Annotated in this window: 42 protein-coding genes (1 of these 42 running past the window's edge); 18 read left to right on the forward strand and 24 right to left on the reverse strand. The window is 41.4% G+C overall.

The window, feature by feature from the left end; all coding sequences use genetic code 11:
• Nucleotides 1-148: 148 nt before the first annotated feature.
• The 4 genes from Q0954_RS06665 to Q0954_RS06680 all read right to left on the reverse strand — a co-directional run bounded on the left by Q0954_RS06665 (nucleotide 149) and on the right by Q0954_RS06680 (nucleotide 4,818).
• Nucleotides 149-751, reverse strand: coding sequence for a DNA-3-methyladenine glycosylase (locus Q0954_RS06665; protein ID WP_299455252.1), 603 nt, complete (start codon nucleotides 749-751; stop codon nucleotides 149-151).
• 195 nt (nucleotides 752-946) lie between these two features.
• Entirely contained in the window at nucleotides 947-3,082 is a 2,136-nt protein-coding gene (locus Q0954_RS06670) for a tetratricopeptide repeat-containing sensor histidine kinase (protein WP_299455255.1), read from the reverse strand.
• A 178-nt stretch (nucleotides 3,083-3,260) separates the two neighbouring features.
• Nucleotides 3,261-3,953, reverse strand: coding sequence for a hypothetical protein (locus Q0954_RS06675; protein WP_299455258.1), 693 nt, complete (start codon nucleotides 3,951-3,953; stop codon nucleotides 3,261-3,263).
• 301 nt (nucleotides 3,954-4,254) lie between these two features.
• Complete coding sequence (locus Q0954_RS06680; RefSeq protein ID WP_299455260.1) at nucleotides 4,255-4,818, reverse strand: RidA family protein; 564 nt, start codon at nucleotides 4,816-4,818, stop codon at nucleotides 4,255-4,257.
• A gap of 377 nt (nucleotides 4,819-5,195) precedes the next feature.
• Here Q0954_RS06680 and Q0954_RS06685 point away from each other — a divergent pair, with 377 nt between their 5' ends.
• Nucleotides 5,196-6,503, forward strand: a complete 1,308-nt coding sequence (locus Q0954_RS06685; protein ID WP_299455263.1) for a serine/threonine-protein kinase — start codon at nucleotides 5,196-5,198, stop codon at nucleotides 6,501-6,503.
• Between the two features lie 117 nt (nucleotides 6,504-6,620).
• Here the strand turns inward: Q0954_RS06685 and Q0954_RS06690 are convergent, their stop codons facing one another.
• Nucleotides 6,621-8,945 (reverse strand): OmpA family protein, encoded by a 2,325-nt coding sequence (locus Q0954_RS06690; protein WP_299455266.1) that lies wholly within the window; start codon nucleotides 8,943-8,945, stop codon nucleotides 6,621-6,623.
• 392 nt (nucleotides 8,946-9,337) lie between these two features.
• Nucleotides 9,338-9,625, reverse strand: a complete 288-nt coding sequence (locus tag Q0954_RS06695; RefSeq protein WP_299455269.1) for an SCP2 sterol-binding domain-containing protein — start codon at nucleotides 9,623-9,625, stop codon at nucleotides 9,338-9,340.
• 606 nt (nucleotides 9,626-10,231) lie between these two features.
• Between Q0954_RS06695 and Q0954_RS06700 the strand changes: the two genes are divergently transcribed.
• From Q0954_RS06700 to Q0954_RS06710, 3 genes are all read left to right on the forward strand, one after another.
• Nucleotides 10,232-13,171: a SusC/RagA family TonB-linked outer membrane protein gene (locus Q0954_RS06700; RefSeq protein ID WP_299455271.1), complete on the forward strand. Its 2,940-nt coding sequence runs from the start codon at nucleotides 10,232-10,234 to the stop codon at nucleotides 13,169-13,171.
• A gap of 110 nt (nucleotides 13,172-13,281) precedes the next feature.
• Nucleotides 13,282-14,583, forward strand: a complete 1,302-nt coding sequence (locus tag Q0954_RS06705; protein ID WP_299455273.1) for a RagB/SusD family nutrient uptake outer membrane protein — start codon at nucleotides 13,282-13,284, stop codon at nucleotides 14,581-14,583.
• 167 nt (nucleotides 14,584-14,750) lie between these two features.
• Nucleotides 14,751-15,908, forward strand: coding sequence for a glycoside hydrolase family 3 N-terminal domain-containing protein (locus Q0954_RS06710; protein WP_299455275.1), 1,158 nt, complete (start codon nucleotides 14,751-14,753; stop codon nucleotides 15,906-15,908).
• Nucleotides 15,909-16,139: 231 nt separating this feature from the next.
• On the opposite strand, the gene Q0954_RS06715 is transcribed toward Q0954_RS06710, so the two are convergent.
• From Q0954_RS06715 to Q0954_RS06725, 3 genes are all read right to left on the reverse strand, one after another.
• Nucleotides 16,140-16,631 (reverse strand): hypothetical protein, encoded by a 492-nt coding sequence (locus Q0954_RS06715; RefSeq protein WP_299455278.1) that lies wholly within the window; start codon nucleotides 16,629-16,631, stop codon nucleotides 16,140-16,142.
• 182 nt (nucleotides 16,632-16,813) lie between these two features.
• The gene (locus Q0954_RS06720; protein ID WP_299455280.1) at nucleotides 16,814-18,430 is read right to left on the reverse strand and encodes a hypothetical protein; all 1,617 of its coding nucleotides are present in this window, start codon (nucleotides 18,428-18,430) and stop codon (nucleotides 16,814-16,816) included.
• 3 nt (nucleotides 18,431-18,433) lie between these two features.
• Nucleotides 18,434-20,338: a tetratricopeptide repeat protein gene (locus Q0954_RS06725; RefSeq protein ID WP_299455283.1), complete on the reverse strand. Its 1,905-nt coding sequence runs from the start codon at nucleotides 20,336-20,338 to the stop codon at nucleotides 18,434-18,436.
• A 113-nt stretch (nucleotides 20,339-20,451) separates the two neighbouring features.
• Here Q0954_RS06725 and Q0954_RS06730 point away from each other — a divergent pair, with 113 nt between their 5' ends.
• From Q0954_RS06730 to Q0954_RS06740, 3 genes are all read left to right on the forward strand, one after another.
• Nucleotides 20,452-20,895, forward strand: coding sequence for a helix-turn-helix domain-containing protein (locus Q0954_RS06730; protein WP_366916719.1), 444 nt, complete (start codon nucleotides 20,452-20,454; stop codon nucleotides 20,893-20,895).
• On the forward strand, nucleotides 20,870-21,517 hold the full coding sequence (locus Q0954_RS06735) for an IS630 family transposase (protein ID WP_299455289.1): 648 nt from the start codon (nucleotides 20,870-20,872) through the stop codon (nucleotides 21,515-21,517). The genes Q0954_RS06730 and Q0954_RS06735 overlap by 26 nt, the downstream gene beginning before the upstream one ends.
• Nucleotides 21,518-21,905: 388 nt before the next feature.
• Nucleotides 21,906-22,466: a hypothetical protein gene (locus tag Q0954_RS06740; RefSeq protein ID WP_299455290.1), complete on the forward strand. Its 561-nt coding sequence runs from the start codon at nucleotides 21,906-21,908 to the stop codon at nucleotides 22,464-22,466.
• Nucleotides 22,467-22,481: 15 nt separating this feature from the next.
• Here the strand turns inward: Q0954_RS06740 and Q0954_RS06745 are convergent, their stop codons facing one another.
• A complete protein-coding gene (locus Q0954_RS06745) occupies nucleotides 22,482-23,330 on the reverse strand; it encodes an ADP-ribosylglycohydrolase family protein (RefSeq protein ID WP_299455293.1) in 849 nt (282 codons plus the stop codon).
• Between the two features lie 543 nt (nucleotides 23,331-23,873).
• Here Q0954_RS06745 and Q0954_RS06750 point away from each other — a divergent pair.
• The gene (locus tag Q0954_RS06750) at nucleotides 23,874-25,283 is read left to right on the forward strand and encodes a GyrI-like domain-containing protein (protein WP_299455296.1); all 1,410 of its coding nucleotides are present in this window, start codon (nucleotides 23,874-23,876) and stop codon (nucleotides 25,281-25,283) included.
• A gap of 425 nt (nucleotides 25,284-25,708) precedes the next feature.
• Here the strand turns inward: Q0954_RS06750 and uvrA are convergent, their stop codons facing one another.
• The 10 genes from uvrA to hisG all read right to left on the reverse strand — a co-directional run bounded on the left by uvrA (nucleotide 25,709) and on the right by hisG (nucleotide 38,142).
• On the reverse strand, nucleotides 25,709-28,579 hold the full coding sequence (gene uvrA / locus Q0954_RS06755; RefSeq protein WP_299455298.1) for an excinuclease ABC subunit UvrA: 2,871 nt from the start codon (nucleotides 28,577-28,579) through the stop codon (nucleotides 25,709-25,711).
• Nucleotides 28,580-28,868: 289 nt separating this feature from the next.
• Nucleotides 28,869-29,195: a DUF6122 family protein gene (locus Q0954_RS06760; protein ID WP_299455301.1), complete on the reverse strand. Its 327-nt coding sequence runs from the start codon at nucleotides 29,193-29,195 to the stop codon at nucleotides 28,869-28,871.
• 772 nt (nucleotides 29,196-29,967) lie between these two features.
• Entirely contained in the window at nucleotides 29,968-31,074 is a 1,107-nt protein-coding gene (locus tag Q0954_RS06765) for a serine hydrolase (protein ID WP_299455304.1), read from the reverse strand.
• Nucleotides 31,075-31,279: 205 nt separating this feature from the next.
• Nucleotides 31,280-31,618, reverse strand: a complete 339-nt coding sequence (locus Q0954_RS06770; RefSeq protein ID WP_299455307.1) for a hypothetical protein — start codon at nucleotides 31,616-31,618, stop codon at nucleotides 31,280-31,282.
• 192 nt (nucleotides 31,619-31,810) lie between these two features.
• Entirely contained in the window at nucleotides 31,811-32,152 is a 342-nt protein-coding gene (locus tag Q0954_RS06775; RefSeq protein WP_299455309.1) for a hypothetical protein, read from the reverse strand.
• A 50-nt stretch (nucleotides 32,153-32,202) separates the two neighbouring features.
• A complete protein-coding gene (locus Q0954_RS06780) occupies nucleotides 32,203-32,688 on the reverse strand; it encodes a histidine phosphatase family protein (RefSeq protein ID WP_299455311.1) in 486 nt (161 codons plus the stop codon).
• A gap of 169 nt (nucleotides 32,689-32,857) precedes the next feature.
• The gene (gene hisB / locus Q0954_RS06785) at nucleotides 32,858-33,979 is read right to left on the reverse strand and encodes a bifunctional histidinol-phosphatase/imidazoleglycerol-phosphate dehydratase HisB (RefSeq protein ID WP_299455312.1); all 1,122 of its coding nucleotides are present in this window, start codon (nucleotides 33,977-33,979) and stop codon (nucleotides 32,858-32,860) included.
• Between the two features lie 274 nt (nucleotides 33,980-34,253).
• Nucleotides 34,254-35,324 (reverse strand): histidinol-phosphate transaminase, encoded by a 1,071-nt coding sequence (gene hisC, locus Q0954_RS06790; protein WP_299455313.1) that lies wholly within the window; start codon nucleotides 35,322-35,324, stop codon nucleotides 34,254-34,256.
• Between the two features lie 596 nt (nucleotides 35,325-35,920).
• The gene (hisD, locus tag Q0954_RS06795) at nucleotides 35,921-37,198 is read right to left on the reverse strand and encodes a histidinol dehydrogenase (protein ID WP_299455314.1); all 1,278 of its coding nucleotides are present in this window, start codon (nucleotides 37,196-37,198) and stop codon (nucleotides 35,921-35,923) included.
• 83 nt (nucleotides 37,199-37,281) lie between these two features.
• Complete coding sequence (hisG, locus tag Q0954_RS06800; RefSeq protein WP_299455315.1) at nucleotides 37,282-38,142, reverse strand: ATP phosphoribosyltransferase; 861 nt, start codon at nucleotides 38,140-38,142, stop codon at nucleotides 37,282-37,284.
• 810 nt (nucleotides 38,143-38,952) lie between these two features.
• Here hisG and rpe point away from each other — a divergent pair.
• Nucleotides 38,953-39,600 carry a ribulose-phosphate 3-epimerase gene (gene rpe, locus Q0954_RS06805; RefSeq protein ID WP_299455317.1) on the forward strand — a complete coding sequence of 216 codons (648 nt, stop codon included), beginning with the start codon at nucleotides 38,953-38,955 and terminating at the stop codon, nucleotides 39,598-39,600.
• Between the two features lie 317 nt (nucleotides 39,601-39,917).
• On the opposite strand, the gene Q0954_RS06810 is transcribed toward rpe, so the two are convergent.
• On the reverse strand, nucleotides 39,918-42,026 hold the full coding sequence (locus Q0954_RS06810; protein WP_299455318.1) for a hypothetical protein: 2,109 nt from the start codon (nucleotides 42,024-42,026) through the stop codon (nucleotides 39,918-39,920).
• Nucleotides 42,027-43,110: 1,084 nt separating this feature from the next.
• Between Q0954_RS06810 and Q0954_RS06815 the strand changes: the two genes are divergently transcribed.
• The 4 genes from Q0954_RS06815 (at nucleotide 43,111) to Q0954_RS06830 (ending at nucleotide 44,815) form a co-directional block, all read left to right on the forward strand.
• Nucleotides 43,111-43,692, forward strand: a complete 582-nt coding sequence (locus Q0954_RS06815) for a sigma-70 family RNA polymerase sigma factor (protein WP_299455319.1) — start codon at nucleotides 43,111-43,113, stop codon at nucleotides 43,690-43,692.
• A gap of 117 nt (nucleotides 43,693-43,809) precedes the next feature.
• Nucleotides 43,810-44,055 carry a hypothetical protein gene (locus Q0954_RS06820; protein ID WP_299455320.1) on the forward strand — a complete coding sequence of 82 codons (246 nt, stop codon included), beginning with the start codon at nucleotides 43,810-43,812 and terminating at the stop codon, nucleotides 44,053-44,055.
• Between the two features lie 43 nt (nucleotides 44,056-44,098).
• A complete protein-coding gene (locus Q0954_RS06825) occupies nucleotides 44,099-44,320 on the forward strand; it encodes a hypothetical protein (RefSeq protein ID WP_299455321.1) in 222 nt (73 codons plus the stop codon).
• A gap of 249 nt (nucleotides 44,321-44,569) precedes the next feature.
• Nucleotides 44,570-44,815, forward strand: a complete 246-nt coding sequence (locus tag Q0954_RS06830; RefSeq protein ID WP_299455323.1) for a hypothetical protein — start codon at nucleotides 44,570-44,572, stop codon at nucleotides 44,813-44,815.
• A gap of 421 nt (nucleotides 44,816-45,236) precedes the next feature.
• On the opposite strand, the gene Q0954_RS06835 is transcribed toward Q0954_RS06830, so the two are convergent.
• Entirely contained in the window at nucleotides 45,237-47,741 is a 2,505-nt protein-coding gene (locus tag Q0954_RS06835) for a hypothetical protein (RefSeq protein ID WP_299455325.1), read from the reverse strand.
• Nucleotides 47,742-48,383: 642 nt separating this feature from the next.
• On the opposite strand from Q0954_RS06835, the gene Q0954_RS06840 reads away from it, so the two are divergent.
• From Q0954_RS06840 to Q0954_RS06855, 4 genes are all read left to right on the forward strand, one after another.
• Nucleotides 48,384-48,740, forward strand: coding sequence for a hypothetical protein (locus Q0954_RS06840; protein ID WP_299455327.1), 357 nt, complete (start codon nucleotides 48,384-48,386; stop codon nucleotides 48,738-48,740).
• Between the two features lie 12 nt (nucleotides 48,741-48,752).
• Entirely contained in the window at nucleotides 48,753-50,540 is a 1,788-nt protein-coding gene (locus Q0954_RS06845; RefSeq protein WP_299455329.1) for an SH3 domain-containing protein, read from the forward strand.
• 7 nt (nucleotides 50,541-50,547) lie between these two features.
• A complete protein-coding gene (locus Q0954_RS06850; protein ID WP_299455331.1) occupies nucleotides 50,548-51,219 on the forward strand; it encodes a hypothetical protein in 672 nt (223 codons plus the stop codon).
• A 69-nt stretch (nucleotides 51,220-51,288) separates the two neighbouring features.
• A complete protein-coding gene (locus Q0954_RS06855; protein WP_299455332.1) occupies nucleotides 51,289-51,441 on the forward strand; it encodes a hypothetical protein in 153 nt (50 codons plus the stop codon).
• Nucleotides 51,442-51,831: 390 nt separating this feature from the next.
• On the opposite strand, the gene Q0954_RS06860 is transcribed toward Q0954_RS06855, so the two are convergent.
• Nucleotides 51,832-53,733, reverse strand: a complete 1,902-nt coding sequence (locus Q0954_RS06860) for a transglutaminase family protein (RefSeq protein WP_299455333.1) — start codon at nucleotides 53,731-53,733, stop codon at nucleotides 51,832-51,834.
• A 330-nt stretch (nucleotides 53,734-54,063) separates the two neighbouring features.
• Between Q0954_RS06860 and htpG the strand changes: the two genes are divergently transcribed.
• Nucleotides 54,064-55,887 carry a molecular chaperone HtpG gene (gene htpG, locus Q0954_RS06865; RefSeq protein WP_299455334.1) on the forward strand — a complete coding sequence of 608 codons (1,824 nt, stop codon included), beginning with the start codon at nucleotides 54,064-54,066 and terminating at the stop codon, nucleotides 55,885-55,887.
• 685 nt (nucleotides 55,888-56,572) lie between these two features.
• Here the strand turns inward: htpG and Q0954_RS06870 are convergent.
• Nucleotides 56,573-57,671 carry the 3' portion of a hypothetical protein gene (locus Q0954_RS06870; RefSeq protein ID WP_299455335.1) on the reverse strand. Its footprint extends 416 nt past the window's final position, so the window shows 1,099 of its 1,515 coding nt (coding positions 417-1,515); the start codon falls outside the window, past its right edge; it ends in the stop codon at nucleotides 56,573-56,575.

The raw sequence follows: 57,671 nt of genomic DNA on the forward strand, positions 1-57,671 counted from the left end.
CGTAAAAACTGTAAGTCCCGAACTTGTATTCGGGGACACTTTTTTAGCCCAGATTATGATTTTTAAACATACTCTAACTGATAAAGCCAGATAAATACAGTATAAGCTGTATTTATCTGGCTTTTAGAACTTGTTTAATATTAGCATTTTACTTTGCCTTACTGCACCACTTGTTTTCCTTTACTCTAAACCGCCAGGGCAGCAAAGCATCATCTCCGGCGTAGTCAATGCCCACTCTGGGGCTAGCTATTACCTCCTCCTCTGAATAAACTCTTCCCTGGTCTTCCAGCCAGATTTTATCTCCTAATAAATCCGTCATATCATCACTGGTGCTAATGCCCAATGCTTGAGTCAACATGGCAGGACCTGCTGTAAGGTGGGTTCCTGGTTTTTTTAGTTTGCGCCTGGTTTTCATAAGGTCTAAACCTTCTACAGGCTCTATAGCCCTTACCAGCACCGCATCTGCCACGTCGGGAGCATTGGTTACTACATTAAACATGTGGTGCATGCCATAGCAAAGATATACATAAGCTGTACCACCAGTTTGATACATCGTTTCAGTGCGTTTGGTACGTTTGTTTGGGTAAGCATGACAAGCTTGATCGGTTGCCCCACAATATGCCTCTGTTTCTACAATAATACCAGCCGAAACCTGCCCATCAACGCAAGTATATAATACTTTGCCCAATAAGTTGCGAGCCGCTTGCACCACGTCAGTAGTCAAATAAAAATCGAGGGAGAGTTTGGTCATAATTGCTTTACATTCATTTGGCAGTTTTTACCCGGCGTAAGCGCCAAGGCAGAATTAAATATATTAGGCGTAATTGCCAAGCTATTGGTAAGCTACACTTACTTGTAGCTTATCGCTAATTGCACCGATATTCATCGGTATCTAAGGACTTACTGCTACTTATCACCAGACAAATACGTTGCCTATACATTTAAGTCAGTTCAATTTAATATAATGGTGTTTTTTGGGGTGGATGGCTCCGTTGATTATAGGCGATTCCTGAGTGACTTTGTACTGGGGAATGGTAATCGAAAATATGGTTTCACCTTTTTCTGCCTTGAGCAGCGAAATCTCTCCACCTAGTTTAGAAATGGCTATTTTGGCCTTATAAAGTCCCAATCCAAACCCTTTGAAATTATCGGTGCCCCGAAAAAACATCTCAAATATTCGTTCTGAAATTTCTAGAGGCATGCCGCTGCCATTGTCTATAATTTTTATTTGATGATAGTCACCCAAATCAACATAGACTAAGCGAATATGCGGTGAATCGTTGCCATAGTAAGAGTTGGCGTGTTGTACAGCATTTTTTACAATGTTATCAAGGGCAATATCCAGCATTTCCCCATCGGTTATAATCACCAAATCTTCGTTGACATCTACCGAAAAGCTGGTGTTTTTATAGCCTTCTACCCGGCGCATGCTTCTTACTACCGACTTAAGGTGTTTTTTAAGTTTGATAGTTTCAGTAGTTTCAGGTTGGTGCGACCTTATATCGCCTATTTCTACTATTCTAAATAATAACAACTGCATACGATTGAGCACCTCACGTTGCATATTAAAATACATACCCTTGCGTTCGTCTTGCTCGAGCAAACCCACGTGGCACAGCCCTTCAAGCGACGACAAAGGGCCTTTTAAGTCATGAGAAGCTTTGTATAAGAAAGTGTCCAGCTCGTGGTTGGCGCGAGTAAGTTCATCAGCGAGTTTTTTAAGGTAAGCAGTACGGTCGTTTACCTTTTGTTCCAGTTCGTCGGTGAGATTTTTTCTAAACCTTGCCCGGTTATACAGCACAAACAAAGTAGCCAGTGCCAGCAAAATAACAAACCCCAAAGCGTAAATCGTAAGTTGCTTGTTGTTCAATATTACCGTGTTGTCGTTGGCTTTGCGCTGTAATACTTTTTTTTCCTGTAACAAGTCTTTCTTCTCTTCCTCTTTTTTATTTAAGTCATAATAGGCTTGTAATTCGGCAATTTGCTTGAGTTTTGACTCATTGTACAAACTATCATTTGCCCGGTTATAAAGCTTTTGAAAACGATAAGCCTGCTCAAAGTCTTTTTGCGCAGCGTATGCTTCTGCCAAGGCATGCGAAGCATTTTTTACCCTGATACGAGACTTTAGCTCATTGGCAAGCAACAAACTTTGCTGGGCATACTGTATAGCTTGTGTGTTTTTTTTAGTGGCGAGATAAATTTCGGCAATGTCGCTCAAGTTAGCACTTATACCATCTTTATTTTGCAGCATTTGTCTTATACCAAGCGACTTCTTAAAATATGCCAATGCATTGTTATATTCTCCCTGTTGTTGGTATACTTTACCAATGTGCTCAAGCAAGTTGGCTTCGTTGGTTTTATAATGGTTTTCGTGCGAGATGAGTTCAAAAGCCCTTTGGTAAAAGTCGAGTGCTTCTTTATATTTCTTTTGCAAAAAATACACTTCTCCGATATTACCCAGGTTTTGAGATATTGCCACATTGCTTTGGGTGGTTCGGTTGATTTTCAGCGACATATTGTAGTATTCAAGCGCTTCTACAAACATTTTTTGTGCCTTGTAAATAGAACCTATGTGATCAAATGAACTGGCAATACCTGCTTGATCAGCCGATTTTTCTTGAATTTTTAATGCTTTTAACTGGTACTTAAGGGCTTGTTCATAGTAACCTTTTTGGTAATATACCTGCGCCAGGCGGTCAAGTGTTTTGGCAAGTTCGGTTTGTACCAAAGCCGGGTTTTCCTTTTGGAGAATATCCAGCGCCCTCAGGTAATATGCCAACGCACTTATATAGTTGCCCTGTAGGGTATGTACATACCCTATGTTGCTCAAGGCTCTGGCCATTTCAGGGCGAGCCTTGACTCTTTGAGAAAGGTTGACAGCTTCTTGCCCGTATTTTAGTGATTTGGTAGGGTTTGTTGAATGATAGAGTGTTGATAAACGGAGAAGGATTTTAATTTTTTTGTTGCCTTGAGTACTACCAACCCGTTTTTCCAAACTATCGGTTAGAATAGAAGTACTATCACTTTGCCCGTAAGCAAACAAGGTTGCCAATAAACCTACAAATGTGAAAATATACTTCATTAGATGTATTGATACTTAATCCTGATAAGAATAGTCAAAATCACAGTCCTTTTATAACTAAAACAATTGCCACTAGGCTAAATTATAATAAAAAGTCAAAAACTTTAGTAAAATATACTGATTTTTATTTTAAAAAATACAATGTCTTGACTTTATATTTTTCATTCATTCAGTGCCTTTATTTACCAATATCTACCAGCCCAAATGTAAAGACAAGAATGATAAGACGGAAGAATGCCTTGAGCAGTTTCCATAGTATATAAAGGGCAAAATACAAGCCAATGGCAAAAGCAAAACTGAGTAAACTCCAAGAGATTACAAATGCTCCGGCTTCTATGATGGAAGCCGTTCCTCCTGCCCACAATGCCACCACCCCCAAGCCCATAAAAATCATGGCTATTCCGAAGAAAAACAAGATGGCTCCCAGTACAAAATTTTCTTCTATGCCAATACTTTCTACAAAAGGCAACACCAGTGCCACAAGAGTAATAATAGCCAAAGAAATAAACGCTCCCAGGAAACTCACCAACTGAAGCATCATTCCTGTGCCTATAAGTAAAGCCGCAATGAGTATACCTACGCCAATCCATATCATTGTAAGGGCTTGCTGGGGTTGAAGGTAGTGTTTAAACGTTCGCAAACGTTTACCATAATGGTGTTTATGAGATGTGGTAGGTCGGTGCAATGATGGTTGTGTGTGCTTTTTGGGTGATAGGGTGTTAATGCTGGACAAAGGTTGGTAGTGTTCAGCAGCAGCCTCTTCTGATAATATCTTGCTGGTATCACTGGTATCCCATATTTTGGGGGCTTTTGCTTGTAATACTCCGTAAACAATTAAACAAATAAGAGATAAAAATAGTTTTTTTTTCATTGTTAAATATTTCATAATCTCTAGCAGGGGTAGGTTCCAGAGGTCAGGTTTCCCTATTTAAAAAAAAGTGATATTTGTGTAATAGCTTTGTTTTCAGATAAGAGTATGTTTAAATTTTCGTTTACAGGATGTTTTAGGATTAGATGCGTCAAATTTGACAATATATAATCCGAAAAGTCGCGTAAAATACCCAATCAATGAACCGAGCCTTCAGCGAGCTCTGCCATCGGCTAATTCTAAACAAGCTCTGATTATAATCTATCGTGTTACTAAAACTTGATTGAAATATAAAAAACAAACTTTACTCAGGGTAAATTGCTACCGCTTCTACCTCTACCAAAATATCAGGACGAGCCAGTCGGTATACTCCCAAAGTAGTGCGGGCAACCTTTGTAGGGTTTTGCGCATTGTTAAAAAACTTATTATATGCTTTGAACCAAGCGTCAAAATCAGGCTCCTGGTTGTTTTGGGTATCAGGTGCAATGTACACTCTTAAATATACCACATCTTTCATTTCTAAGCCCGCCTCCTGCAATATTTTTTCAATGCGTTTGAGCGTATGAATGCTTTGGGTGTATGTATCTCCCCGACGTTTGTGTGCATCGGTTTTAGCTGCGGTAGAATCTAGCAATGGAGCTACCAGCCCACTGGTCAAAAAAGTCTTTTTTCCTTTGGGTATGGCTACTCCCTGTAGTATAGAAGATGTCGGATTATCGTAGCGCTTAACCTGGAGAGTTTCTAGCCCTTTAGATTTTCTTTCTATGGCTTTATTTGTGGCATTAAAATTAGTTGGGGCACTTTGCTTACTTTGACAAGCTGTTATCAGGCTTAGCCAAACCATACACTGGAGTAATTTTATTGTCATATTGTTTACAAATTTAGGTGTTGAATAAATTCAGTCATTTTTTAAGCATGGCTTTGGGGTATTCTTTATGAGGAGCGTATCCACCATTAGGCAGCCTAACCATTGTTCACTGCCCTAAAAGAATAAAAAAAACTCGAAATAGGGCAGACTTAGGGCAACTATCTTGTTGAAAAGTTTAAGTAGATTTAGTTCACAGGTTTGTTGAAGTGGGTAAGTGTTTGATGAATTCAAAAAAACAATGGTTTTATAGTAATACTTGTCATACAGGCAACCAAAAAGGCAACTGAAGTACTTCTTTTTATTTTTTCCTCTGGTTTGTTGTCAAAAAATGGTATTTTTACCCCTGTTTTTCTTTATCTAACCCCCTTATTTTGTAAATGATGATGAGAGTAGGCGATCGTTATGAGTATGACCCTGAACATGATACTTTAGACAAAAAAGGCTTAGGAACAGTTTATCGTGCAGTAGATACCCAAGAAAATAGGGTAGTAGCGCTGAAGTGTATTTCACCCGACTTGTTGCCTGCCCACTACGATCTGGCTGAGGAGATAGAACGGGTAAAATACCACTCAGACGAAAACCTGGTGAGGTATTACGATGTGTTCGAGCAAGAGCTACCTGTAGATGTTTCTGCGATTCCTGACAATGTATTGTCGAACACCAATATCGAGATAACTCCTGATGCTGAGGATGAAAACACGCTTAAAGAGGAAACTTTGCTGTTTCATATCGTAGTAATGGAGTATGTAGAGGGCAAAACCTTGAATAATTTTCCTATTTATAACCTTACTGAAGAATCTCTGCAGCATTTGCTGCGCGACATATTGTCGGGCTTACACTACTTGCACAACCACCGCATTATTCACCGGGATTTGCGACAAGCCAAAGTGATTATCAAAGAAGAGAATGGGGGACTTACACCAAAGATTTTATATTTTGGATTAAGCGCCCAATTGAGCCAGTATATGTCTAATTATGGTTATTTACCTCCCGAACGCCTTGGTAAATATGACGAGAGGATTACTGAAATGTCGGATATATGGATGTTTGGTGTGTTGGTGTATGAACTATTGACCAATCAATTGCCTTTTGGCTCTACTCAAAACGGGACTACCAATGATGTAATCATGGCAAATATTCTGAGTGATCAAATGCAAGGTGACTTAAATCAATTAATTCCTCCCTATAATGCCATTGTACAAAAATGCCTTGCAAATGACCCAGATCAGCGTTACCAACAAGTAGCCGAGCTACTGGAGTTGTTTCCCAAGAAGACTGACGAAACAAAATATTCTGCCTTTGAAACCACTAAGGGTTTTGGTGATACGGCAGCCTCGCTTGGGACTACTCAAGAAGAATATGATAAAGAAATATATGGCACCACAAATGTAGATCAGGTAACGATTGGCGATGCCACTTTTAAGCCTGCAGATGGTTCGGACGAGCAGCCTGCTTCAGTAATTAAACCCAAGTCAATGTTTGATACTTTAGATGAAGTAACTGATTTTGAGGAAGCAAAAGAAAAACGTACCAATAAGTTTCTCATCGTTGCCTTGATACTTTCGGTAATGTTGTCATTGTTTGTGATCTATTTTTTAACCCAGTACGGCAAAAAGAAATTGGACTATCATCCTGTCCCAAACCCTGCCAAACAAGTAGTGGCAAAAGCAGTGTATCAAGAGTGAGGATATAGTTTCAACAGGGGCAAGCCAAATTAGATTGTTTCAAGAATAGCTACGCTTTTTCTATCACGTTGATTTTGAGCGATTGATTTGTAAAACCTGTAGATAGAAACAGAGTTTTTACTCAAGTAACAACAACTCGATGCGACGGTTTTCTTTGGCTTGCCAATCGTGTTTTTCATTTTTCCAAATTGGTTTGGCTTTGCCATAGCCCTTGGCAGTAATGCGCTTGGCAGCAATGCCGTGCCTAACAAAATACTGCTTAATGGCATTGGCGCGGCGTTGCGAAAGCAACAAACAAGCTGCTGCAGTGCCCACTTGGTCGGTATGTCCATAAATGGCAAGCTCCGCATTTTTGTTTTTTTTCAAATACTTGATAAATGGTTCCAGGTTTTTGATAAACTTACCTTTTAGTTCATACTTATTGTATTCAAAAAATGCCACCGACTGAGGTGGAGCTACAGGGCGCTTTTTGAGGTTGGTTTGGTATTTATACGCCCCTTCATAGTCGTACTTATCTATCTCGTAATTTTCGCCAATATGGGTACTTGACCCTACTGTTTGGCTTTTGCCCAATCCATTGTTATACGTGAGCTCTATGTCGTGTTGCCCCTGTACATTTACTGGGCGGTAAGTAATCTCATAAAAATTGCGGAAAATGCGTGGCAACTCTTCATACACTTGCTTTATCTCACCGGGGTTTTCTATAAAGTAAGTCTTGCCATCGGTGAGCATCGAGAGCGCGTTCAGGGTTTTGTTGTTTACTCCAGTACCATAGGCAATAGTAAACACCCTGATGCCTTTTTCACGGGCTTTTTTTACTACCTCGCTGGCGCGAAAAGCCCGCTTACCAAAATATTGCAAAGAAGAATTTTCTTCCCCATCGGTAAACAACAACATTACCTTGTTATTTTGGGCATTTTTTAAGCTTTCGAGCCCCTCGTCAGCCCCTGCATACAAGGCAGTGCTGCCACCATAACGGGTAATGCCATCAAACTTTACACAATCGGCTTTGCTGCCTTGTGCCGTCAACCTTAGCTCAGTTTCCAGTCGTTCGTCAAACTTTACCACCGATATTTTATCGTTGGGGTGCTTGGTCAAAATAAATTTGCGGGTAGCTTCTTCCAATTTTTTTATATTGCCCGCCATTGAGCCACTGTAGTCCATCACCAACGAAATATCATAAGGTTTAGAGATCATTTCGTGTACTTCACGTACTTTGAAGTTATTAATGGCGTAACGTCGCCCTTTTACACTCTCTACTATTTTGCGAAAAAATTTGCGGGATTCGCGGTAGCTTACATAAGGAGGGGCAAGGTGGCTGATAAAATTGCCGCTGGTATCTGTCACGAGCACATACAGCTTTACTTCTTTGGGAAATTGGGAGCGGTCAGTGGCAAAAATATCAAAATCAAGTTTTTGTCCTTTTTTTAAGGTAGTTTTTCTCGCCACATTTTTTATAAATTTTCGTCTAATTACCCTCACCCTAAAGCTTTTCACAAAAGATTTTTCTCCGTCATCTATCAAAAACTTATAAGTGGTATTACGCAAAGGAGCTACCTCCATGCTGCCCACCAAAGGCAAACTGTCTCCTCGGTAAATCACACTTTTCATCCCCTTGGCATTCCATCTAATCCGGGTTTTACTGCCCAGTAAAATATCTTTTTTACCCTTAAAAGTAACTGGAACCACCTTTATTGGCAATTTCACAAAGTTTACTTTGCGGTTGTTGCGTATCACCATCATTGAATAGTTTTTTGACCTTTTGGGCTGTATCAGAGTCGTGCCTTCGGTGGGCAAGGTATCGTTCTGAAAAACCACAAAACGCGCTTGTTTAAACCGCCACTTTACCCTTACTTTCTCTCCTACACTTATGCTACGGGGGCCTTTAAAGTATTCGTCAAATTTTACCTTCACCGTGTGGGTGTCTCTTACTACTTCGCCGTAGCGGTCTTTAGCTTCCAATATATACTGAGTAGTACTATCAGGCTTGACCGTGAGGCTTTCGTTGGCTTTCAAGGTTTTGTCAAGCCCGGCAATACGAATAGTTTTGGCATCACGCACGCTCCAGTACAAATTTGCTTCTTCGCCTTCGGCAATTTCATCGTCCCCATCAAACTTATCAATCACTGCTGAGCGCTTCACTATTTTTACTTTGTATTCTTTAGTAACCGTATGTTTTTTGTTGCGGGCAATCAGCTTGTAAGTAGTAGTTTGGCTAGGTTTGATTTTAATTTTTCCCTTGGCGGGTAAATTGTTTTGAACCCCCTCTATTTCTACCGAAGTGGCCTTGGGCACATTCCAAGACAGGGTGACTTCATCGCCGTAATTTACAAAGCGCTTGCCGCGAAAACGTTCTACGGTAGGAGGAGGAGTACAGGCTTGAGCCATCAAAACAAAAGTGCATAGCCATAAGAACAGGTGGTAATGTTTAAAATTGAGCATTTTTCGAATAGTGTTTATAGGTAGTATATACGGTTGTAGGCGCTACAGTTTTTATTGAATACCAGTGTATATCTTGACAATGAGTGATCAGTTCACTCATCATAGACTAACTATACTAATCTGTTAGCTGTATCTAATGATAACTCAGTACTCAAAAACATGTAGGTTTTCTTATTTTTATTTGTTCCTATCTGTATACTTTGGCGAGGTGAAACACTGGAGAGTTTTTTTTCTTTTTGCTGGCGAGGATATAGTCATGCTCAATTTGCCCCAAGGGTAAAGCAAAACAAGGATTGTATCAGGAGTAAAAGTAGACCTTGATCAAATGCCATAAAAAAAGCGAGACATTTATGCCTCGCTTCCTTATGTTTTTGTGTAGGCTTTAAGCCCCCTTAGTTAAACAACGAAGATAGTTGCATTGCAACATTCATGTCACCATCTAACTGCATTTTTCCACCCATGAAAGCTTCCAGTGGGTTTAGGTCGCCAGCCATCATTGCGTCAAAGTCGCTCAATTCCATATTGATGGTACAATCAGCTTCTTTGTCTTCGTTGCTTACATCATTGCGATCAAGGTGAATAACACCCCCTTCGTTGAATACAAATTTGATTGAATAGTTAAAACCAGGGCCTCCAGCAACTAATTCTTGCACTTTTTGAGTAGTAGCTTCTACGCTCATAATAATATAAGTTGTTTAAATGTTATAGTTTCATTGTTTTTTCAAGCGCCTGTCCAACCTTTTGTCTTTGAATGTAAAACTTGCCTATTTCACTGCTCACAAAACACTGGTGAGAGTAGCAAGGTAAAACCCATCGCCTCTCAAATATTTGAACCAGTAATAACAGATACATTTTTAACCCCCAAAAAATAATTATTGGCAAACACTGATTTAAAATCGGGGGTGAAGTTAGCTATTTTTTACAAAATCCAAAAGCACTGTTTTCAAGAAAAATGACTGGCAGTCTTGTCGTCATACAACGATTGTTCTGTAGTGAAGAGGTAGGTAATGGTATTATCAAAATAAAAAGTAAGCGTATGCAGTAAAATGAATATTTAATTTTAGAAAATATCTCTAAATGGGTGTTTTCCATATTTATTATAAGTTTTGTTTTTTTGAGGGATAACCATTGTATATGCCAAATAATATTTCAAACGGTATAAGTTTTATAAAAAAACCTTAGTTTTGCTTCGAAGGATTACTATATATTAATAAGCTTATTTCCCAACAAAGTTTTGTGCATGTGGAAGTAGGCAAAATAAATAATTATTTTAAACGCCATTTTATATGAAAAGAAAATTACTTGTATTACTCACTTTATGCCTTATTACTTCCTTTGCCTGGGCGCAAACCCGCAACATTACGGGTAAGGTTGTAGACAAAGACGGCCAAGCTTTGCCTGGTGCTACCGTGATGGTAAAAGGCACTACTAACGGCGCCTCTACCGATGCTGATGGCAAGTTTACCTTAAGCGTGCCCAGCAACGCTATTCTTATTGTTAGTTTTATAGGAATGACCACCAAAGAAGTATTGGTAGGTTCACAAACCCAAATTAATGTGACCCTCACCGACGAAAACTCTATTCTGGACGAGATTGTAGTCACTGGGCTTGCCTCAAATGTAAAAAGAGCCAACCTTGCCAATGCGGTATCTACCATTTCGTCGCAAGAACTGGTAGGGGTTACTTCTCCTCCTACTGTGGATGGTGCCTTGTACGGAAAACTTACTGGTGCCAACATTGTAAAAAATTCAGGCGCGCCTGGGGGAGGTATTTCTATCCGTTTGCGCGGGGTTTCGTCTATTATTGGGCAAAACCAACCCTTAATTATTGTAGATGGGGTGTATCTCGACAACAGTGAGATTCCCAGTGGAACTCGTTTTGTGTCTGGCGCCAATGACGGAAACGAAGAACAATCCTCTAACCGTTTGGCTGATTTATCTTCTAACGACATAGAAAGAATAGAGGTGTTGAAGGGAGCATCTGCTGCAGCTATTTATGGTACACGTGCCAACGCCGGAGTAATGATTATTACGACCAAAAAGGGGAATGCTGGTAAAACCCGTTTTCACTTTGAGCAATTGGTAGGGACTGCCCGTGCCATCAAACTTTTAGGACAAAGAAATTATGATACTGAGGCCAAAGTAAGAAGTTACTTTAGTGACCCCAACAGTGCCGATGCCAACAGTGCTGTAGCTCAGTGGAACGCTGTCAAAGCTGCCAATGGTGGTGAGTTGTTTGACTACGAAAAAGAAGTGTACGGGAACATTGGGGGTATTTTTCAAACTAACTTTAGCGCAAGTGGCGGCAATGACCGTACTACCTTTTATGCCAGTACATCTATCCGTAACGAAGAGGGGATCATCCGGGGGACTGGTTACCGCAGAAGAAACTTCCGCCTGAATGTTACCCATAAATTGTCTCAGTATGCTAAACTAACTGCGGGCTCTTATTTTGTGAGTTCCAGTGCTGACCGTAGCTTTACCGGAAACGAAAACGAAGGTGGTTTGAGTTACGGTTATAACCTGACTTCTACCCGCCCCTGGAGCAATCTTTTTCCTAACGAATTAGGCGAGTATCCCGACAACCCTGGAGTTTCGGGTAACCCATTATTCGTACGTGATGGCATGTACAACCGCGAGGAAGTTTTCCGTACGATCCAAAGCCTTGCTTTAGACTTTACTTTATTGCAGCGCGACAATATGCTCTTGAAGTTTAACCTGGGGGGAGGAGTTGATATTTATAAATTTGGCACCTTTACTTTTGTGTCTCCACTGCATACAGCTCAAAGAGGCGTGTCTAACGGTTACCTGGCAGAAGGTGCCAATACGGTAATCAATGGCAATTACCAGGGTGCTTTGATGTTTAATGTAAACCTGGGCAGCATTGATCTTACGTCTCAGGCAGGGGTGACTGGTCTTTACAAAAACAGAAACTTTTTATTAGCCAGAGGTATCGATCTGAATAGCAAACAAAATTTACAACAAGTTGGCGCACCATCCATTAACCAATTATTAGCTACTGAGCAAGATTTTGGTTATTTCTTCCAGCAAGAAGCTAATTTTGCCGACAAGGTAATCTTAAGTGCTGGAGTGCGTTTAGATAAGTCTACGCTCAATGGTGACCCTAACAAAATGTATGCTTTCCCTAAAGCGTCATTGGCTGTAAACGTGGCCAACTTTGATTTTTGGACATTGAAAAACGTGGTAAACCAAGTGAAATTAAGAGCTGCCTTTGGGCAAACGGGTAGTAGCCCTGGCTTTGGTGCCTTATTTACTGGTTTCGACCGGGCAAGCATGGGCGGTTTAAGCGGAGCAACCATCAATGAAGCAAGAGGTAACCCTGGTTTGGAGCCTGAAATAGCCACTGAGATAGAAGCAGGACTTGACCTGGGTTTCTTGGCCAACCGTATATTTTTTGAAGCTACTTACTATCGTCGTGGGGTAAAAAACCTATTGATCGAAAATGCTTTGCCTTCATCAAGTGGATTCTCGTCTGAAATAACCGATGCTGCTGACATGGTAAACACTGGGGTAGAGTTGACCCTGGGCGGTGACCCTTTTATAAGTAAAAACTTTAGCTGGTCTACTCAGTTTCGTTTTTGGTTCAACCGCTCGGTAGTGACCCGTCTAGATGTTCCTGCTTTTGCGCCTCCAGGCGCTTCTTTTAGTATAGGTTTAGGGTCTTTTTATATAGAAGAAGGACAATCTATTACCCAGTTTAAAGGAAGAGATGAAAATGGCAACCTGATCACTATTGGAGATGCCATGCCCGACTTCCAGTTATCGTGGAACAACACCATGAAGATTGCCAAAAACTTTGAACTTTCGTTTTTGTGGCATTACAAAAAGGGAGGAGACAACCTTAACTTGAGTTTGTTTTTGGCAGATTTGGGGCAAACCAGCTTTGACTATGACACCCCTGAAGGCGAAGCCAGGAGAAACGGAACAGGCTCGGCTCGTTTCTTAGAAGATGCCACCTACCTTAGACTAAGGGAAGTTGCTTTGTTTTATAATGTGCCCAAGAGCTTGACCAAGAGGTGGTTTGGCAACAAAGTAGAAAACATCAGATTGGGCGTTTCTGCTCAAAACTGGCTAACCTTCTCAAACTATAAGTGGTACGATCCCGAAGTATCTACCAAAGGGGGGGCTGGCTTATCTTCAGGAATAGATGTGGCGCCTTTCCCAAGTTCTAAACGAGTATTTTTTCACCTGGCGGCTACTTTTTAGTACACCCGCCAATAAGCGCTGTCTCCAGCACATTACCTGGTTTGTAAGCACTTTAGGCAAGTTGGGTATTGACTGTTGATAAATTACCAAATCAAATTTGAAATAGAAATATGAAATCTATATATAAATATTTATTTATTCTTGCATGGTTTACTGTGGCAGTAACCTCTTGTAATTTTAAAGAGCAAGTAGACCCCAACCGACCAGGGGTAGACGAATTGGTTACCAAGGGTCAGGTGAATGCATTGACCATTGGTTTATTGGCTGACATTAGGAACGGGCTTCAGATATACCGTACTGCGTCAGGCACCATTGCCCGTGACCTGTATTTGTTTGACGCTGATCCTCGAAACACCCAAGACCTATTGGGTAAAAATGGTGGTCAGCTTGACAACAACTCTTTTTATTTGAACGATTGGTATGAGCCTTACTACAGGGTAGTAAAAGACTGTAACCTGTTGATAGCTGCAGTGGCTAAAGATATTCCAGGTGTAAACACTACCGAAGTAAAAGGATATACAGGTTTTGCCAAAACAATGAAAGCCCATGTGTTTATCCAGGTATTAAACCTATTGGGTAGCAATGGGGTGCGTATAGAGGTGGCTGACCCTGCCAACCTGGGACCATTTTTGAAAGATGCCGCCGCTTATACGGCCATCAGAAGCTTGCTTGATGAGGCTGCTACAGACTTAGATGCAGCAGGGGCTGTGTTTGGCTTTGGGTTGCACGAAGGGTTCAAAGATTTTAATACACCTGCCAATTTTAAGAAGTTTAACCGTGCTTTGGCAGCTAAAGTAGCTTTGTATCAAAAAAGCTGGGCAGATGTATTGACTCAGTTGGGCACGTCTTTTTATAGCGAAACAGGCGATTTGAATGTTGGTCCTCAATATAACTTTTCGAGCAGTGCCAATGACCTACTCAACCCATTGTTTTATGGTACAGGGTCTGACAACATTTATGCGCACCCATCCTTTAACCAAGATGCCGAAGCGGGTGACAAACGAGTGGCTACCAAAACCCTGGCGCAAGTAAATACCAAAGATAATCTAACTGCTACTCATCGTCAGAACATTTATAAAAGTAGTGCAGACCCTGTGTCTATTATTCGCAACGAAGAACTGATTTTGATGGCAGCTGAAGCCCATATTCAACAAAACAACGCGACTGAAGCGGTAAGGTTGATCAATATTGTGAGAACTGCGGCGGGGCTTGCCAATTATGCCGGGGCTACCGATCAGGCAACCCTGATCACTCAATTGTTAAAAGAGCGTCGTTACTCGCTATGGTTAGAAGGAGTGCGCATGGCAGACCTCAGAAGGTACAACCGTTTAAACGCGGCCAACTTGCCTATCGACCGTACGGGTGATATTGTACATACTGAGTTTCCTATTCCTTTGAGCGACTCTAATTAACAGGGAGACTAAAACCTTAAACAAGTTCAATAAATAAAGCAAGGCAAACAATGAGTTGTCTTGCTTTTTTTTGTTTGAGGGGCAAAATTTACCATCTTCCACTTTCGTTGAATAATTTGTACTGTTTTGTGCCATACTGAAGTACTATTTAATTTAAAAATAAAAGAATGAAAAAACACCTTTACTCCACTACTTTCCTTTGGTTGATGCTAGGAGCAAGCTGGCTTATTTATGCCTGCCGCACCCCCGAAAGCCGTACCCAAACAAATACTGCCACGCTCGATTCGCTGGATTATAAAATAGGGCAAATGCTGATGGTAGGCTTTAGAGGCACTAGTATCAAGGGTAAAAACCACATCAAACGCGACATTCGTAAGCACCATTTGGGGGGAGTTATTTTGTATAGCCGAGACCTGCTCATGGGGGCGAAACCTCGCAACATAGTGTCTAAATCACAGTTAAAAACGTTGATTACCGACCTCAAAAAACTTTCTGATGTACCCTTGTTGGTGGCCGTAGACGAAGAAGGAGGGAAGGTGAGCCGATTGAATGCAAAATTTGGCTTTGCTACTACCCAAACTCCCCAGGAAATAGGAGATATCAACGACTTGGCTGCCACCGAAAAATGGGCAAATCATATTGCCCAAAAAGTAAAAGCCATGGGCTTTAACGTAAACTTTGCTCCGGTAACCGACCTCAACGTAAACCCCAAAGCACCCATTATTGGCAAGCTGGGGCGTAGCTTTTCGGGCGATGTAAATACTTTGGTACAACACGCTCTTAAGTTTACCAAAGTGCACCAAAAGCACGGCATTGTGTGCGCAATCAAGCATTTTCCGGGGCACGGAAGTGCCATTATGGACTCTCACCTGGGCTTTACTGATGTAACCAATACCTGGAAACCAATAGAACTCAAGCCTTTTAAACAAATGATTGAGCAGGGGTTTGACGGGATGGTGATGACTGCCCATGTATTTAATAAAAAACTGGACGAGAAATACCCAGCTACTTTATCCAAAAAAATTATGAACGATTACCTCCGGAAACAGTGGGGTTGGCAGGGGATTATTATTTCTGACGATATGCAAATGAATGCGATTGCTAAAAACTTTGGAATTGAAGAAGCCTTGGAGAAGTCTATCAATGCTGGAGTCGATATTGTACTTTTCTCAAACAACGGTAGAATTTTTTATAACAAAAATATAGTACCTGAGTCTATTAAAATTATCAAAAAACTCATCAAGCAAGGCAAAATATCGCGTAAACGCATTGATGAATCTTACCAAAGAATAAAAAAAATGAAGCAGGGGCTAACACGTTCCTAAGGAATGGTGTAAAAATAAATTTCTATAGTTTAATAAAATATTTTGTTGCTAGACGCGGCAAAAAATCGGCTAATAGCAGCGCTATTCGGCTATTTTTTAACAAAGTATAGCCTCAAAAGATGAGATTAAGAATGTAAATTTATTTTGGTACCATTCCTAAGTAAACAGAATAATACCTGGCAGGTCAAAAGCCTGTCAGGTAGGTTGTAAGCAATAGCGTTATTTATTCATTCAATTATTCAAAAGCAGGTGGGCTTCTCTTTGGTACAGCTTCATAAAATAACTACAGCTCCGTTTAAACCAGCTTATTTTTTCTGCGGACAACCCAAAAGGGCACTTGTCAATGGTTTCATTGGCAGACTCCGACACATTCTGAAAATGATTCAGATAGGCGTCATTCTTCGCCTTAAGGTTCAATAATTTCTCTTTTACCAACGGCTTCATTTCTTTGGCGTAGTTGGTGAGCAAATCTACAATTTGTTGGTTGCTCTGTTTGGCTCTATATCGAAAGCTGTCTACTTGCGCCCGCAAAACCATCCCGTCTACTTTGGCAAGTTGGGTTTGGTATGCTTTGAGCAAAAGAGCGGCTTTGTCATAGTTTTGAGCTGTGATCAGAGTTTCTATTTGTTGCGCGAGCTTCTTTGAAGGAACTTCGTTTTGCTGGGCAACTCCGTGAAAAACCGTGCTGAAGAGTAGCACATAGCTCATAATATATTTGGTCATGGTTTAGGGTGTTTTGAATGGTTATTAGTGATTTACTTTGCGTAAAAGTCACCCGAATCCATCACAAAGTCAAGGCAATACTACTTGCCAAGTTGCCCAAAACACTATACGATCTTGACCAACTCCTGAACAACTTTTACCAAACTTGCTCAAAGCGATAACTAGCTACAAAACTCATTGATTTACTGATAGTTATCAAAGTTTTCTTCATACATTGATTTTCCTTCTTTGTTCAGCAAGCGCACCCATTTTACTGCCCAGGAGCCTTTGCCACTAAAGGTTATATTGGTAAGTTCTCCAATGTTTTTGACAATGGTTTGGGACAAGATTTTTTCATTGTTCCAATATACCTCAATGAGGCTCCCCCTGGCAACCCACTTAAAGGTGTTCCACTGACGGTAGGTATCTATATCGTGGGTAAATTTGCTGGCAATGTTTACAGGGTATTTTTCCCTATTTAACCAATACTCGCAGCCGTCTAGCTCTAGCTCATAGCTCAACCGTTTGGCAATTGCCTGCATAGATTTTTCGCTGCCTGTTACCGTCATACTTAAATGATTGCAAGTAGCATTAGAGGGCTTATTTATCAGTTTTATTTTTGTTTCAAAAGTGTGGTAGTTGCCATCTACCCCATAGCGGCGGGTGTTTCTTAAATTACTAAAGTAGTAAGAGCGGTATTGTGGGGGTACCAACGTTATCGGAAACACCAATGTACAATCTTGCACTAGCTTATAGGTGGGCTGGTAGGCACCAATAAATTTTTTACCCGCATGCACCCAACCTATCCAGTGAGTAGACGCTTGGTAAACCCTGAGTTTTTTTAGTAAGGTACGTCTGTGTCGTAAGTTCAATATACCATCAGGCTTGTTGACAATAAAACTAATGGTGTCTTGTTTTTTGGTGGTTGTATACAAGCGAGGCGTAATGTCTGTGTGATAACTACTACCAATCCTGATAGTATCTATTGGAAGCTGGCGCACATCATACGCTACAAATACAGTACTTTTATTTTTGCCCTTGATATGCTTTACTATAGAAAAAGTGATCCGCTGCTTGATTTGCTCAGGGGTAAGTTGGGCAAGGGCGGTTTTTTGGGGCAAACTTGCCGTCAAGTCTTTTTTACTCCAAAACCACCACATTGCAGCCAGCCCCAATACCAGGGTCAGTATTCCGGCGATCACCCACAGCATTTTTTTTTGTTGACTGGTATACCAGGGTACCTGTGCCGCATGTGTGTTTTGCATAACTTCATGCACCAACTGGAGTTGAACAGTGGGCGAGTATATAGGCAAGGGCGGGGTAGTAGGGGTGTTTCTTTCTTCTGTTGGCAAAGGCACCCCTAGCTGTTGTTGGCGAAAAGCGTTTTTTTGCCAATAGTCCCAAAAGCGGCTATAATCTAGGTATACCCGGTAGAAATCGTCCCAGTGTTTAAAATGGAAAACATTGTTTTGATAACCCACATAAATGGCCAACCCTTGTTTCTTTTTGTCATTGCGTGAGGTACCGTCTTTGTTTTTGCCTAACAAACGTTTAAGCGAAGAACCCGAAATGGTGTACAACGAAAGTTCTTGCTTTGATACGTTTAGTTTTTGCTGAATTACCAGGTTAATGTCTATTGCCAGACTCTCGAAAAAGCCATTGGGAAGTTTGGCAATAGACATAGGCAAGTGATGGGGGTGCTTGTTTCTAAATATTTTGTACCAACGCTTTTCTTGCCAAAGTTCCTCTACTTTGGCATCCCATTCTTTATAAATTTTGTGGATCAAACACCTTCTTAATAACTCATCTGCTGTGATCATAGACTACACACTGGCTATAAACTCATATAAATCGTCTTTGGCTCCCAAGGCAAGCTTTTTCTTAAGGCGATAGCGTGCCACTTGCATACTTTTGGGCGCTACATTCAGCATTCGGGCTATTTCTTTGCCCGAAAGTTTAATGCGAAGATAAGCACAATGTTTTAATTCGTTTTGGGTAAGGTTAGAAAACTGTTGACTGAGGTCTTCGAAAAAGCGTGGGTGTACTTTTTCAAAGTGCAGCTTGAACCTATCCCAGTCATCAGTGAGTGTGATGTTGTTGTTTATCAGTGTGTTAATTTTTTTTAACGATTTTCTTTTATCTACAGGTGTAAGCTCTATAAGCTCGGTTACCATGTCATTGATATTACCCAAAATCTCATTTTTTTGGTATACAAACATTGCCGTAGTGCTTAGTTCGCGTTGGCTGTGTTCGAGCGCATTCTGAAACTTATCCGCTTTAAGTTGGTTGATTTCTGCTTGATTTTTTAGTTCTTCCTGGATATGCCTGTGTTCTTTTTCTTTAAGTATTGCCTGCGTTTCAAGATGTTCTTTTTCCAGACGGTTTTTTTCAGTGTTTACCTCAAACGTACGTTCTTTTTGTTCAAACAAAGCCCTACGCATTCTGCTACGGTTCCAAAGTGCTACTGCTATGATCAGCAATACTCCAGCTCCGGCAAAAGCTATGTTACGTTGCAAACTCCTGATGTTGGCTTTCTGGGCTTTTAGCGCATTGTCTTTTTTCAATAGGGCAATTTCTTTTTGTTTTTTCTCAAACTCGTGTTTTGCCTCTATGTTGGCTATAGCCCTCCCTTTTTCCAGGTTTAGCAGGCTGTCTTTATGAACCAGGTATCGCTGTAGATATTCATTGGCCTTTTTGTGGGCGCCTTGTGCTGTATAAAACCGGGCAATAGTTTGCTCGGCACGGCATACTATCTCCAGGTACCCTGTTTTTTGCGCTACTTTGTATGCCTGTTGGACCGCCGCCTGTGCTTTGTCAGTTTCTCCCAGTGCTTCGTATGCTTCGGCTATGTTTTGATAAGTACGACTCACTTCTTTGGTAAACTGATTTTGTTCCTGTATTTTTTTTGCTTTTAGCCATACCTGAAGCGCTTGGCGGTATTCTTTTCGAAAAAAATGTAATACCCCAATATTGACCAATATGGTCGCTATACGTGCCTGAATATGGTGACTTTCGGCAACTTTAAGTGCCTTTTGGTAATAAATCAACGCTGAATCGGACTTTTGAATGCGGCGGTATACCACCCCCGTATTGATCAAATTATTGATTTTTGCCGAGGGCGACACTTTAGGTATTTGTTGGCTCAGTTGCTCAGAGGTTTTAAAATACCTCATTGCCTTTTTATAATCTTTGGTAAAGAGGTATACTAACCCAATATTGGTATGAGACGATACCAGCCCCACAGAGTCTTTGATTTTTTCGCGCAAGCGTAAGGCTTCATGGTGCAATTCCAACGATTTTTTATATTGCCCTTTAGGGCGATAAATTGCCGCCAGGTTATTGAGGCAAGCTACGTATTGCTTGGTGTGGTTGAGTTGCTGAAACATAGACATTGCCTGTTTAGTACTATCTATAGCAGCGTTCAAGTCACCCTTGAGCCAATAAACTACTCCTAACTTATGCAATGCCAAGGCTTTGCCCCTTGAGTAGCCGAGCTGGTGGGCAAGGGCATAAGCTTGTTGAGCATACATGAGGGCGGTGTCGGCCGAACTATACTTAAATTCCCAGGCAAGTTGATCAAGCGTGAGCACCCGTGTGGTGTCAGTTTGGTGGATGAGCATATTTTTCAGGCTATCTATTGCGTGGGTATTTTGGGCATTGGCAGACACGCCCCATAGCGTGAACAAACTTACCAGGCTGGATAAGGTAAATAATAAGCGGTGTTTCATTCGTGGTTTTTATGGTTGCTTGGTTCAATATTTAAGACGAAGCGTTACATAGGTTAAGTAAGTACTAAGACAGAAATAACTTATATTTATAGTTTTGTTTCTACCTTTGTCCTATGAGTCGTAAACATCGCTACATAGAGCATCTAACAAAGGAGGAACAAGATTCTCTACAAAAAGGGTATAAAAACGGTAAAAGTCACATTTTTCGCAGAAAATGTTATGGCATATTATTGAGCCATGAGCGAAAAAACATGACTGAATTATCCGATTTTTTTAACGTCAGTAAAGTTAGTATTTCTACTTGGCTGAATGAGTGGGAAATGGGTGGTATAGAAGGATTGTACTTAAAGCCTGGTCGTGGGCGTCCCAAGAAACTCAATCCTGATAATGTAGAGGAGGTCAAAACAATAAAAACTCTGATAGAAAATGAGCCCAAAAACCTTCAACGTGTTGTTGGTCAAATAAAAGAAGAACTTGGGATTGACTTGTGTAAAAAGACCTTACAACGTTTTTTAAAAGAGTTGACTATCGGTGGAAACGGTTCCGCAAAGGGTTAAAAAAGGAACCAGATCCGGCAATATACGCTCAAAAAAAGAAGAATTGCAAGCACTCGTTTTGTTGGAAGAAAAAGGTGCAATTGATTTGCTTTTTGGAGATGAAAGTAGCTTCAATTTAACGCCTTGCGTTCCTTATGGTTGGCAACCCGTTGGTGAGCAACGAGTAATAAAAAGTGCTAAAGACCATGTAGTAAACCTATTTGGAATGCTCAGTAGAAAAGGAAAGTTGATCACTTATGCCACTAGGCAAAATATCAATAGTGATTTTATTATAGAATGCCTTGATGAGATAGCTTTAAGGATCAACAAACCAACAGTTATTGTGCTTGACAATGCATCTTGGCACAAAGCAAACCGGGTAATCGAGAGGCAAAAAGTATGGGCAGAAAAAAATCTTTTTTTATTTTTTTTACCAACATATAGTCCCCACCTAAATCTAGTGGAGACCCTTTGGAGAAAAATAAAATATGAATGGTTAAAACCACAAGATTACTTCACTACTGATACGCTTAGGAATGGTGTAAAAATAAATTTCTATAGTTTAATAAAATATTTTGTTGCTGGACGCGGCAAAAAATCGGCTAATAGCATCGCTATTCGGCTATTTTTTAACAAAGTATAGCCTCAAAAGATGAGGTTAAGAATGTAAATTTATTTTGGTACCATTCCTTAGAGAAGCTATATTTAATATTATTAGAAAATACGATCACGAGTTTCAAATTAACTTTAGCTAAATAGATTTATGTATAAGTTATTTTTGTTCACTTACTTAGCAGCAAGTCCTTAGATACCGATAAATATCGGTGCAATTAGCTATAAGTCCTTAGATACCGATGTATATCGGTGCTACAAGTAAAGATAACTATCTCATAATATGATAGTTATACTTGCATATTAGGTATATTTAATTTTGTCTTGGTACATACATACTAAGCCTGATGGTTTTGTTAAAAAGTGGACTATTGCCCATTCAAGCTTTCTTTAGTTTTTTTAGACACTAATGACCAAAAATGAACTACTTTAAAAAAACAACCTTGATTGTATGGGTAGTGTGGAGCCTTGGAGGTTTTATACAGTGTACCTCTACGCCCGAACAAACGGTGAAAAACAGCAACCCAGAGCCGCCAGCATCTGCGCGCAAGGTAGTAGCGCCCGATACCAGCCAATACAAGCTCAACCAGCTAGAGGGCAGCGAGTATATTTGGGGCAAAAAACCTTGTACTGGAGTCAACCGCTCTACTTTTAGGGCTGTGTTGGTGTTTTTGCCCCAACAGGTAGTAAGGTATGTATACACCAATGTGACAGTGGGCGATGACGGCAAAGGGTCTGAAGAACAAAAAGTATGGCAGGGTACTTACCAGCGGCAAGGAAGCGAACTTACTTTGCATTTTACCCAAATTACCCAGTGGCAAAAAGGATTTGAAGACGCCAATGCTCGACAAACCCAGCAAGAAAAAATAGATAAGAAGCTTGCCTTCAAAGCTGTAATGTGTCACCACAACCGCTCGGCACTGCAAAACCTATCGACTGCGCTTGACCCGGAAAAAGGAGGCAATTGGGTAAAGAAGTAGCTACATTAATAATGGTCAATTGCTCAAATATTTCTCCCTTAGTTGAGCATCCAGTGTTTCGATATATGTCTTGCCATAAGCGCCATTTTCCATATCGCCATACAGCCAATAAGGTAAGTCTTGTTTGATTTCTTTACACCTACTTGCCCCTGCCAATGCTATAGCGGCTACGGTGTCTACATCGCCCGTATAAGCAATGCAGCTTTTGAGCAAATTGCTCATGGTATCGGCTTGGGCAATGGCAGTAATGGCAGCCCGTACGCTCATCCAACCTTTAGAGCGTACTTTACCCGTCCACTTGCTGAGCCAATCGCCCTTTACGTTGGCTTTGAGGTAGCGTGCCAGGTTTTGTTTCTTGCCACCTTCCCAGGTAAAAAAGTGTACCATCAGTGCCGACGCTTTGGCAGCATTGATTCCATCTTTGGTGTGGTGGGTGATAGCAGCTTGTATTTCGGCTTTTTCGAGTACTTCTTGTTTGTCGGCAAGTAAGCCAATGACAGGTGCTCGCATGGCGGCTCCGCTCTTGTCGCTGGTAGGGTTAATCTTAGCAAGAAACTCTTCACCGCCTCCTGTGTTTTTTCTCAAAAAATGGTAAAACCCCTCGGCATAACCTTCCCTGGGGTCGCGCTTAAAAACCTCTACAAATCTTTGGGCAATATTCAATGGAGTCCAGGCATCGCCCGATAGCATCAGCTCGGCTATGGCAAGGCTCATTTGGGTATCGTCAGTATACATGCCAGGCAAAGTGCCCGTATGTTTGGGGTGTTGGCGGTAGCTTAAGTTGTTATGACGCACCACCTCTTGGCGGTCTACATATTCAAAACCAGCCCCGTAAGCGTCGCCTATGGCGAGTTCGATGAGCATGAGGGTATTGTATTTTGTGATTGTGTAAATGAAATAATCGTGTACGAAGTTTTAAAATCTTTGATATATACAATACTCCGCAGTGATTTTAGTCAAAGTTGGTTGTTGATTACCTTCGGTGAGCTCCCGTTGGTCGGTTATCAAACGGTTATGAGTTTAAAAACTATTTAATTATGTGTTTAGGCGTAAAACAGACATCCTTTGAAAAATAAAGCAAGTAAATGAATTTAATGTAAGCCGTTGATTTACAGATATTAACAAGGCAAACATTTACTCGAATCAGCTATGGACTATGGACTAAATACTATGGACTATTGATACAGGTATTTACGTATAAGTCAAGGGGGTAATTGTAGGGGCTACCCCTTGCTATAATGCAATGGAAGTTCTCGATTTATCGGAATGGTTGTCCATGCGAAGAGCAAAAATGAGCGTATACGCCGTCTTTTAAAACTAAATATGATCGTATTTTTGCTCGCATTAATCTTAATACTTATTACCAGTTAATTATAAGACGACTTTGTACAGCTCTAAAAATAAAATATGAATGCCGATAAAACAAGAACAGAGTACATTAGACGAGTAAATTTCGTTTTAGATTTTATCGAGAATAATCTTGAAGCGGATTTGTCACTTGAGTCTTTGTCAAAAAAAGCCTATTATTCCCCTTACCACTTTCATAGAGTTTTTTCGACAATTATAGGAGAAAATCTGAACCAGTACGTCAATAGAAAACGAATAGAACGTATCGCCTCCATTCTATTGATACGTTCAGATAAATCCATCAAAGAACTTGCGTATATCTACGGGTTTAATAGCGAAAGTTCTTTTTCAAGAGCATTTAAAAAGTATTATGGAATTAGCCCAACCAGATTCAAATCAGAAGGAAAAAATACACTTCGCAAGATTGGTATAGAGCTTTTCACAACTGAGCAATACATTTGTAGCACTGATCATATTAAAAAATGGATTGAAATGAATGCACAAATTGTTATAACAGAACTACAAGAAGTAAAACTTGCTGGTATTATGCATATCGGAGAATTTGACAAGGCCAGCAATATGTTTCAAAGGTTGATGGAATGGGGAGCTAAAAAAAGGGTATTGGCTACTTCAGATTTTAAAGCCATTACTATTTATCACGATAACCCCAACGTCACTCAAACCTCAAAATTGAGATTCAGCACGTGTATAACGATTAGTGAGGACATAAATGCAGATGGTGAGGTTAGACCAATCAACTTAAAGAAAGGCATTTATGCTGTTGGCCATTTTGAAATTAAAGCAGAAGAAATTCCAACAGCCTGGAAAAATATGTGCGTCTGGGTCATTGAAAATGGTTATGAATTTAGGGATGGAGACTATTTTGAAGTGTATCATAATGACCACAAAACTCATCCTGATCAAAAATTCATATTAGACATTTGTATTCCACTCGAAAGAACAGGAAACCTAAAAATTGAGAAAAAAAATAAGGTAGATTTCTTGGATTACAAAGAACAAAACAAGCGAGGTGAAAAACATTTAGATTACCATCAACTGATAGGTTACATGAAAGAGTTGAGAGGGTTTTTACATAAAGAATACAGCGTTAATTTTAAATTTGGAAATCTTTATCAAGGAAGCCCTGATTTTTCCTATTTTTCATTTACAACTGAGGAGTTGAAAAAACAAAAGCTGAAATTTGTGATTGTATTAAACCACCAGGATTTATATTTTTCGATTTGCTTATCTGGTCAAAACAAAAGCATCCGAAAAAAATACTGGGAAATATTTAAAGGTAGTGATTGGGACAAATATCATTTGGCAGAATCAATTAATGAAAGTCTGTCAATTATTGACCACACCATTGTGAAAGAACCCGATTTTAGTAATAAAAAATGTTTAACAGAACAGATTGAAAAAGAATCGTTCAAATTCATAAACGAGATTAGAGGCATACTTGAATCATAAAAAACGATCGTTGTATTTGCCAAATGCCCTTTTTAATGAAAAACAAAAAAACGGTACTTCAACCCAAACGGATGTACCGTTTCTTCCGGTATAAGTTGCGAAGAAATTGAGACGTATTTTCTTCTAGTAAAGCATCTGCAACACCTGGCTGTTATATTAAAGTGCACAAAGTAGTAGTTGTTACCCAGTACATCTTCCCTGAACTCGATCCAAGGTTTTTCTCCGCGCTCCTGGTAAAGCAAGCTCAGGCTTATCACTCTGGCTTAAGTTGAAAAAGCCTTAAGCCTATATACCTTCTATGTAAATTTGCTGCGCAAGACCAGTTACAAACTGTTTATTATTTTTGGATTTAAGTTACTGCTGCACTTAAGCCAGCAGTAGCCTCGCTTTGCGAACCATAAAACCATATAGCAATAGAACTGCTATCATTCCATCTCCATCTTCAAATACTTACCCGTAAACCCTTTTTTCTTTTTGATGAGTTGTTCGGGGGTGCCTTCAAAAATAATTTCCCCCCCTTTTTCGCCTCCATCAGGACCCAGGTCTACAATATGATCGGCCACCTTTATTACGTCTAAGTTGTGCTCAATAATGAGTACTGTGTTGCCCTTGTCTACCAGTTTTTGCAGCACTTGTAGTAGTATACGAATGTCTTCGAAGTGCAGCCCCGTGGTGGGTTCGTCTAAAATGTACAAGGTTTTGCCCGTGTCGCGTTTCGAGAGTTCTTTGGCAAGCTTGATGCGTTGTGCCTCGCCACCCGAAAGGGTAGTAGCTTGTTGCCCCAAGGTAATGTAGCCTAGCCCTACTTCTTGCAAAAACTTAATTTTACGCAAGATAGAAGGTTGGTTTTCAAAAAACTCTACGGCTTGCTCTACGGTCATGTCCAGTATGTCGGCAATAGACTTGCTCTTGAAACGCACCTCTAGGGTTTCGCGGTTATAGCGCTTGCCCTTGCAGGTTTCGCACTCGATGTATACATTGGGCAAAAAGTCCATTTCTACCAATTTCATTCCTCCCCCTTGGCAGGTTTCGCAGCGTCCGCCCTTTACGTTGAACGAAAAACGCCCCGGTTTATAACCCCTTATTTTGGCTTCGGGCAATTGGGTAAACAAGTCGCGGATGTTGGAGAAAAATCCCACATAAGTGGCAGGGTTTGAGCGGGGAGTGCGTCCAATCGGCGATTGATCTACTTCTATTACTTTGTCTATGTGCTCCAGTCCTTCTATTTTTTTGTAGGCAAGGGGTTTGCGCTTGGCGCGGAAAAAGTGGGTATTGAGAATAGGGTAGAGGGTGTCGTGAATAAGGCTCGACTTGCCACTGCCGCTTACTCCGGTAATGCATACCATTTTGCCCAAAGGCAACTTCAGGTTGACATTTTTTAGGTTGTGTCCGGTAGCCCCCTTCAGCACCAACTGATTGCCGTTGCCTTTGCGTCGTTTTTTGGGTACTTCTATAGTTTTACGGTTGCTTAGGTAGTCTACCGTCATGCTTTGCTGTTGCATAATCTCCTGAGGTGTACCTTGAGCCACTACCTTGCCCCCATGAATACCCGCCCCTGGTCCTACATCCAGAATGTGGTCAGCTTCCATCATCATATCCTTGTCGTGCTCTACCACTATAATGGTGTTGCCCAGGTCACGCAGCTCGTGCAACGACTGAATCAGTTTTACGTTGTCGCGGGCGTGCAACCCAATACTGGGCTCGTCTAAAATATACAGTACTCCCACCAATTGAGTGCCTATTTGGGTGGCAAGCCTGATACGTTGGGCTTCGCCTCCCGACAGGGTACGCAATGAACGGTTGAGGGTAAGGTAACCCAGCCCAATATTGAGCAATAGACTTACCCGTTTTCTTATTTCTTTGAGTATTTCGTGGGCAATTTGGTTTTGCTTTTCGCTTAGGCGGTCTTCTACATCTGCCAACCAGCTGCCCAGGTGGTTGATGTCCATTTCGCTGAGTTGAAAAATGTTGTGGTTGTCTATTTTAAAATGCAACGACTCTTGCTTCAGGCGGGCACCTTCGCAAGTAGGGCAAGTGTTGATCTGGACAAAGTCTTTAGCCCAACTTTGCAGTTTTTCGGTGCCCTCTTCGTAGTTTTTTTTCATGTACGCCTTGATACCATCAAAGGTGGTTTCGTAGGTACGTTTGTATTTGGGCGAATATACTTTGAGGAGTTCATCCGAACCGTTTAAAATAACATCTACCAGGTCTTGGGGCAGTTTTTCTATGGGCGTGCTTAAGCTAAACTTGCGGTTTTTGAGCATTTTTTCCAATTGCTTAAACATCCAGGTATCGCGGTATTCGCCCAAAGGTGCAATTCCTCCCCGGCTAATGCTCAGCGATTTGTCAGGCATCAGGGTTTCTTCGGTAAACTCTTCTATCACCCCCAGGCCTTTGCAGTCGGTACAGTATCCATAAGGCGAATTAAACGAGAAAGCATTGGGGGCAGGTTCGTCATACGAAATACCCGAAGTAGGGCATACCAAATTGCGTGAAAAATGAATGGGTTTGTCATTGCTATCGTGGAGCTGTAGCATCAACGAACCTTTGCCTTCTTTGAGGGCAGTGGCTACCGATTGGGCAAGGCGCATGCGTTGTTCGGCTTTGATGGCAAGTCGGTCGACTACTACTTCTATGTCGTGAATTTTGTAACGGTCTACTTGCATTTTAGGCTCCAGGTCTAGTATCTCGCCATCTACCCTCACCTTGGCATAACCCGCCTTCCGTATTTGTACAAAAAGCTCTCGGTAGTGCCCTTTTCGCCCTTTGACCACTGGCGCAAGCAACAACACCTTTTGTCCCTCAAACTTGGCAATGATTTGGTCAATGATCTGGTCTTCTGACTGTTTGATCATTTTTTCGCCCGTTACATAAGAAAAAGCTTCTCCGGCACGGGCAAACAACAAACGAAAGAAGTCATAAATTTCGGTGGTAGTACCCACCGTAGAGCGTGGGTTGCGTGACGTGGTTTTTTGCTCGATGGCAATGACCGGACTCAAGCCGTTGATCTTGTCTACATCGGGGCGTTCCATGTCGCCAATAAAAGAACGGGCATACGCCGAAAAACTTTCCATATAGCGTCGTTGCCCTTCGGCGTAGATGGTGTCGAAGGCAAGCGATGACTTACCACTGCCACTTACCCCGGTTACCACAATCAATTTGTTGCGGGGAAAAGTAACATCTATGTCTTTGAGGTTGTGTTCGCGTGCGCCAAAAATCTCCAGGTTATCAGTATAACCAGTTGATATATCTGTGCCTTCGTTATTGGCAGTAGTCTCAGTATTAAGGGTATCCATCTTATTCACAAGGCTTAGGGAATTCTCGGTTTGTACAAATACATTTTTAACCAACTACAAACTTACATTTTTTTTGCTGATTGTGTACACATAAAATGAGTAATCCAACCGGATTGTTCATTTTTTTAGCAATTTTTATGGAGAAGGTGAATAGAGATAAGTTTTAAGCCCTCATTAGGAATTACGAGTTTGAGAATTACGAATTGGGCGAAGCCATTCGTAATAGACCAATTCGTGATTCACTCATTCGTAATTAAAAAGCGTCGCTTTGCGCCCATTCGTAATTAGCTTATATCCAACAATCTAACCAATCAGTTGCTATATGAAACAGCAAACCCACTGCTACAATGCGGGTATGCCGAGGCAGCAACAACCCTATATATACCACTATAGCGGTGTAAGAATGCAACGGGTGAAATCCAACGCTGCAACGGTTGGGGTCAAAAACAGGCGTGGCAAGCAAGTGGTCAAGGTCTATCAGCATAGTAGCGAGCAATATAAACCAAATCTTACGCCAGCTCCATGTAGTCCAGCGAGTGTGAGCAATGCCCCAGGCAATGAGGGCGGGTGCCAAAAAGTGTAAGCTATAGTGAACCAAGGGTTTGAGTAAAGACATTACAGTTTGTTTGGAGTTACCAATACTAATACGCAGTGATTACACCTCAATCAATACTTGAATAGTTTGATGATAAAATATTTATAATGAGGTACTTATATTGTTTAGAGTTTAGCGTAGCCCCAATAAACCATCGACCAATACTGTTTAACAATAGTCCATAGTATTTAGTCCATAGTCCGTAGCTGATTCGAGTAAATGTTTACCTTGTTAAGCCCTGTAAACCGAGCCTGTAGCTCTGCTACGGCGAGCTCAACGAAGTTAATCAGCAGTTTATACTAAAGTTGTGTACCTACTTTATTTTTAAAAGGGTTTCAGTTTTAGGTCTACGCCGTGCAATTAAATAGTTTTTAAAATCATAACCTACTGATAACCGAGCCTCCGGCGAGTCCTTAGATACCGATGTATATCGGTGCTCAACAAAGTTAATCAGTAGTCAACTTTGGCTAAAATCACTGCGGAGTATTGGTTTAAGGAATGGTGTAAAAATAAATTTCTATAGTAACGCTAAAATATTTTGTTGCTAGACGCGGCACGGCAATATCCAGTGGATGTTGAGCGAGCTTGAGGGATGGTTGGCTAATAGCATCACTATTCGGCTATTTTTTAACAAAGTATAGCCTCAAAAGATGAGGTTAAGAATGCGTATTTATTTTGGTACTATTCCTAAGGATTGAGCATTAAAAAAACAGACACGTGAGCCATCTGTGACAGGTTAAAGCTAATAAAAGCTTTATTAAGGAAACAGCATTGCACCATCGACTATGAACAATCAATCCAGCCAACCATAAATGACCCGCGCAATATTTTCATACCTGCCATCCTGGTTATTAGAGAGCAAAATCACGCAGTTGTTTTGGTGTAAGTTGCGCAAGATAATACTGCGAAACCCTCCACTGCTTCCCGAATGATACACCGTTTGCCCATCTTTGTCGATGTGCCAGCCAAACCCATAGTTTTTGCTAAACATCTGGTTGTAATATTTAGTAGGCGAAAAAGCTTCTTCGAGGGTTGTTCTTTTTACCAATCGGTTGGTGCGCAGTGCCTGGTCCCACTTATACAAATCTGAGGCTGAAGCGTATATGCCACCATCACCATAAATGCGGTTGAACAAGTGGTCATCGTAGAATTTTTTGTTGTTTTTGAAGCCATACACCCTATAAGGCAACTTGTGTTGGTAGTCAAACACTTCGCTGTTGCGCATGTCGAGGCGGTTAAAGATGCGTTCTTGAAGATAACTGGGGTACGATTGCCGCGACACCTTCTCTATGATTAGCGCCAGCAGCACATAGCCAGTATTGGTGTAGAGCCAGCTTTCGCCACATTTAAAGTAAGGCTTGGGGTGTTCGTTGATCAACCAGAGCAAAATATCGTGGTTGGTGGGGTAGGTAAACTTGTATTTAGAGCGTAGCACTACCTGGGCAAAGTATTCGCCATAGTTGGGCAAGCCTGAGGTATGGGTAAGCAAGTGGCGAATGGTAATATGAGGGTAGGGAAACCCTCGAAGGTGTTTGGCTACCTTGTCGTTGTACGAGAGCTTGCCTGCTTCCTTTAGCATCATAACGGCCATGGCAGTAAACTGTTTGCTCACCGAAGACAGCCTAAAGCTGGACTGGCTCTTAAGCGGGGTTTGGTTTCTGAAGTCGGCATAACCGTAGCTTTTTTCCAAAATTTTGAGCCCATTGTGGTTAATCAGCACATTGCCATTAAAGTTTCGGTTTTTGTGCAAGTAATGAAGCAACGAATCTGCTCTGCCGGCTATTTCGCTTAGGTAAACTTCTTTGGCAACAGGTGGGTTGTGGGGCGATTTGTCTGACTTACAGGCAGGAAGCAGGAGTAGCGTAGAAACAAGTACAATGTATAACCTGATAATGTTCATAAATTGAGGGTTGTATATACTTTGGGTGCCGTGGGTGGGTTGCCCCAAAAAAGCGATTTAGGCAATAAGGTGTTTTGGATGGCTAACAAAAACAACCAACAGCCATATATAAAAAGAATGCTGCCAAAAATTATTTTGGCAGCATCACAATATTTTTAGAAATCAAACGAACCTGTGCAGAGGTTGCGTAAGTTTAGCAGTTGGTTTAGTTGGCTTTGCTGCTATCTACCTGGGTAGAGTCGGCTTTGAGTTGCTCAGTAGAGTCAACCGTTTCTATTTTCTTGGCTTTAACCGTTGTAGCACTGCCGTATAGCTTGTCTTTTATTTTGTTTACTCTATCGCCTGCGTTTTCAGGGGTAGGGTAAGTTTCCTTGGTTTGGCGCGCCTTGGCATCTTTTCCATCGCCGTATACTCTGCTGTTGTCGTAGTCTACTTTTTGGTCAGGTACCGATGACGACGCATTGTATTTGCCGTATCCACAAGACACTAAAGAGAACATAAACGAGATAATAATTAAATGATAAATTTTTTTAGTAAAAGTCATTGTCATTCTGATTTTATGCAAACCACGTATTTATATAAGTATATCCAGGACTGTGCCTGTGTAATTTCTATCAGGTTGTAGAGTGTTTTTGTTTGAAAATGCTCAAAAATACCTTATTTACCTGCCTTCATATTTACAACATGTGGCGCAAAAGTAGCTAAATTTATTAAAACAAATCAAAAAAAAACTTCTTTATTTTTTGCTCCATATTGCCTTTAAACTGTAGCCTGTCCAGGCAGCAAATGCTCCTACCAACCCGCCAGTTATCCCAGTTACAATAAGTAACCAATCGCCGGAAGGCAAAGAAAAAAACTGCGCTATTTTACCAGAGAGCAAGCCATCGTTTGCCTGGTTTATAAAGTAAGCACGTGCCACCCATACACAGGCGACACCCAAAAAACCCGATAAAAATGCTTCAAGGTTAGATCGCCCCACCAGTACAGCAGCTACAAAAGCTACCACGGCTATCCACCACCAGGCAGCAAACAACGATTGGGTAATAAATACCAAAAGAGCAATAATAATAAAGAGCATATACTATATTTTTGTAAATATAATTTTTTTCGTGATAATGAAGGCAAATTTTATGGATGTTTTAGCCAGGCCAAAACTCCGGTATCGGCAGATACGTGTGCCCACTCGGCTGCTTCAAACACAATCGAAGCAATCCCGCAGTTAGGCAAGCCAGCTACCGACTGCCCCGTGAGGTATTCGGTGAGGTAGCTAATGGTAGGGTTGTGCCCTATCATTAGCACTTTTTGGTGTTGGGGGGCTATTTTATTAATTGCGTCCAGCATTACCTCTAGCATGGTTTCATAAATAGACGGATCAAATATGATGTTTTTAGTGGGATAATTCAATTTTTGAGCAAAAATTTCGGCAGTAGAGGTGGTTCTTTGGGCGTTGCTGGAGTATACCAGGTCAGGCACAAAACCTTGGGTATGCAGTAGTTCGCTCATAGCATGGGCTTGTTGGGTGCCACGCGGGGTCAATGGACGCTGATGATCAGTTTTTCCGGCAGCGTAAGCCACCGCTTCGGCGTGGCGTAAAAGTAAGAGGTTTTTTTTCATTGTGCTTTACTATTTTTGCAAAAAAACTAATTAATTCGCGTGATTTCAAATGCTGAATACTAATAACGCATTAAATATAGCAAACAAGCAGGGCTAACTATTTAATAGTGAGTAAACTAGCCCTGAATGTGGCAAGGGTTAGTGTGATGTATCTCTTGTAGCCCCTTGGCTAAATCACCCCTTTAGTACTTGGAATTTCAACACCAGTGACTTGTTTGGCAGCCTTTACTGCACGGGCAAAGGCTTTGAATATGGCCTCTATCATGTGGTGTTCGTTGTTGCCCTCGCATCTTACATGAATATTGCACTGAGCGTGGTCGCTGAGCGAGCGAAAGAAATGTTCAAACATCTCAGTAGGCATACCACCCACTCGCTCGCGTTTAAATACAGGTTGCCACACCAACCAATTTCTCCCCGAAAAATCCAAGGCAACCTGTGCCAGGCATTCGTCCATTACCAGGTTAAAAAAACCATAGCGTTCAATGCCTTTTTTGTTGCCCAACGCTATTTTAAAGGCTTCACCCAAAGCAATGGCGGTATCCTCTATAGTGTGGTGCTCGTCTATGTGCAAGTCGCCCTTTACCTTTACGCTCAAATCAAGTTTGCCGTGGTGCGCCAGTTGATCCAGCATGTGGTCAAAAAAACCAATGCCCGTATCCATCGCTTTTTTGCCGCTCCCATCCAGGTTTAGGTTTATAACAATATCAGTTTCTTTGGTAGCACGTTGTACAGTAGCAATACGCCCTTGGGCAACGCGGTTTGCTTCCGTCAAAAATACCGCAATTTTGTCCCAGTCAGTTGTAGTGAGTACTATAGGCAAGTCGTGAGCGGCTGGTTCTGAGTGAAGTAAAATTCCCTGGCAGCCCAGGTTTTTAGCCAATTGCATATCGCTCAGGCGGTCGCCCAGCACAAATGAGTTGTCAAGGTCATACGCTGAATTATCAATGTATTTTGTCATCAGCCCGGTGCGTGGCTTGCGGGTAGGAGCGTTCTCTTCCTCAAAAGTGCGGTCGATCAATATTTCATCAAACACAATTCCCTCTTGTTCCAGGATTTTGAGCATTTTGTTATGAGCTGGCCAAAAGGTATCTTCCGGAAAACTATCCGTGCCCAGTCCATCCTGATTGGTCACCATTACCAGCTCATAATCCAGCTCCTGAGCTATTTGATACATATTTCTGATTACCTTGGGGTACATTTCCAGCTTTTCGAGCGAATCTACCTGATAATCAACCGGAGGCTCTACAATGAGCGTCCCGTCACGATCTATAAAAAGTACACGTTTTTTCATAATTTTCTTAGTTTAAAGTTAGGATTGTACGAAGTTTTTAAAATCCTTGATATACAGGTATTTACATATAAATCAAGGTGTTAATTGTAGGGGCTACCCTTGTGGTCGCCCTAGCAAAGAGCAAAAATGAGCATATAAAACACCTTTTAAAAGTGAAAACAACCTTGTTTTTGTTCGCTTTAACCTTGCAAAACACTTATTATCAGATGATTACAAGACTTCGTACACTCCTAGTTTAAAGTCGATAGTTTCTACAGCCTAAAGTTATTAGCCTTTAGCTTGAGGCTAATAATTCAATGAAACGTTTATTTTCTGCCTCGGTACCCACCGACACCCGCAAACAACCCTCGCAAAGTGGTTGGGTAGAACGGTTGCGTACAATTACCTGATGCTGCACCAAGTACTGATATAATTTGTTGGGTTGCTGAGTGCGAAACAAGATAAAATTAGTTTGAGAAGGAAACACTTTCTCGATAAAGTCAAACAAAGGCAATTGCGTATACAGCCAGTCTCTTTGGGCTCGAATGTTTGCTACAAAAGTATTTTTTTGGGCAACATTCTGTACCGCTTGCAGCCCCAGTTCCTGGGTAATACCATTGAGGTTATAAGGAGGCTTTACTTTGTTGAGCAAATCAATGACCAGGGGCGAGGCAAAAGCCATCCCCAGACGCAAGTTTGCTAGTCCCCAGGCTTTCGAAAACGTCTGCAACACCACCAGGTTGGGGTAACGGTCGATCAGGGCAGTCATAGAAGCAAAATCAGCAAAATCTATGTATGCCTCATCTACCACCACCACTCCCTCAAAAGTCTGTAAGATTTGTTCAAACTCAGCCGTTGAAGCAATGGCATTGCCCGTAGGGTTGTTAGGGTTGCACAAAATCAACAATTTATACGCCTGTTGCCCAATCGTGTCTAACAGTTGAGCTACTGGCAAAGTAAAATCTTCGTTGAGTATTACCTTATCTACCGCCACATGATTGATGTCGGCACTGACTTGATACATGCCATAAGTAGGCGGGGTAACCAGTACCCGGTCTTGCCCCGGAGTGCAAAAAATTCGAAACAACAAATCTATCGCTTCATCACTGCCATTGCCCAAAAATATATTTTCTGGAGCCACGTTTTTTAGGGTACTTAGTGCCTCCTTTAGCTTACGCTGATAAGGGTCAGGGTAACGGTTATTTGCCCCATTACTGCCCACCGACCCCAGCGGGTTTTCGTTGGCATCTAAAAACACCAAGGGTTGTTCATTGCCCTCATCGTCCACCACAAACTCATCGCGTGCCGACGAATAAGGCTTCAAAGCCCAAATGTTGGGTCTTACCAGTTTTTCAATATTTTTCATTTTTTTTTAAGTTCAGAGTACATAGACGATAGCTTTTTCTTGAGCTACGATGAGTTTTTAGCCTTTAGCTTTTTCTTGAGCTACGATGAGTTTTTAGCCTTTAGCTTTTTCTTGAGCTACGATGAGTTTTTAGCCTTTAGCCTTTTCTTGAGCTACGATAGGTTTTTAGCCTTTAGCTTTTTCTTGAGCTACGATAGGTTTTTAGCCTTTAGCTTTTTCTTGAGCTACGATAGGTTTTTAGCCTTTAGCCTTTTCTTGAGCTACGATTGGTTTTTAGCCTTTAGCTTTTGTTTAACTGTTTGTATTGGGTTTTTAGCCTTTAGCTTTTGTTTAACTGTTTGTATTGAGCTTTTAGCCTTTAGCTTTTTCTTGAGCTGCGATGAGTTTTTAGCCTTTAGCTTTGCTTTGTACCCATTCGTAATTAAAAAGCTTCGCCCCATTCGTAATTCGTAATTTCCTCATTCGTAATTAAACCATTCGTAATTAGCTTACGCAGAGCTCCCTTTGGTCGATTCGTAATTCTCAAATTCGTAATTAAAAAGCTTCGCCCCATTCGTAATTCGTAATTTCCTCATTCGTAATTAAACCATTCGTAATTACTCAAACCTTATACTTACCGCCCGTTGGTGTGCTGTCAGTGATTCGGCAGTGGCCATTGTTTCAATAGTTTGAGCAATGCTTTGCAGCCCCGGTTTGGTCAAGTGTTGGAAAGTGATTTTTTTATAAAAACTATCCAACGACACCCCACTAAATGCACGGGCAAAACTATTGGTAGGCAAGGTGTGGTTAGTGCCTGAAGCATAATCTCCGGCCGATTCGGGGGTAAAGTTGCCCAAAAACACCGACCCGGCATTGGTCACTTGTTCTGCTACCTGTTCAAAATCCTGCGTGGCAATGATGAGGTGTTCAGGGGCATAAAAATTACTAAAGGCTATAGCGTCCGCTAATTGGTCAAACACAATTGCCTTGCTGTTTTGCAAAGCTTTTTTGGCAATGTCGCGACGGGGCAAAGTAGCCACTTGTTTTTCTACCTCTTTCATTACCTTTTCGGCCACCTGGTCATTGGTAGCAATCAATACTACCTGGCTATCGGCGCCATGTTCGGCTTGCGACAACAAGTCGGCAGCCACAAAAGCAGGTACACAGGCATCATCGGCAATTACGGCAAGCTCAGACGGACCTGCGGGCATATCTATTGCCATACCGCTTTTAGCCAACAAGGTTTTTGCTGTGGTAACATATTGATTCCCAGGTCCAAATATCTTGTAGGTTTGAGCAATGGTTTCAGTACCATAGCCCATGGCTGCAATTGCCTGAGCGCCTCCTACTTTGTATATTTGGCGAATGCCCACCAAGTCGGCAGCAAACAAAATGGCAGGGTGAATTTTACCCTCGGCATTGGGCGGAGAACAAAGCACGGCTTGCTGGCAACCTGCTATTTGGGCGGGTGTTCCTAACATCAGCACCGTAGAAAACAAAGGGGCGGTGCCTCCTGGTATATAGAGCCCTACCTTGTCTATAGGCACACTTTTGCGCCAGCAAGTTACTCCCTCTATAGTTTCTATTTTCTTGAGGGGTTCTTTTTGTGCCTCGTGAAAAACTTTGATGTTGTGGTATGCCTGACGAATGGCTTGTTTGAGTTCCTCACTCAAGGCGTTGCCTGCCTGGGCTATTTCTTCGGAGCTTACCTCCAGGGCGTCTACTTTGCTTTGGTCAAACTTTTCGTTGAAAAACTTCAGCGCAGCGTCTCCTTCTTTGGCCACCTTGTCTAAAATTGCCTGTACTTGCTCTTCTATCACGTCAGCTTGTATCACAGCGCGCGTGCACAGCTCACCCCATTGGCTACGGGCAGGGTTTTTTATGATATTTTTCATATAGGTTCTTAAGAGTGGCAAGCCACAAGCAACAAGCAGCAAGTATCAGTTCTTGTCGTTTGTCGCTTATGCCTTGTCGCTAATTACACAATCATTTTCTCAATAGGTACAATCAAAATTCCTCCAGCGCCCTTTTCCTGCAACTGGTCAATAATGTCCCAGAAGTCATCCTCATTGATGACCGAATGTACCGAGCTCCAGCCTTCTTCGGCAAGGGGCAAAATGGTTGGGCTTTTCATTCCAGGGATAATCGCCGTGATCTCTTCTAGTTTATCGTTGGGGGCGTTCATCAAAATATATTTGGTGTGTTTGGCTTTTTTGTATGCCTTTACCCTAAACATCAACTTGTCGAGCAGGGCGCGTTTATCAGGGCTTAGGTTTTGGTTGGCCACTATTACTGCCTGCGACTTTAAGATAGTTTCTACCTCTTTCAAGCCATTGCTCAGCAAGGTACTGCCCGTGCTCACAATGTCGCACACGGCATCGGCAAGCCCAATACTGGGGGCAATTTCTACCGAGCCATTGATAAGGTGCACCTCTGCCTGAATGTTCTTTTTCTCAAAAAAACTTTTCAACGTGTGTGGGTAAGAGGTCGCCACTTTTTTGCCCTGAAAATACTCCAGCCCTTGGTAGTCGGCTTCGCGGGGCACCGCCAACGACACCCGGCATTTAGAAAAACCAAGGTAGTCTACCACATCTATAAACTTGTTTTTTTCGATGTGTACATTTTCGCCAATAATGCCTATGTCCACCACGCCATCTTCTACATACGCCGGAATGTCAGATACGCGCAAAAACAAGATTTCACAGGGAAAGTTGGTCGCTTCTGCCTTGAGGCGGTTGCCGTAGGTGTTAAACCTGATGCCACATTCTTTGAGCAATTCTACCGATTTGTCGTATAACCGCCCTGATTTTTGGATAGCAATGGTAATTTTATTTTGCATGAGTATTTTGATGTTTAGATAGTTTTTGTCAAAAAAAAGAGAATCAAGCCATTAGCTACAAGCTCTAAAGCAAGCTTGCGCCAAATGTCTAATATTATATCATACCAAGCCACCAGCGAATTGATCAACCCAAACACGGGTTTGACCAAAAAATAGGAGTGTGTTTAGCATACGAAGCAGTACAAAGCGTCTGACTCGATTCTAAACTGTATGAAAGTTAACAAGAAAAATAAATGTGAAACTGTTTTGTATGCCTGTGGGTTTTTTTGAGAAAAAGAGTGAAGGCAATACAAGAATTAATGGCAATGATGATGCGCCAAATGATGGGGATGATGATGGATGTTAGCAGTAGCTAAAGGGGCAATGAATGTAACAGCATCTGTGCTGTTGGTGCTTGGGTCCTGGGGTGAGCCACAGGAGAATTGAGTAAATAAGAAATTTATCGTTTTCATTGGTTTAATTACAATTATCTGTGTTGTAATGTTGAACAAATATAAAATAAAAGAAGTGGGATTTCCTATATTTGCGCCAATAAAAACGAGCTTAAGTAGGTCAAAATGGCTTGCATTGCTTTGTAAGTATCTGATTTGCAGCGTTTTTAACTCGTTATTACTAAAAGGTTAATTTTTATTAGTCGGGAGTCAGCAGTCCCCACAGCCTCAAGTCCTTAGTGGAAGTTTTATAGTATGCGTCAACACTATCGACCATCGACTAAAGCGTATCCACAACTTTCAGCTGCTTAAAGCTTAAGGAAACAGCATTGGACTATCGACTATCTACATCATCATTAAATTTTATATAAATATTATTATGGCACCTATTATTGCCCCCTCTATTTTGGCAGCAGACTTTGCCAATATTCAAAAAGAAGTAGAAATGTTGAACGAAAGTTCGGCAGATTGGATTCATATCGACATTATGGATGGCATGTTTGTGCCTAACATTTCGTTTGGTATGCCTGTGTTGGCAGCCATTCAGCAACACGCCAAGAAACCATTGGATGTGCACTTGATGATAGAGCAACCCGAACGCTATGTAGAAACTTTCAAAAAACTGGGTGCCGACACCATTTCGGTGCATTATGAGGCTTGTCCACACTTGCATCGCAACCTGCAGCAGCTCCGCGACCTGGATTGTAGAGTAGGGGTGGCGCTCAATCCACATACCTCGGTAGACTTGTTGGCAGATACCCTGCACGACATAGATTTGGTGTGTTTAATGTCGGTAAACCCCGGGTTTGGCGGGCAAAAATTTATTGAACAAACTTACCAAAAAGTACGCAAGCTACGGGCAATGGCAGAGGCACAAAACACGCCTTTACGTATAGAAATAGACGGAGGAGTAAACAGCCAGAATGCGCCCAAACTGATTGAGGCAGGAGCCGATGTGCTGGTAGCGGGTAGTTTTGTGTTTCGCGCCGAAGATCCTATAGCCACCATTGCCGGGCTTAAGGGATAGTTTTTGAGCAATATAGTAAGTAACAAGCTGCAAGCCACAAGCGACAAGTAGCTAGTGCATTGGGGATTAAATAAATTATTTATTCGAGGGTATTTTGTTTGCTGACGCACTTCAAAAAGTGCGCATAGCCAAAGCTACGCGTTACTTTTTGAAGTAAAGTAAGCGGGCTAAAGGCTCCGAATAATATGATAGGAATTTAGTTTCCAATGCACTAGTGCTTAGAGCATTAGGTTTTAGGGAGTAAGCAGTAAATAAAGGGCTTATTTTTGGGTAAAGCATCACCCATCAAATGCGTATGCTATTTGTTGGTTACTCCCTTATTTGTCGCTGGTGGTTTGCTTTTTCAGCAAAAGTTTTTGTTGGGTAAACTGATGTGCAGCCTTGAGAAAAGCCCTTAGTTTGTCCCATTGTTTTACTGGTTCATAATGGCGTGTGTAGTATTTGTAGGTAGTAATGATCAATTGTTGATTTTGGAGTTTTGCGGAGCTCTCGAACCCTCCAGTTTCGTTGATCACCTTTTTTTGCAGCTTGCTTAAGCCTTGCACAGTATAGCCTTTCGGCAAATGGATGATTAAGTCGTTTTTAAATGATCTGGCGTAAGGCATATACACATCATACACCCGTTTTTTCTTAAGTATTTTTATGTCTACCTGTTTGCCAATGAGTCTGCCTGCTTCAAAAATATAGTTTTGTCCCACTTTTTTGGCAAGATTAGGCATTACAAACTCGCTTTCAAACTTGAGCAGTGGCTTGTGGTGCCAAATGCCGTTTTCGGTAACCCTGAGTTGGTTGAGTGCCACAATGTCATTATTGTATTCTGCCTTAAGCGTGAGCCTAAAGCCTGCGTTGCGTTCATCGTTTAGGCGCTGGTGTATGCGTTGGTTTTTGGCACTATTGTTTTGGGTTTTGGTGCCATATGTAGGAAAACTCTCCTCAATCATTTCATAAGGGTTCACCATCAGGGTTTGGTACCCACTTCGGCTGGCGCCCGCCAACACTGTTTTTTGTTTTATCCTCAACGTTTGCAGAGGTTCTTCCATCCATACCTCGGTGCGGTAGTAAGTAGTATGGTAAGAGTGTCCTGGCAGAGGCAGGCGTATCTTGCTTACTTTGCGTTGGGGGTGGGGGGTGTGTAGAGGCAAACTGTAGCCTTGTACTCCCTGCAGTGCTGGACTTATTTCGCCAAAGTAGTCATACAACACCGGGTTTTGCAAATAGTAGCTTTGTTTGCCGTTGACTTTCAACAGCAAAGAGGCTTCCTGAGGAATGATCCAGTCAGCAAGGCGGGCAATCTTGCGCGACACCGCCACCACTACTTCGTATTCAAACTTGTACTTGTTCAGCCAATATGCCATGATGTTTACAAAGTCTTGGTCTGTTTTGATACGGCTCAAGTCTACCTTCTGAAACACAATGGCTTGCTCAAGCATGCTTATTTGGTATTGATGCCTAAAGAAATAATAAGCCTCTTTTAGTTTGTCTTCATTGCTTAGTTTTCGCTTGTTGCTGGCTTTGAGGTAAGCCCTAAATTTTTTGTAGAAATCAACCGCTGCCTTGCTTTTTTTGGGGTACTCTTTCAAAGCGTTGAGCACGTCTGCCGGGGTAATGCTAAACTTAGGCTTGCCCTTTTTTCCCGTAAATTTCTGAGGGCTAAAAAATACCTGAAATCTGACCATGGGTACCGATCGTTGTTCTATAAACCACAGCGACTTTCTCAATTTTTCGCGGTTGCCATCACGCAGCAAATACAAATCTTCTTCCTCATTATACACAAAGTCAGGGGCATTGTTCAAAGCACGCACATTCAGGTAAATGTTGGGGTCTATAGCCAGCACTACTTTTTGGCGTACTGTAGGGTATTCGCCCGCCAACAAAATAGACATTTCGGGCAGTTGGGTAGTGGTGGCAACACTTAGAATCTCTTTCGAGAAAATGTAATAATCTATGATATCGCCCGGCACCAGGTCAGGAATCGCCAGTTTTTGGTAAGACACCGTTTCGCTGCCTTTTTGGGTTTGCATTTTGACCGATTCGCTCAGCGGAATTTCTTTTTCTACGCCATTGGGTTTAATTACTTTGATACCAAAATAGAGTTTGTCGCCCCATGTATGGTCTATTTGTTTAAAGGTAAACTCAGAATATTCTTCTACTGCTGACTTGTCTATCAGTTGGATGCGTTCACGCAAATAAGTGCGCTTGTAAATTTTTTGTGAACCACTCTTCCTGCCATACTCAAACCTAAAACTCTTGCCCAGTATCACCGCCGATTCTTTGCGCCATTTGGCGGGTGCTTTGGTAGCCGTAAAGTCGGCATCAGGCGTGCCCCATATTTCTTGCCTTACTTCTTTTGCCGCAAACGACAATTGTTGGGCGTGTAAAGCAGGCAAAGCAAGCCAAAGCAATACAAACAAAATCTTGTACTTCATTATGAATATTTATCTGGTGAACATTCAGTGAGTAATGCTTCAATATAAAAGATATGAGGGGAAAAAGGAAATTTTTGGGCAGGGGTTTGTGCTTCCCTTTATTGCTTGAAGCCTTCAGACTTCATGCCTGACAACAGAGCCAGGTTTTCGACTTGCTTTTGAACGAAGTTTAACGCTTTTCTTCTGTTTGAAAGCGTGAGTTGAAAAAAACTTAAGTCAATGAGGCATTTTTTTTCATTTCTAACAAGCTGAAAAACAGCCATGGTAACATTTGTGTCACTATGGGCTATAAATGTGACTACTTTTATATGCAGAAGATACGCCGTTTCTTTGCAGCACAGAAGTAGTTTGAATCATCACAATAACAAAGAAGTATAAAGTGAAAAACAGGTTTTCTCACATTTGCAAAAAAAGAAAAAAACAGTGGGTTTTCAATTCAAAACTTACTTATCATATTTGAGAATAGTCTCAACGCGCTGGTTGAGCGTTTGGCATTGGGTAAAAAAAATAGGCAGTACTTCTGGTAAATTTACCCCTCCAACCTTTAAGCTTGCCAAAGCTGTTTGAGCTAAAAGGTTGTATAATACTACTTTTTGTAAAATAACCACTTGCCTAACTGCCAGGTTGGTATAAAACCATTGCCGCTTGCTATAAAACTGCTTGCGTGTAGCCAGGCATTTCTCATAGATTTGGTCATTGAAAAATATCAATATAAGAGTACACTATAACATCATTGAATGCTAAAAATCGCCCACAGGTCATTATTTTCTTAGGGTCTGTGGGTTGCTTAGGAATTGTTCAAAAATAAATTTACACTCTAAGGGGTGATTTTTCGCCTTGATACTTCGTTATTTTTATTGCCCGTAGCGCTGCTATGGGCGCAAAAAATAGCCTCGTCTCAAAACAAAACCTCTACCTCAAGAATGGTAATTTAATTTCTCACCATTCCTTATTGTCTACATAGACAACCACCTTCACCGCTTTTGCATCTAAATCTATCAGTTAAGTTGTATTATACAATTAATTAGGGTGCAAACTTATAGTTGTATGATACACTTATGCTTTAACCAAAAACATAATCAGGATGACTTTTGAAAAAATATGGAATCAAAATGAGCACCTACTGCTAGGTCTTATCAAAAAAAAGGTACACAGTGAGGTCTTGTGCAAAGACATATTACAAGAAGTAGGCATCAAGCTTCACCAGGCATTGGTACAACAACACCCAGTAAAAAACTACCAGACCTGGCTTTTTCAGGTGGCCAGGCACACCACCATAGATTTTTACCGCAAAGATCAGGGGCACGAACGACTGACTACCCACGACCTGCCCGAATGTATACTAGAGGCTTCGGCCATTACCCCGCTGTACAAGCTGTCTGAATTTATAATTGAAAACTACTTGCCCGAAGAATACGGAGCCCCGTTGCTTTTGAGCGACCTGGAGCAACTTCCCCAAAAAGAGGTAGCCCAAAGGCTTGGTTTGACCCTTGCGGCTACCAAATCGCGCATACAGCGGGCACGAAAAAAGTTCAAAGAAACGATCAGCCATTTTTTTGAGGTAGAGCAAAACGAGCGGGGACAAATAGTGGACTATCACCTAAGGCAGGGGGTAAAACAGCCACAGGCACTGCTCAAAGAATTGGAAAATTTAAAATTATTTTGAAAAGATTGCGTCTTTTGCCGCCCTTGTTACGACTGAATAAGTGCAACTCACCAAAATGTAGAGTTGGGGTGCAAAAAGTTGAATTGAATCAATCATTATTTAAATCAATCACAGCTCATGAAACAAGTACATATCGGAGATTATCATAAGCGCCAAAGGCGCAAGGCCTCTGCTCAAGCGGGCGTAGTGAGCGTCAGCGTAACCACAGGTACTCTGGATAATGGCAGAAACAAACGGGTAGTTAACCATGCCAGGTTTTTTAGCCCGACTCATTTGGTTGCAGGTGCCCACCGCAAGAAGCAAGCAATAAAAGCCAGCTCTGCGCGCGTTCGAAAACTTACCCATGCAACTGTTCAAAAATAACCATTTTATACAAAGCTTGGCTTGCCAACAAACCCATTATACAATGAAACAAGTATACTATTTTTTTATTACACTTTTGTGTATCGTTAGCCTTGAGGCATCGGGGCAACACCAGTACAAAATCAACACGGTTTTATCTAATTACGATAACCTTTCAGAGGTAGCTATAGATGCCCAGAACAATGTATACATAGCTGACCGGACAAATAATAAAGCGTACCGTTTGGATGCCATTACCTGGATACTGCGGGCAATATCTATATAGCAGATTATGAAAATGGCGAATTAGAAAGGTAGACATCGCCACTGGGGTGATCTCTACCAAAAAAATCATGGGCGATGTTTGGGACATAGTTTTGGATGCCAACAACAATCCAGAATAGCAGTAGACGCATTAGGGAATGTTTATTTTGTAGACTGGAGTAATCATGCCCTGCGCAAGCTTACTCCTTTGTTTCCCCTTTGGAGGTAAAGCAGGGGGCGGCGGTGGTGGCCAACAAAAGCAAGGTTGATTTTGGCGGTGAGCTTTAGTAGCAGCAATTCATCGGTGGTAATTGTTTCGGGCAACTTGGCAGTTGTGGTAGGGGCAGGTACTGCCACTATTACGGCAGCCCAGGCAGGCAACGAAAAGTACGCATCTGCGCCCGCCATTGCTCGTACATTGACGGTGACCAAAAAAGCCCAAACCATCAGTTTTAGCTTGGGCAGCGATGCCACTAAGAATATGGGTGATGTTGCTTTTGCCCTTAATGGCACTTAGAGCTTTAGTTTTATAAGAAAACCCTGCATCAATGCCTCGAAAAGTGCTTGTCAAATATGAGAATACCCTGAAAATATCCTTTAAGGAATGGTGTAAAAATAAATTTCTATAGTTTAATAAAAGATGAGGTTAAGAATGTAAATTTATTTTGGTACCATTCCTAAGGAACGATGCAAAAATAAAGTTCCATAGTTTAAGGAAATATTTTTTGGTCAAGCGAGGCCAAAAAACGCGGCATAGCCATAGCTATGGCAAGTTTTTTTAACGAAGCATGTCCAAAAAAGATGAGGTTAAGAATGTAAATTTATTTTGACACCGTTCCTAAGAAGGTTATTTATTTTTGATCAAAATATAAAGCAAGCCCTGCCCGGTCAGTTCCAGGCAAGGCTTTGAGTGAGTCAACAATCTAAATCAACAAACCCTATTTATCACCATCGCCCCCCAACGTTTTAAACAACTCGGAAAGGTCTGCCAACACCTCAGGGTCACGCAGTTTAGAATCTGCCGAAAGCGCCTCCAAAAGATTACCCAAAGCACTGACGGGTATATCGCCACCTGTTTGCACATTGACAGAGTTTTGCATAAAATCAGTGGGTTTAAGTGCATCGCTCCCCGACAAGTTGCTGCCAGCATTGCCCGTAGCTACGGTAATATCAGGTGCTCCACAATTACAGGGAGATTCAGACCAGTCCCAAAACACCTCATCGTTTACCTTTTCGCAAGTATTGCAATGCCCCAAAATACCCTCAGAGAAAATCCCACGTGTAGGCATTGTAATATGTTCTTTGGTAATAATCGGAGTTTGTGCTTGCAAAGCATAGTCCGACACTTTAAACGCCACACAATTGCCCTGAATGGCAATGGGCTCGTTTTTAATCTGATTGATCAAGGGCTCTCCATTAGCTATTACATTTTCAAAACGAATCGCCCTTTCGTCGGCATCTTCATACAGCCAAATCGCCTTATTGTAGTGCAACTTATTGCAATTGAGGTGTCTGAGCAGCCTTTGCGTACAACAAGCTTGGTTGGCGTTTGTACCTGTGCCAGGTGTTCCTGCTCCTGGAACATCTTCCTCGTATTCATACGTGGTACGTTCGGGGCTGGTCTGGTATGTTTTTCGGTCAGATTTTGCCATACTTACATTGTTGCCATTGTTCAGCAAAGAAAACAAGCCCCCTATTTCAACTGTGGTGTAATTGACTTTGATGTGGTCTAGTATAAATTTAGCATCTGTCCATTCATCAGGTTCGCTTCTGAGAGTAATCTGTTGAATATCGCTTACCTTTACCGGGCTCGACAAGTTAAATGCAAACGAGTAAGTTTTCCCTTTTTCATACCTCTTTTTGCCTGGCTTTTTGGTGCCTATAGGCTCCAGCGGGTTGCCGTGGATTACTTCGTTTAGCCCAGCCACCGTAATCTCCAGGTACAGTTCCCCGTCAAAAGGCGACCCTGTCGTATCACCTATTTTTATTTCCCCCTCAATTCGTTGCGTATACAAGTCGCCCACCACTGGAGTGGTGCCACCCCCCCCATTTGAAGTGCCTTCACACAAAAACGATTTTTCCAAGGCTTGAAAGCAAGGCAGCAAAGATGGATCGAGCAAGGCACTTTTTAGCAAATGTTGATAACGAATCACATTTTCTTCAGTAAACCCATTGTTTTCATATTTTACCCAATAAATATCTCCTTCACCTATAAAAGTGTTTTGGATAAGGTAGTGTTGTATTACCTGGTAATAAAACACATTGAGGGTGTGGCAATGGTTGTGGTTGCAAATGGCGCGGGTGATCACGCTTTCCTGCTCTACCTGATTGGCCTCCATCACTATAGAGCTGCTATAACGACGGGCAAGGTTGGCCCTTTGTTGGATGTTGTCTACCATGCTTTGGGTAGACTCGGCAGCAATCTGACGGCGCCCACTGCTATAGCCAATGCCAACATTTACAAAGCTGGTAACGGCAGAAGACAAAGCTCCTCCCAAACCTATAGTTGCTCCTTTTAGGGGAATGCTTGCATTGCCGCTGGCAGAGGCTTTATTGCTATTGCCTACCCCTGTTTGCACACCCAACGAAAAGGAGCGCTCCTGAAGACTGGCAGACAAAACCTCTTGGGCAAACAAGCTACGGTTGTATTGACTGATGTAGGTCTCTTGATAAAAATTGTTTTCCTGGCGGTAAGCCTGTTCCTGTCTTATCCAGTCGATGACCGCAATGCGTACTGACTCGCAGGGAGCCAGCGTAACAGAATAAAGCAGTTCGCCCAGCGAGTAGCCTTTGGGAATGATGTCAAGCTTGTATTCCTGAAGCTTGCCTTCTCCTATAGCCACTACCTTTACTTTTTCACTACAATCACTATTGGTCAAAGAGGCTATAGTGACATTCTCAAGAGGCGCATTTTTCTTGACAATTTCGCCATATTGATAAGTGTAGGTAGTGTTGTGTGCTGGAATTAAGCGAGCACAATCGCCATTGCCCAGCGTAAGCTCAGGTTGGGTAGCCAACGACCCAGGAGAGATGTGATAATCCAATGGGTCAGGGTTTTGAATGCTAAGAAAACTTTGGTTTTTACCGCTTGCAATCATGCTTCTGATGTTAACGGCATCATTGTATGTCAGCTCTATGCCCGACATATTTCCCTGTTTATGTAGCAAAGGGAAAACATCTTGTGCCAAGTGGTCAAGCCCCAGTGGAGCCAGCGAAATTGCCTTGATTTCTGAGTGAGGTTCTACCACAAATTTAAACGAAATATAACCGTTCGAATCGGTAGAAAGTATGCCCAGGTGATGTTCTTTGCCATCGGCATAAATGATTTTTGCCACCATCGGCAGTTTTGCAATGGCTTGGTTGTTTGCGTCGTTGATAAACGCGCGAAGGCTTTGGTTGAAGGTGGTTTTGCCTAAAGCCTGGTTGATATGAGGTTTTTGCATAAAAATGTAATTTTAAATATTAGTAAAACTATAAAAATAACCTCATCCATTTGGATTACTTTATTTTCTCCGTTTTACTTAGAGATTTGTAATCGTAGAGATTACGTAGTTGCTGATATAGTATGAGCAATGGCAAAAGTGTCCCTCAAGATTTATTTTTTTTTGGTGCAGGTAGAGAATGTTTGATAAGCGCTTGTTTAAAAACGAGTTTGTTGTTTGAATTTCAATGGTGAAACAGCACTTGCTACGCGCTGACTTCGTTAACTGTAGGCTTTGAGCCCCAGAAGGCTTGCCTTGGTTATGACTACGCCTGCAGATTTTACACCAAATTCGGATGACTGTATTTTTTCCGTTTTACTTGGGTAAGTAGCAGCAAGTCCTTAGATACCGATGAATATCGGTGCAATTAACTATAAGCCATAAGTAGAGATAACTATCTCATAATGTGATAGTTATACTTGAATATTAGGTGTATTTAATTTTGTCTTGATACATATTTCTTTAAAATAGTCCATAGTATTTAGTCGATAGGTATACTATGATAGTGAAACAGGTATCACGGCTGATTTTAGCGGCAACAAACCGCGCTTTACCAAGGTAGACAAGGGCGATGAACCCATTGATGCCAAAGAAATATTTGCCTTGATCAAAAGACGCAAAGAAGCCGAAGACCCCCGTTTTACGGAAAGCTTTCCTTTGCGCACTACTACCAGTGGGGGCGAACCTGTGATCTTTGAAATACCCCACCCCAAACGTACCCATTATACCGAGTTTGAGTACTTGATTTATACCGGAGTATCGGCAGATTTTAGTGGTACCCAACCCGTGTTTAGCGCCGGAACTCACCCTTTGTCTACCCGCGATGTATACGCCCACATTCAGCAAAAGCTCAAAGAAGGTGACCCACGTTATACAGGCTATTTTAGCAAGGTGCAATACACCGACGATGAGCACCGCCAAAAGATCAACTTTGTGATTCAAAACCCATCGGGTACATGAGTAATAGAGTATGTGTTTCCGAGTAAGCAACCCAAAGCTGACCCCAACAACGAATATATAGGTTCGGTAGCATTGCTTGATGCCTTGGTAAATGCCCAAGAAGGCATCAGACTGCACAGTACCCCTGACACTCAAGACAGCGATTATCAATTAAAGCAAGGCATTGCGAGCAAAGTATACCCCCAAGGCACCAAAGTAACCATTATAGGCTATGGCAATGAGGAACACGAAGGTTGGGCATTGATACAAATTGTGGAGGACAACGGCAAAACTCAAACGGGATGGATAGAGGCCCGTTACCTCAAACAAAACATCCCTGACCCCCAAGCCATTTTTACCAAACGCAAACACGAGGTAAAAAAAGGGGAAACCCTGGAGAAGCTGCTCATGCAAGAATACGGTGCCACCTACGACCTCAAGGTAGGTGACGACTTACGCACCATTGCCGAGGCTTTTGCCAACCTCAACAAAGACAACCCTGGGGTATATTACACCGGAGAAGGGGGCAGTTGGTGGCGCGATTTGTTAGACCCATCTATGAAGCCTGCCCGTGACCTATACCAAACCATCCGGATCAAGAAAGACCATACTGTAAGGCTGCCTTCTACTGAGTATATCAATGACTTGAAAAAAGCGGGTAAATTAAGCCAACGTAGCGATATACACAACCTTGCCATTGAATTTGGCAAAGGTTCTACGGGCTTTTTGTTAGGCTTTAATTTTGGTTTGCTCAAAGGGGCGTATGATACTGTTACAGGTTTGGTAAAGCTCATTTATCAACTCTTTACGGGCGAGTTGTACGCGATGTTCAAGCAGCTATTTAGTATGTCCTGGGATGACGTACAAAAGCTATTTGGAAAAATACTGGGTGACTTTGAAAAAAAATGGAATGCCCCTAACCCCTACGATAAATGGTTTTTCAGAGGGCAGGTACTAGGGCAAATCGTGTTTGAAATAGCCCTTGCTATACTGAGTGCGGGCGGTGGCTTGGTAAAAAACCTCGCCAGGATTGAGAAGTTGGTGCCGATTATCAATAAGTTTCAAAGCTTGAAGAAGGTAGTAATTACTGCTGCTAAAAGTAAGTTGGGCAAGGCTGAACAAGCAATGTTGGAGAAAAATGGACTTGAATGGCTATTATTTTGGCGGAGAAAGAAAAAAGATAACCTCACAGATATTGATAACTTGCCAAAATTGGCTGATGCAGTACTGGAAAAGGGTGTAAAAGAGGCTTTACAAAAGAACCTTAAGTTAAGCGATTCAAAAATGAATCAAATTATTAAGCAACTAAAAACAGAAGGAGGAGGAGAAGCACTTGCGAAACGAATTGTAAAAGGTGATCATAATACCTGCCCTGGTTATTATGACCTAATGTCAAAACTTAAACAAAAAGGGGAACTAAACGTAGCCAAAACCACCCAAGCATTAAATGCCGCTGATGACCTGAAAGCCAAAGGGTTTAAGGATATATTCTTTGAACGTGATACACAAAAATGGGGATACGATGCTGATGTTGGTGCAGTAGTCATAAAATCAGGTTTGGATAAATCTGTTATTTATCAGCTAAAATACGTTACAAGCAATAAAAAACTGTTCGACAATATTAAAAAAGGGTTAGCACAATTTTCAAATGCACCAAGAGAATTTAGAAAAGTTATTGATATTAGGATGGTAAATATGACATACAAGGAGTTTGTGAAAAGTAACAGGTTGAAGGCTATAAAAGCTCAAAAATCAGATGGTAAATTTGGTGGGGTCAAGATTCACCTTACTTTTAAAGATGGTGTAACAAAAAAATACTAGATTAAATATGATTATCAAAAGAATTACTCAAGGACAATATGGAGTAGCTGAATGGTTTTATGATTTTTTTGAAGCGAGCATGGGGATTATAAAAAACTTCAACCCTGCTTGTGATAATGAAAAAGACAATAGGTTAAGTATACTTGATGTTATATTAAATACATTACGTGAGTTGCATCTATTTACATTGACAGATATAGAAATCAGTTATTTTGATCAACCAAAAAAACACGATACAACGGAAGAGCACATACAAGTAAGTAAAAATGAAATAATAGATATTAAAAAACTATTGTTGCAATACTCTAACATACATAATCTACTACCTATAAGAGACTTATACCTGATGGGAAGCTCAGAGATTTTCCAAGAAAGTGGGCATAAAACCTCCAAAGGTATTTTCACTATACAATTTAGTTACGAGGGAATAAGAATTATCACCGATGCAGATATATGGCTACCTTATAACTTACTAGCAGAGCCTCAACCAGAAATATACCAATTGAATGCTCCAAGGCTAAAAAATGCATTAGAAAAGATTGAACAACTTACTGGCATTGAGCCTGTGTATGACAATACAAAATACGCTAGAGTAAACAAATATGAGCTAGAAAATAGAATGGATGATGAAGACCAACCCGAAGAAGTAATTGAGAGGCAGTATTTAAAGGATTTATAAGGTAATGTTTAGTTCAAGTCAGGCATTGATTAATGTCTGGTTTTGTACCCTTTATCCAAGGGTGACCCTGTGCTTTTACCTACAAAATTCTTTATTACAAGAGAAGAAGCATTGTTAGCAATAGAAGAGTTTGTTAAAACAGGTGAAAGAACAAATCAAATTACTTGGGGCAAAGAAAGTGAACAAAACTGGCACTATGGCTATGTAGATGAAGACGAATAAATAGCTTGTTACTAATACAATACTCCGCAGTGATTTTAGCCAAAGTTGACTACTGATTACCTTCGTTGAGCACCGATATACATCGGTATCTAAGGACTCGCCAGAGGCTCGGTTATCAAATGGTTATAAGTTTAAAAACTATTTAATTACGTGTTTAGACGTAAAACTGAAACCCTTTGAAAAATAAAGTAGGTAAACAACTTTAGTATAAACTACTGATTTACAGGGTTTAATAAGGTGAACATTTACTCGAATCAGCTATGGACTAAATACTATGGACTATTGTAATAGTTATTTATAGCTCAAAGGTTCATATACTTTTGGGCTTTTTTTGTTTGAATACTCCTTTACTCAAACTAGAGGCATTCCTAGCCCCCTATGCAAGACAGCCTATTCCTTCACCAGCACCACCTGGTCTTCATAAATTTTGTTGAGCTGAATAATACATTCGTTCCAGGTTTTAAAACACTCTTTAGGGATGATGCCATCGCCTACCACTATCTCTTTGACATACAGTATTTTACCTTGCTTCTGTTCAAACTTTACTCTAAATGAAAATTTATGGTGCATAAACTCCATATTGGTGGGCAAGTGTTTTATTTTATAACCCTTGGGTATGTTCAGCGTAATGTTGGTCAGGTTGAGCACCTTCTCCGGAAACTTTACATAAGACAAGCGGTTGGTGTCTATAATAGAGGCTTTGTATTCTTTAGCATAATCAATATCAATGTACAACTCATTGCCAAACTCGTTGACCTGTGCCTTGTTTTGGAAACGATACTGAATCTCGAAAGGCTGTTCGCGGTTGTTTACATTGCTGGTTTGACTCGATAGCACCTCAAAGTTTGGGTTGCGCGACGAAATCACCCCTTTGATAAACCGAGAGCGGCGTTGGGTAGGGGTCGTGTGCAAATAGTAAAGCAACATTTGCTTGTTTTCGCCCGATAGTTCCATGCTGCCTTTGCCTTGTAGCGCCCCATCCTTGATAAAAGCTTTTTGGGTGCCAATCACCAGGTTGCGGGTATTGCTCAATACAGGCACTTTGTCCAAAATATATTTATCTCCATTTTCTATCAAAATCGGGCGCCCCTGAATACGTTCGGCATAATCGCCCAAGGCATTGAACTTTTCGGTGGCATCTAAAATATACCGTTTGCCCTTGAGCCATACTGTGCATACCATGTGGTTATCTACCGCCAGCGAAGGAATAGAGTAGTCGTAAGCCAAATGATTGGTACCTATCCAGGTAAGGCGCGCATCGTAACCCGCCAGCTTGAGCAACGCCTTGGTAAGGTTGGCCATGCCCTTACAGTCGCCATACTTTTGGTCAAACACCTTATTGGCCGATTGAGGTTTAAATCCGGCAATGCCGTCTTCAAAAGCAATGTAACGGATGTTGTCTTGCACCCAATAGTAGATTGCCTTGATTTTATCCAAATCGCCTTGTTTGCCCTCTATAACGTGCCTAAGCAAAGGGCGTAGATTTTGGGGATGGTTTTTTACCTGATCGGTCAGGCTTGAATACCAGGCGTACAAATCATCGGTAGAAGCCAACAAAGTCTGACGTTGTTGATTTTTGGTAAAGCTTTTGGCAAGCACTAATATATGTGGGTACACGTGCGAGTTGCCCGGCATAAAATGTTCTCTGGAAAGTGCAGTCAGGTTGTGTGCCTCGTAAGTGTGTTGCCATGCTTTGCGATGGGCAAGGTATTTTTTTGTTTTCGAAACCGCAAAAGGCTCAAAGTTAAACTCCTTTAGTTCTACCTCCATCCATTCGGGTATGATAAAAACAATCTTTTTGGTGCTGGTGGGCAAATCTTCGTGAAAATAGACACTTGTGAGGTATTTTACATCATTGTATTGTTTAAGAGTTTTGAGACTCAGCGTTTGTCCAGCGTTTTTGAACTCCAGTGGGTAACGACAAATTTGGGCATCGGAATAAAAAATTCCCTGAATAGAGTGATTGCCACATAGTACTGTACCCATTTTTTGCAATTGTCCGTCGCTATTGAGGCATTCTGCCTTGACAATACGCGAGTGTTGGTCGTAAAACTTGGCGCGGTAAAGCGTTTGTTGTGGCTCAAGTCCGATTACCCGGTCAAGGGTGAGTTCTATTACCTGGGGCAGTTGGTAGTGTTTGTCCCAGACAAACTCATAGGTAATGCTAGACTCTAGCAACATAGATGACAATGAGGCAGGAGATGCCTGGCGGTATGTTTTATTTTGGCCGATAATGGCACCAGGTAAAAAGCTAAAACATAAAAGGAGCAGGTAAAAGTGTAATATTTTCATAGGATCAATCGCGTTTGTTGGTAAATAGACTAATTGTCGGCTTTGTATGTCGTATAGCGTGATATAAGCGTTGGGTACAAATTATGCAAAAAAATAAAATATAAAAGGAATGTTTTGTATAAAACGTATATGATAAAATAATTGTTGGTAATAAGGCTTTTGTTTGGCTTTTTGCGGTTGTTTATGACAATATGACATACTGCCTTGTTTGGAATAGGTTTTGAACACAGCCATTTTAATCAAAAAAACACACTACCAGGTATGGGGGCATAAGCCCCAAAAAATGCGTGGTAGTTTGGTAAAAGAATCTAAAAAAAAGGCTTAAAAATCATGCAAGAAAAAGGAACAATTTCCGTAAGCACCGAAAATATCTTTCCTATTATCAAGAAGTTTTTGTATTCTGACCATGAAATCTTCTTGCGAGAGTTGGTAGCCAACGCAATGGATGCCAGCCAAAAGCTCAAAAGACTGGCGGCTATGGGCGAGTACCAAGGCGAAGTAGGCGAGCTAAAAGTACAGGTAAGCATCGACGAAGAAGCAGGAACGATTACCGTGAGCGACGCCGGTATTGGAATGACTGCCGAAGATATTAAAAAGTATATCAACCAGGTGGCGTTTTCTGGGGCTACTGAGTTTATAGAACAATACAAAGACAGCGAACAAGGAGACAGCAAAGAAATTATCGGACACTTTGGTATGGGTTTTTACTCTGCTTTTATGGTGGCCGAAAAAGTGAAAATTGTATCGCTTTCGCATAAAGAGGGTGCCGAGGCTGCCCAGTGGGAATGTGAAGGCAGTACTGAATTTGAGATTTCGCCAGGAGAAAAAAAAGAACGCGGAACCGATATTATATTGCAGGTAGCTGAAGACTCTAAAGAGTTTTTGAACAAGGCACGTTTGCGTGGTATCTTAGACAAGTATTGCAAGTTTTTACCTATTACTATAGAGCTCGATGGCGAACAAATCAACAATACGACGCCTATCTGGACAAAGTCGCCCAGTGAACTAAAAGACGAAGACTACCTTGCTTTCTTCAAAGAGTTGTACCCCATGTCGCCCGACCCATTGTTTTGGATTCACCTCAATGTAGACTACCCTTTTAACTTGACAGGGGTGTTGTACTTCCCAAAAATCACCAACAACTTTGACCTTTACAAAGACAAAATCCAGCTGTATTCTCGTCAGGTATTTATTACTGATGAAGTAAAAGACGTAGTGCCTGAATTTTTGATGTTGTTGCGTGGCGTCATCGATTCGCCAGACATTCCATTGAACGTGTCGCGTAGTTACCTGCAATCTGATGCCAACGTGAAAAAGATCAACGGCTATGTTACCCGTAAAGTGGCAGACAAGCTAGAGGAGTTGTTCAAAAAAGACCGTACTGCTTTTGAAGAAAAATGGGAAAGCGTTGGGTTCTTTGTAAAATATGGCATTCTAAGCGACGAGAAGTTTTATGACAAGGCAAAGAATATATGCTTGCTCAAAAACAGTGAAGGCAAGTACTTTACCCTGGACGAATACCGTGAGCACATTCAGGCGGCACAAACCGATAAAAACGAGAATGTGGTATACTTGTATTCTAACGACCCCGACAAGCAAGATGCCTATATCAGTTCGGCACGCAAACAAAACTACGATGTGTTACTCTTAGACAACCAAATGATTGATAGTCATTTTGTGGGTTCTTTAGAGTCTAAAATACCCAACTCAAGCTTTAAACGGGTAGATGCCGACACGATGGACAAACTGATAGATACAGGTACTGAAAAAGAAAGTGTATTGTCGGAAGAGGAGACTACCAAAATCAAAGAAATATTTGAGAAAACACTGAACAACAATGCGTTGAATCTGCAGGTAGAAGCACTGCCCACCGACGAGTTGCCAGTGGTAATTACGGTGCCTGAGTTTATGCGTCGAGCGCAAGAAATGGCAAAAACTAGCGGAATGATGGGCTTGGGCGAGTTTCCTTCGGCACTTACGGTGTCTATTAATGGAAACCACAGCATTATTCAAAAAATATTAAAAGCTGAAGAAGAAGCGCAAAAAGCATTGGTATTGCAGGCTTATGACTTGGCGTTACTTTCTCAAAACCTGCTTTCCGGTGCCAACCTTACCAAGTTTATCGAACGAAGCGTAGAACTGGTTGGAAAGTAAACCACTGCCAAAACATTTTAGAGTTCTTTTCGAAATGCTGCCTCTTTCTGGGGGTAGCATTTTTATTTTCAAGACCTGGGTATACATGTCTAATGTTTATCAAGAAAGCAGGCACTGAGCAAGGGGCTTGCCCCTATAGCCTTCGATAAAGTAAAACTTAAGGCAAATAAAATGTTTGATGATTGAAATAAACCACATTAGTTTATTGGTTTTAATGAGGTTATTTGTGTAATTTAAGGTATAGTAAAATTAAATTTTGAATTACAAATAAAAGGTGTGTTTTTATACTGAGTCATGTCTTTGTATAATTAATTCATAACGATTAAAAGTTGTGTGTTTAAAACAGTGTAAAATGAATGTGTAATACAAACCAATCAGGCCACACAACTTATTATTTACCTGTAGGGCAGGTCACTTTGTCATTACCTTTATCCAATTGTTTTCCTGTTGAATTTATAATGCATAAAAAAGGTTGATCATTGCTGACCAACCTCACTTAAGTAAAACGGAAAAAATAAAATGAGCCAAATTTGGTGCAATATTTTAGTTTCAGGCGATTGAAAAAATATTTGCATAGCCAAAGCTATGGACATATTTTTTCAAGAAGTCTGGGGCTATAAGATTAGTCAAATGGCTCAGGTTATTTTAGTAGTTTTACTAACCAATAAAAATTAGCCTTTGGTTGTTAGTTCCAAAAAGCAAACAATGTGTTTACATTGCCCTCTGTAGAATTGTTATAACGGTTGATGATGTTATTACGCCATCCATTCCAGGTTTTTTGCCCTCTTAAGGCATCCTCAATCTGACTAGGCGTATAACCCGATACATTGTCTTGGCTAGTGTTTTCAGAACCATTATTTACATCACTGTTTCCGTCAATCAAATCTACTACAACCTGAGTGTAGCGAGGTCTGATAGTAGCACCGCCTCGGTAACCAGGATACTCTACACGAGTCAATATCCACTGTACACCCCTTGCCCAAGACTCTTTTACTTTACTTTCTGAGTCATCAAAATCATTCCTTTTCAGGTCCCAGTGCGAAGCATGTGCCAACTCATGAATAGTAGTACCGTAAATGTCACGACTGTTGCGCTGTGGGTTATACATCTTTATTTGGTTACCCAATCCTAAAAATCTTCTTTCTTCAGAGTGCGAACCGTTAATGTCGCTGTTGCTCTCATTATAGGCACGAATTCTCATTTTAGTATTCAGTGTGCCGTTTTGAGGAGGACGTCTCAAACCCTGAATGTCGCGGTAGTAATAGTGGTATGCGGCTCTAAAAATAGTAGCATAAAACTCTTGCCCACCATTTCTGATGTCGAGGTTCCAGTTACCTTTGCGTTTTGGACCATTGTACTGGGCGTCGTTGAGTGCTCCCTGGCGAATAGTAAACTGGTAACGCTCCCATTTGATCAGGTAGTTGGCATCTCTCTTAAAAGTGCCATCGCAAGAGTAATTACCCTGGCTGTTAGTAATACCTTTGTGCGTAGTAAACCATCTTCTGGCTTTTACTTCTACTCCCTGTAGTGCTACAAAAGTGTTTAGGTTGTCGTCCCACACGCGAATTCTTCCGGCAGGGCGCCAGCTCTTGGCTGTAGTTCTGCCAATGGTAGTAGTGTTCAGGTTGTTGGTGATGCGCAATGCCTCGTTTACCAAAGCATCTGCTACCTCGGTGTCAGCCACACGTTGGTTTTTGCCCTGGTCATCGTTTGTTGCATCAGGAATAAAAAGCTGAGCCAACACTTTGTATTTAATACCAGCTGGCAACTCCTGATCAACCTTT

Origin of the sequence: uncultured Microscilla sp. (genome assembly GCF_947493425.1) — a bacterium.
Classification (GTDB): domain Bacteria; phylum Bacteroidota; class Bacteroidia; order Cytophagales; family Microscillaceae; genus Microscilla.

What these genes read in the sequence shown, in the direction of transcription:
- Q0954_RS06665 (WP_299455252.1), bottom strand. Translation starts at nt 751, where the DNA reads ATGACCAAACTCTCCCTCGATTTTTATTTGACTACTGACGTGGTGCAA.
- Q0954_RS06670 (WP_299455255.1), bottom strand. Translation starts at nt 3,082, where the DNA reads ATGAAGTATATTTTCACATTTGTAGGTTTATTGGCAACCTTGTTTGCT.
- Q0954_RS06675 (WP_299455258.1), bottom strand. Translation starts at nt 3,953, where the DNA reads ATGAAAAAAAAACTATTTTTATCTCTTATTTGTTTAATTGTTTACGGA.
- Q0954_RS06680 (WP_299455260.1), bottom strand. Translation starts at nt 4,818, where the DNA reads ATGACAATAAAATTACTCCAGTGTATGGTTTGGCTAAGCCTGATAACA.
- Q0954_RS06685 (WP_299455263.1), top strand. Translation starts at nt 5,196, where the DNA reads ATGATGATGAGAGTAGGCGATCGTTATGAGTATGACCCTGAACATGAT.
- Q0954_RS06690 (WP_299455266.1), bottom strand. Translation starts at nt 8,945, where the DNA reads ATGCTCAATTTTAAACATTACCACCTGTTCTTATGGCTATGCACTTTT.
- Q0954_RS06695 (WP_299455269.1), bottom strand. Translation starts at nt 9,625, where the DNA reads ATGAGCGTAGAAGCTACTACTCAAAAAGTGCAAGAATTAGTTGCTGGA.
- Q0954_RS06700 (WP_299455271.1), top strand. Translation starts at nt 10,232, where the DNA reads ATGAAAAGAAAATTACTTGTATTACTCACTTTATGCCTTATTACTTCC.
- Q0954_RS06705 (WP_299455273.1), top strand. Translation starts at nt 13,282, where the DNA reads ATGAAATCTATATATAAATATTTATTTATTCTTGCATGGTTTACTGTG.
- Q0954_RS06710 (WP_299455275.1), top strand. Translation starts at nt 14,751, where the DNA reads ATGAAAAAACACCTTTACTCCACTACTTTCCTTTGGTTGATGCTAGGA.
- Q0954_RS06715 (WP_299455278.1), bottom strand. Translation starts at nt 16,631, where the DNA reads ATGACCAAATATATTATGAGCTATGTGCTACTCTTCAGCACGGTTTTT.
- Q0954_RS06720 (WP_299455280.1), bottom strand. Translation starts at nt 18,430, where the DNA reads ATGATCACAGCAGATGAGTTATTAAGAAGGTGTTTGATCCACAAAATT.
- Q0954_RS06725 (WP_299455283.1), bottom strand. Translation starts at nt 20,338, where the DNA reads ATGAAACACCGCTTATTATTTACCTTATCCAGCCTGGTAAGTTTGTTC.
- Q0954_RS06730 (WP_366916719.1), top strand. Translation starts at nt 20,452, where the DNA reads ATGAGTCGTAAACATCGCTACATAGAGCATCTAACAAAGGAGGAACAA.
- Q0954_RS06740 (WP_299455290.1), top strand. Translation starts at nt 21,906, where the DNA reads ATGAACTACTTTAAAAAAACAACCTTGATTGTATGGGTAGTGTGGAGC.
- Q0954_RS06745 (WP_299455293.1), bottom strand. Translation starts at nt 23,330, where the DNA reads ATGCTCATCGAACTCGCCATAGGCGACGCTTACGGGGCTGGTTTTGAA.
- Q0954_RS06750 (WP_299455296.1), top strand. Translation starts at nt 23,874, where the DNA reads ATGAATGCCGATAAAACAAGAACAGAGTACATTAGACGAGTAAATTTC.
- uvrA (WP_299455298.1), bottom strand. Translation starts at nt 28,579, where the DNA reads ATGGATACCCTTAATACTGAGACTACTGCCAATAACGAAGGCACAGAT.
- Q0954_RS06760 (WP_299455301.1), bottom strand. Translation starts at nt 29,195, where the DNA reads ATGTCTTTACTCAAACCCTTGGTTCACTATAGCTTACACTTTTTGGCA.
- Q0954_RS06765 (WP_299455304.1), bottom strand. Translation starts at nt 31,074, where the DNA reads ATGAACATTATCAGGTTATACATTGTACTTGTTTCTACGCTACTCCTG.
- Q0954_RS06770 (WP_299455307.1), bottom strand. Translation starts at nt 31,618, where the DNA reads ATGACTTTTACTAAAAAAATTTATCATTTAATTATTATCTCGTTTATG.
- Q0954_RS06775 (WP_299455309.1), bottom strand. Translation starts at nt 32,152, where the DNA reads ATGCTCTTTATTATTATTGCTCTTTTGGTATTTATTACCCAATCGTTG.
- Q0954_RS06780 (WP_299455311.1), bottom strand. Translation starts at nt 32,688, where the DNA reads ATGAAAAAAAACCTCTTACTTTTACGCCACGCCGAAGCGGTGGCTTAC.
- hisB (WP_299455312.1), bottom strand. Translation starts at nt 33,979, where the DNA reads ATGAAAAAACGTGTACTTTTTATAGATCGTGACGGGACGCTCATTGTA.
- hisC (WP_299455313.1), bottom strand. Translation starts at nt 35,324, where the DNA reads ATGAAAAATATTGAAAAACTGGTAAGACCCAACATTTGGGCTTTGAAG.
- hisD (WP_299455314.1), bottom strand. Translation starts at nt 37,198, where the DNA reads ATGAAAAATATCATAAAAAACCCTGCCCGTAGCCAATGGGGTGAGCTG.
- hisG (WP_299455315.1), bottom strand. Translation starts at nt 38,142, where the DNA reads ATGCAAAATAAAATTACCATTGCTATCCAAAAATCAGGGCGGTTATAC.
- rpe (WP_299455317.1), top strand. Translation starts at nt 38,953, where the DNA reads ATGGCACCTATTATTGCCCCCTCTATTTTGGCAGCAGACTTTGCCAAT.
- Q0954_RS06810 (WP_299455318.1), bottom strand. Translation starts at nt 42,026, where the DNA reads ATGAAGTACAAGATTTTGTTTGTATTGCTTTGGCTTGCTTTGCCTGCT.
- Q0954_RS06815 (WP_299455319.1), top strand. Translation starts at nt 43,111, where the DNA reads ATGACTTTTGAAAAAATATGGAATCAAAATGAGCACCTACTGCTAGGT.
- Q0954_RS06820 (WP_299455320.1), top strand. Translation starts at nt 43,810, where the DNA reads ATGAAACAAGTACATATCGGAGATTATCATAAGCGCCAAAGGCGCAAG.
- Q0954_RS06825 (WP_299455321.1), top strand. Translation starts at nt 44,099, where the DNA reads ATGAAACAAGTATACTATTTTTTTATTACACTTTTGTGTATCGTTAGC.
- Q0954_RS06835 (WP_299455325.1), bottom strand. Translation starts at nt 47,741, where the DNA reads ATGCAAAAACCTCATATCAACCAGGCTTTAGGCAAAACCACCTTCAAC.
- Q0954_RS06850 (WP_299455331.1), top strand. Translation starts at nt 50,548, where the DNA reads ATGATTATCAAAAGAATTACTCAAGGACAATATGGAGTAGCTGAATGG.
- Q0954_RS06860 (WP_299455333.1), bottom strand. Translation starts at nt 53,733, where the DNA reads ATGAAAATATTACACTTTTACCTGCTCCTTTTATGTTTTAGCTTTTTA.
- htpG (WP_299455334.1), top strand. Translation starts at nt 54,064, where the DNA reads ATGCAAGAAAAAGGAACAATTTCCGTAAGCACCGAAAATATCTTTCCT.